The sequence below is a fragment of the Kitasatospora indigofera genome, assembly GCF_014655955.1.
Classification (GTDB): Bacteria; Actinomycetota; Actinomycetes; order Streptomycetales; family Streptomycetaceae; genus Kitasatospora; species Kitasatospora indigofera.
On the sequence record NZ_BNBO01000043.1, the window covers coordinates 15299 to 72267 of the forward strand.

The 56969-nt window shown below is 74.7% G+C and carries 43 protein-coding genes; 38 read left to right on the forward strand and 5 right to left on the reverse strand.

Annotated features, from left to right (window positions below):
- From IE329_RS28610 to IE329_RS28625, 4 genes are all read left to right on the forward strand, one after another.
- Positions 1–1004: right-handed parallel beta-helix repeat-containing protein (locus IE329_RS28610; protein ID WP_373311321.1), on the forward strand; the 1004-nt coding region annotated here is incomplete at its 5' end.
- A gap of 265 nt (positions 1005–1269) precedes the next feature.
- A complete protein-coding gene (locus tag IE329_RS28615) occupies positions 1270–1440 on the forward strand; it encodes a hypothetical protein (RefSeq protein WP_190213888.1) in 171 nt (56 codons plus the stop codon).
- A 171-nt stretch (positions 1441–1611) separates the two neighbouring features.
- A complete protein-coding gene (locus tag IE329_RS28620; RefSeq protein WP_190213889.1) occupies positions 1612–2403 on the forward strand; it encodes a GNAT family N-acetyltransferase in 792 nt (263 codons plus the stop codon).
- A 133-nt stretch (positions 2404–2536) separates the two neighbouring features.
- Positions 2537–3313: an alpha/beta hydrolase family protein gene (locus tag IE329_RS28625; RefSeq protein ID WP_229927839.1), complete on the forward strand. Its 777-nt coding sequence runs from the start codon at positions 2537–2539 to the stop codon at positions 3311–3313.
- Positions 3314–3410: 97 nt separating this feature from the next.
- Here IE329_RS28625 and IE329_RS28630 read toward each other — a convergent pair whose 3' ends face one another.
- Positions 3411–4499 carry a bile acid:sodium symporter family protein gene (locus IE329_RS28630; protein WP_229927840.1) on the reverse strand — a complete coding sequence of 363 codons (1089 nt, stop codon included), beginning with the start codon at positions 4497–4499 and terminating at the stop codon, positions 3411–3413.
- A gap of 183 nt (positions 4500–4682) precedes the next feature.
- On the opposite strand from IE329_RS28630, the gene IE329_RS28635 reads away from it, so the two are divergent.
- Both IE329_RS28635 and IE329_RS28640 read left to right on the forward strand, forming a co-directional pair.
- Entirely contained in the window at positions 4683–5366 is a 684-nt protein-coding gene (locus IE329_RS28635; RefSeq protein WP_190213891.1) for a GntR family transcriptional regulator, read from the forward strand.
- Between the two features lie 480 nt (positions 5367–5846).
- On the forward strand, positions 5847–7001 hold the full coding sequence (locus tag IE329_RS28640; protein ID WP_190213892.1) for an N-acetylmuramoyl-L-alanine amidase: 1155 nt from the start codon (positions 5847–5849) through the stop codon (positions 6999–7001).
- Between the two features lie 132 nt (positions 7002–7133).
- Here IE329_RS28640 and IE329_RS28645 read toward each other — a convergent pair whose 3' ends face one another.
- Entirely contained in the window at positions 7134–7688 is a 555-nt protein-coding gene (locus IE329_RS28645; protein ID WP_190213893.1) for a YceI family protein, read from the reverse strand.
- A 246-nt stretch (positions 7689–7934) separates the two neighbouring features.
- Between IE329_RS28645 and IE329_RS28650 the strand changes: the two genes are divergently transcribed.
- From IE329_RS28650 to hypE, 16 genes are all read left to right on the forward strand, one after another.
- Positions 7935–9260: an ATP-binding protein gene (locus tag IE329_RS28650; RefSeq protein WP_373311322.1), complete on the forward strand. Its 1326-nt coding sequence runs from the start codon at positions 7935–7937 to the stop codon at positions 9258–9260.
- A gap of 198 nt (positions 9261–9458) precedes the next feature.
- The gene (locus tag IE329_RS28655; protein WP_190213894.1) at positions 9459–11255 is read left to right on the forward strand and encodes a hydrogenase maturation protein; all 1797 of its coding nucleotides are present in this window, start codon (positions 9459–9461) and stop codon (positions 11253–11255) included.
- Positions 11256–11393: 138 nt separating this feature from the next.
- A complete protein-coding gene (locus IE329_RS28660; protein WP_190213895.1) occupies positions 11394–12476 on the forward strand; it encodes an NADH-quinone oxidoreductase subunit B family protein in 1083 nt (360 codons plus the stop codon).
- 74 nt (positions 12477–12550) lie between these two features.
- Positions 12551–14335, forward strand: a complete 1785-nt coding sequence (locus IE329_RS28665; RefSeq protein WP_190213896.1) for a nickel-dependent hydrogenase large subunit — start codon at positions 12551–12553, stop codon at positions 14333–14335.
- Positions 14332–14928 (forward strand): hypothetical protein, encoded by a 597-nt coding sequence (locus tag IE329_RS28670; RefSeq protein ID WP_190213897.1) that lies wholly within the window; start codon positions 14332–14334, stop codon positions 14926–14928. Before IE329_RS28665 ends, IE329_RS28670 begins: the two co-directional genes overlap by 4 nt.
- On the forward strand, positions 14925–15578 hold the full coding sequence (locus IE329_RS28675) for a DUF5947 family protein (RefSeq protein ID WP_373311323.1): 654 nt from the start codon (positions 14925–14927) through the stop codon (positions 15576–15578). Before IE329_RS28670 ends, IE329_RS28675 begins: the two co-directional genes overlap by 4 nt.
- A complete protein-coding gene (locus tag IE329_RS28680) occupies positions 15575–16285 on the forward strand; it encodes a DUF6084 family protein (RefSeq protein ID WP_229927841.1) in 711 nt (236 codons plus the stop codon). Before IE329_RS28675 ends, IE329_RS28680 begins: the two co-directional genes overlap by 4 nt.
- Positions 16282–17712, forward strand: coding sequence for a hypothetical protein (locus IE329_RS28685; RefSeq protein ID WP_190213898.1), 1431 nt, complete (start codon positions 16282–16284; stop codon positions 17710–17712). The genes IE329_RS28680 and IE329_RS28685 overlap by 4 nt, the downstream gene beginning before the upstream one ends.
- Entirely contained in the window at positions 17709–18347 is a 639-nt protein-coding gene (locus tag IE329_RS28690) for a hydrogenase maturation protease (RefSeq protein ID WP_373311325.1), read from the forward strand. Before IE329_RS28685 ends, IE329_RS28690 begins: the two co-directional genes overlap by 4 nt.
- A complete protein-coding gene (locus IE329_RS42085; protein ID WP_373311327.1) occupies positions 18332–18433 on the forward strand; it encodes a DUF6893 family small protein in 102 nt (33 codons plus the stop codon). Before IE329_RS28690 ends, IE329_RS42085 begins: the two co-directional genes overlap by 16 nt.
- A gap of 177 nt (positions 18434–18610) precedes the next feature.
- Positions 18611–18991, forward strand: a complete 381-nt coding sequence (hypA, locus tag IE329_RS28695) for a hydrogenase maturation nickel metallochaperone HypA (RefSeq protein ID WP_190213899.1) — start codon at positions 18611–18613, stop codon at positions 18989–18991.
- Between the two features lie 4 nt (positions 18992–18995).
- Positions 18996–19862, forward strand: a complete 867-nt coding sequence (hypB, locus tag IE329_RS28700) for a hydrogenase nickel incorporation protein HypB (protein WP_190213900.1) — start codon at positions 18996–18998, stop codon at positions 19860–19862.
- Positions 19859–22246, forward strand: a complete 2388-nt coding sequence (hypF, locus tag IE329_RS28705) for a carbamoyltransferase HypF (RefSeq protein ID WP_190213901.1) — start codon at positions 19859–19861, stop codon at positions 22244–22246. Before hypB ends, hypF begins: the two co-directional genes overlap by 4 nt.
- 49 nt (positions 22247–22295) lie before the next feature.
- Positions 22296–22592, forward strand: a complete 297-nt coding sequence (locus IE329_RS28710) for a HypC/HybG/HupF family hydrogenase formation chaperone (protein ID WP_190213902.1) — start codon at positions 22296–22298, stop codon at positions 22590–22592.
- Positions 22589–23743, forward strand: coding sequence for a hydrogenase formation protein HypD (gene hypD, locus IE329_RS28715; RefSeq protein ID WP_190213903.1), 1155 nt, complete (start codon positions 22589–22591; stop codon positions 23741–23743). The genes IE329_RS28710 and hypD overlap by 4 nt, the downstream gene beginning before the upstream one ends.
- 88 nt (positions 23744–23831) lie before the next feature.
- On the forward strand, positions 23832–24821 hold the full coding sequence (gene hypE, locus IE329_RS28720; protein WP_190213927.1) for a hydrogenase expression/formation protein HypE: 990 nt from the start codon (positions 23832–23834) through the stop codon (positions 24819–24821).
- A 91-nt stretch (positions 24822–24912) separates the two neighbouring features.
- Here the strand turns inward: hypE and IE329_RS28725 are convergent, their stop codons facing one another.
- Both IE329_RS28725 and IE329_RS28730 read right to left on the reverse strand, forming a co-directional pair.
- Positions 24913–26895 carry a discoidin domain-containing protein gene (locus tag IE329_RS28725; protein ID WP_190213904.1) on the reverse strand — a complete coding sequence of 661 codons (1983 nt, stop codon included), beginning with the start codon at positions 26893–26895 and terminating at the stop codon, positions 24913–24915.
- A 273-nt stretch (positions 26896–27168) separates the two neighbouring features.
- Entirely contained in the window at positions 27169–28542 is a 1374-nt protein-coding gene (locus IE329_RS28730; RefSeq protein WP_190213905.1) for an aminotransferase-like domain-containing protein, read from the reverse strand.
- Between the two features lie 119 nt (positions 28543–28661).
- Between IE329_RS28730 and yczE the strand changes: the two genes are divergently transcribed.
- Positions 28662–29384 carry a membrane protein YczE gene (yczE, locus tag IE329_RS28735; RefSeq protein WP_229927842.1) on the forward strand — a complete coding sequence of 241 codons (723 nt, stop codon included), beginning with the start codon at positions 28662–28664 and terminating at the stop codon, positions 29382–29384.
- Between the two features lie 99 nt (positions 29385–29483).
- Here yczE and IE329_RS28740 read toward each other — a convergent pair whose 3' ends face one another.
- A complete protein-coding gene (locus IE329_RS28740) occupies positions 29484–29894 on the reverse strand; it encodes a winged helix-turn-helix transcriptional regulator (RefSeq protein ID WP_190213906.1) in 411 nt (136 codons plus the stop codon).
- A 100-nt stretch (positions 29895–29994) separates the two neighbouring features.
- Between IE329_RS28740 and IE329_RS28745 the strand changes: the two genes are divergently transcribed.
- From IE329_RS28745 to IE329_RS28815, 15 genes are all read left to right on the forward strand, one after another.
- The gene (locus tag IE329_RS28745; protein WP_190213907.1) at positions 29995–30852 is read left to right on the forward strand and encodes an alpha/beta hydrolase; all 858 of its coding nucleotides are present in this window, start codon (positions 29995–29997) and stop codon (positions 30850–30852) included.
- 347 nt (positions 30853–31199) lie between these two features.
- Positions 31200–34298 (forward strand): DUF11 domain-containing protein, encoded by a 3099-nt coding sequence (locus IE329_RS28750; protein WP_190213908.1) that lies wholly within the window; start codon positions 31200–31202, stop codon positions 34296–34298.
- Positions 34299–34670: 372 nt separating this feature from the next.
- On the forward strand, positions 34671–35996 hold the full coding sequence (locus tag IE329_RS28755) for a helix-turn-helix domain-containing protein (RefSeq protein ID WP_190213909.1): 1326 nt from the start codon (positions 34671–34673) through the stop codon (positions 35994–35996).
- Positions 35997–36324: 328 nt separating this feature from the next.
- Entirely contained in the window at positions 36325–36717 is a 393-nt protein-coding gene (locus IE329_RS28760) for a cobalamin B12-binding domain-containing protein (protein WP_190213929.1), read from the forward strand.
- Positions 36714–37994, forward strand: a complete 1281-nt coding sequence (locus IE329_RS28765; protein ID WP_190213910.1) for a methylaspartate mutase — start codon at positions 36714–36716, stop codon at positions 37992–37994. Before IE329_RS28760 ends, IE329_RS28765 begins: the two co-directional genes overlap by 4 nt.
- Before the next feature lie 201 nt (positions 37995–38195).
- Entirely contained in the window at positions 38196–39197 is a 1002-nt protein-coding gene (locus IE329_RS28770) for an asparagine synthetase A (protein ID WP_190213911.1), read from the forward strand.
- Positions 39194–40462 (forward strand): glutamate synthase-related protein, encoded by a 1269-nt coding sequence (locus IE329_RS28775; RefSeq protein ID WP_190213912.1) that lies wholly within the window; start codon positions 39194–39196, stop codon positions 40460–40462. The genes IE329_RS28770 and IE329_RS28775 overlap by 4 nt, the downstream gene beginning before the upstream one ends.
- Positions 40463–40609: 147 nt before the next feature.
- A complete protein-coding gene (locus IE329_RS28780; RefSeq protein WP_229927843.1) occupies positions 40610–45337 on the forward strand; it encodes a non-ribosomal peptide synthetase in 4728 nt (1575 codons plus the stop codon).
- 115 nt (positions 45338–45452) lie between these two features.
- On the forward strand, positions 45453–49907 hold the full coding sequence (locus IE329_RS28785; RefSeq protein WP_229927844.1) for a non-ribosomal peptide synthetase: 4455 nt from the start codon (positions 45453–45455) through the stop codon (positions 49905–49907).
- 91 nt (positions 49908–49998) lie between these two features.
- Entirely contained in the window at positions 49999–51852 is a 1854-nt protein-coding gene (locus IE329_RS28790) for a non-ribosomal peptide synthetase (RefSeq protein WP_190213914.1), read from the forward strand.
- Positions 51849–52748, forward strand: coding sequence for a thioesterase II family protein (locus tag IE329_RS28795; protein ID WP_229927845.1), 900 nt, complete (start codon positions 51849–51851; stop codon positions 52746–52748). The genes IE329_RS28790 and IE329_RS28795 overlap by 4 nt, the downstream gene beginning before the upstream one ends.
- The gene (locus IE329_RS28800) at positions 52724–53905 is read left to right on the forward strand and encodes a cytochrome P450 (RefSeq protein ID WP_190213915.1); all 1182 of its coding nucleotides are present in this window, start codon (positions 52724–52726) and stop codon (positions 53903–53905) included. Before IE329_RS28795 ends, IE329_RS28800 begins: the two co-directional genes overlap by 25 nt.
- Positions 53906–54030: 125 nt before the next feature.
- A complete protein-coding gene (locus tag IE329_RS28805; RefSeq protein ID WP_190213916.1) occupies positions 54031–54243 on the forward strand; it encodes an MbtH family protein in 213 nt (70 codons plus the stop codon).
- A 7-nt stretch (positions 54244–54250) separates the two neighbouring features.
- Positions 54251–55243 (forward strand): TauD/TfdA family dioxygenase, encoded by a 993-nt coding sequence (locus tag IE329_RS28810; protein WP_190213917.1) that lies wholly within the window; start codon positions 54251–54253, stop codon positions 55241–55243.
- 406 nt (positions 55244–55649) lie between these two features.
- Positions 55650–56969 (forward strand): condensation domain-containing protein (locus IE329_RS28815; RefSeq protein WP_229927846.1); only part of this gene is annotated, 1320 nt, incomplete at its 3' end.

Sequence of the window (56969 nt, forward strand, 5' to 3'; positions counted from 1 at the left end):
CGGCCACCGCCACGCCGACGGCCACCGCCACGCCGACGGCCACCGCCACGCCGACGGCCACCGCCACGCCGACCGGCTCTCCCGGCCCGACCGCGTCGGCAACCCCGACCACCGGCGGCGGAGTCGTGCGGGTGACCACGGCGAAGGAGCTGAAGGCGGCCCTGGCGGCAGCGGTACCCGGTCAGACCATCGAGCTGGCCGACGGCACCTACCTCGGCAACTTCTCGACCACCCGGCCCGGTACGGCCGACCAGCGGATCACCCTGACCGGCTCCGCGAACGCCGTGCTCACCACCACGACCGGCGGCGGCTACGGCCTGCACCTGGACGGTGCCGGGTACTGGACCGTCCGGGGCATCACGGTGACGGGGGCCCAGAAGGGCATCGTGGTCGACACGGCCGACCATGTGGTGATCGACTCGGTCACCGTGCGCAACCTGACCATGGAGGGCGTGCACTTCCGCAACTCCAGCCGCTACGGCGTGCTGAAGAACTCCACCGTCCGCGACACCGGCACGCTCGGCGACGGCAAGGGCGAGGGCGTCTACGTCGGCACCGCGAACACCCTGGCCGACCGCAGCGACTACGTGCAGATCCTCGGCAACGTCATCGGTCCGCGGGTCGGCGGGGAGAACATCGACCTGAAGGAGGGGACCACCGGCGGGCTGGTCTCGGGCAACACCTTCTACGGCGACGGCCTCACCAACAAGAACTTCGACGACTCCTGGGTCGACGTGAAGGGCAACAACTACGTCATCGAGAACAACAAGGGAGTCGGCACCCTGAAGGACGGCTACCAGACGCACACCCAGCAGCCCGGCTGGGGCTGCGGGACGGTGTTCCGGCACAACACCTCGGACCTGGGCCCCGCCAACGGCACCGCCGGGCGGTACGCGTTCGGCATCACCAACTACGACCCCGCCGGCTGCCCGGTGACGGTCGCCGCGGACAACACCGTCACGGGGGGCGACGGCCTGGTGAACCCGGGCATCCCGGTCGGCTGAGCCCCCGAGCCCCCGAGCCCGCGAGCCCCTGAGCCCCTGAGCCCCCGAGCCCCCGAGCGCCGGGGCACCCGGGCGCTTGAGGTCCTGTGCGGCTGAGCGGCGGCCCGGTTCCGGCCGGGCCGCCGCTCAGCCGCATGCGTACCGTTACCTCCTCGTGACACGACACGTGCCTGTGCGACGTGGCGGACCGGCGTGACGGGGGAACACTCATAAGTCCACTCGCACGACCGGGCGAAGAGCCTCGCCCAGAGACGGACGGTTGCCCATGTTCGGCCGCAAGCCCCGTGAGACCGAGGACGCCGAGGCGCTGGCGGCGCTCATCGCGGACGCGCGCCGCTGGGAGTACGGGGGCCGGCACGCCCGCCGGGTCGAGCAGTTCGGGCCGGTCCGACGCGAGCGGACGGCCCTGGGCCGGCAGCGTTCGGCCGAACGCTGACACCGTCCGGGAAGGGGAGCCCGCCGGCCGGCCGCCGGCCTCCAGCACCTGATTCTCCGGCCCCACGGCCGCCGAGGTCCGGCCCCGAGCGCCCGACCCCCGTCGCCCGGGGCGGCGGGTACCCCTCGCGGGCCCGGAAAAGCGCTTGGCGCCGTCACTAGGGTGATTCCCATGATCAGCATTGACGGAGAGCCGCAGGACACGGACCCCCGGGCCACGGACGCCCCGCCCGCGAACGCCCCGGCCGCGAACGCCCCGGCCCCGGACGGCCCGGCCGACAACGACCCGCCCACGGAGGCCCCGCCCGCCGCCGGCTCGGCGGTCGACCCCGGGGGCAGGCTGCGCCCGGTCGTCCTGACCGGCCGGCACGTGCGGCTCGAACCGCTGGGCCACGGGCACCACGACGGCCTGTGCGAGGCGGTCCGCGACGGGGAGCTGTGGAACCTCGCGGTCACCCTCGTCCCGCACCCGGACGACGTCGCCGCGTTCATCGACCAGGCACTCGCCGCGCACCGCGAGGGGCAGCAACTGGCCTTCGCCACCATCGACTCCGCGACCGGGAGGGTCGCCGGATCGACCCGCCTGATGGCCGTCAACCTGCCCTACCGCCGGTTGGAGATCGGCTTCACCTTCCTCGGCAGGTCCTGGCAGCGGACGGCGGTGAACACCGAGGCCAAGCTGCTGATGCTGACCCATGCCTTCGAGGAACTCGGCCTCAACCGCGTCGAGTTCCTCACCGACTTCCGCAACAGCGCGTCGCGGGCGGCCATCGCCCGGCTCGGTGCGACCCAGGAGGGCGTGCTGCGCAGCCACATGGTGATGCGGGACGGCTTCGTCCGGGACTCGGTGCTCTTCAGCATCACCGCCGCCGAGTGGCCGGAGTCCAAGCGCCGCCTCACCGCCGCGCTGGCCGCCCGGGCCACCTCCGCCGGGCGGGCGGGGGAGGCCGAGGCCGCCCGCTGAGGTCGTCCCGGTGCCTGCCGCCGGGGACGGGCCTCCCGCCGTCACGGCCCTCGCATAGAGTCCTCGGTGAGACCAGGGACGGCCAGGCGGGAGGCGGACGATGTCCGGGAGCAACGGCGGATCGGATTCACCGGTGGCGGGCCCCGACGCCACGCTGGCGTACGGGCACGATCATCCGGACCAGGTCGCCGACGTCATCCTGCCCCGCGGATCCGGGGCCGGGCCCGCCCCGCTGGTGCTGTTCCTGCACGGCGGGTTCTGGCGGGCCCGCCACGACCGGCTGCACGCCGGCGAGGCGGCCGGGGCGCTGGCCGGACAGGGGTACGCGGTGGCCAACGTCGAGTACCGGCGGGCCGGGGCGGGCGGCGGCTGGCCGGCCACCTTCACCGATGTGGCCCTGGCCGTCGACACCCTGCCGGGACTGGTCGACGCGGCCTACCCCGGCCGGGTCGACCTCGGCCGGGTGGTCTACTGCGGGCACTCGGCGGGCGGCCACCTCGCGCTCTGGGCCGCCGCCCGGGACCGCCTGCCCGCGGCCGCCCCCGGCCGCACCGACACGGCTCCCCGGGTGGCCGGCGTGGTCGGCCTGGGCGCCGTCACCGACCTGGCCCGGGCCTGGCGGTCGGGGAACGGGGAGGGGGCGGTGGCCGAATTCCTCGAAGGCGGCCCGGACGACCTGCCGGACCGCTACGCCGCCGCCGACCCGAGCCGCCTCGGCCCCCCGTCGGTCCCCACCGTCCTGGTCCACGGCGACCAGGACCAGCGCGTTCCGGTCGAGATGGCCCGCCGCTACCGGGACGACTTCGGCGCGAAGCTGATCGAACTGCCGGGCACCGGCCACTTCGAACTCATCGAGCCCGCCTCCACGGCCTGGCCGCACGTCCTGGCGGCGATCGAGCAGGTCCTCTGAGCCCGGTCGCCGGGCACGGCCGGCCCACCCGGGCAGCCGTGGCCCTGAATCCCGGGTCCGGACCCCGAATGTCCTGAACGCCGGACGCGTCCGGGCATCACCCGACCCGGTGCGGCACCTGCGGGGCCGGGGGTTCCGAGGCCGTCGCGGCCTCCGGGGGCGCCGGGGGAGTGGACCGGCCGGCCGGGTCGGCCGGCGCCGGTGCTCCGGCGGCCCAGCGGCGGGCCAGCACGGTGCAGGTCATCAGCTGGATCTGGTGGAACAGCATCAGCGGCAGCACCATCAGGGCCACGTCCTTCGCGGCGAACAGCACCGCCGCCATCGGCAGGCCGGCCGCCAGGCTCTTCTTGGAGCCGCAGAAGACGACGGCGATGCGGTCCGCGCGGGTGAACCCCAGCCGCCGCCCGGCCTGGTCGGTGAGGCCCAGGGCGGCTGCCAGGATCAGGACGCAGAACCCGGCCAGGATCAGCAGCTGGAGCGCGGAGACCGTGTGCCAGACGCCCGCGACCACGCCCTCGCTGAAAGCGGTGTAGACGACCAGCAGGATCGATCCGCGGTCGACCAGCGTCAGGACGGGCTTGTGGGCGGCGATCCAGCCGGCCGTCCAGCGCCGGGAGAACTGGCCGAGCAGGAACGGCACCAGCAGTTGCAGCACCAGGGTGAGCACCGATCCGGCGTCGACCCGGACGGCGCCGCCGCCGAGCAGCAGCGAGGCCAGCAGCGGGGTCAGCAGGATGCCGAACAGGCTGGAGAAGGAGGCGGCGCACACCGCGCCCGCCACGCTGCCGCCCGCGATCGAGGTGAACGCGATCGAGGACTGCACGGTGGAGGGCAGCAGGCAGAGGAACAGCAGTCCCCTGGCCAGTTCGGGGGAGAGTACGGGGCCGGCCAGCGCCTCGGCCGCCAGGCCGAGCAGCGGGAAGAGGGCGAAGGTGGCCAGCAGGATGGTCAGGTGCAGCCGCCAGTGCCGGGCGCCGTCCAGGGCCGCGCGGGTCGAGAGCCGGGCGCCGTACAGGAAGAACAGCACGGCGATGGCCGCCGTCATCAGGTGTCCGAGTCCGCCGGCCACCGCGCCGCGGGCGGGCAGCAGCAGCGCGAGCCCGACGGTGGCCAGCAGGGCCAGGATGTACGGGTCGACTCCGAACCGGGCGGCGGCCCTGCTCAGGGGTGCGGAGAGGTTCTTCACCCGGCGCCGCCTTCCTGTCGTTGATCTGCTTCTGTCCGTGCGAGTCCGTGCGAGTCCGTGCCCGCCCGTGCTGTCGGGCGCCGGCGCGAAGGCTGCGCCCCCGGCGTGGGGCAGCCTGTAGTACGTTCGCGGCGTCGGTCTCTTCGTCGTCCTGACGACGATTGTATTCAATCGAGGTGGGCGATGGAACGCGCGGGTGCCCCGCAGGCCGGCCCGCGGGGCAGGATCTCGCCCCAGGCCCTGTGCCGGGCGATCCGGGAGGACGTGATCCGGGGCGTGCACCGGCCGGGATCCCGGCTGACCGAGGAGTCGATGGCGGCCCGCTACGGCGTCTCGCGGGTGCCGGTCCGGGAGGCGCTGCGGGCCCTGGAGGCGGAGGGCTTCGTCCGGTCCCGCCCGTACGCGGGGATCGTCGTGGTCGAACTGGACGACGCCGAGGCCGAGGACCTGCTGGAGGTCCGGGCGCTGCTGGAGCCGCTCGGCGCCGGCCGGGCCGCGCTGCGCCGCACGCCGGAGCAGCTGGGACGGCTGAAGGAGCTGGTCTCGCTGGGCCGGGCCGCGATCGAGGACGGGCGGCTGGACGAGCTGGCGCGGCTGAACAGCCGGTTCCACGAGGTGATCGCCGCCGCCTCGGGCAGCCGTACGCTGAGCCGGCTGGTCACCCAGCTGAGCCAGAAGATCGCCTGGGTGTACTCCGTCGACCTGCCCCGCCGGGCCCAGGACTCCTGGCGCGAGCACGAGGAGATCGTGGCGGCGGTCGAGCAGGGCGACCCGGAGGCCGCCCGCGCGGTGGTGGCCCGGCACATCGCCGCCGCCCGGAGCGCCTACCGGCGGCGGGCGCCCGGGCCGGCGGACGACCGCTCCTGAAGGGCGGGCCGCCGCCCGCCCGGCCCTCCGGTGCGCGAGCTCCTTCCCGCCGGTCGTATACAACAGTGACCCCGGCGCCCCGTCGGCGATGAAGCCAGCGGCGCCCCGTCCCGACGAACCGTCAGCGGCGCCCCGTCGGCCGTCACTCCTTGGTGGCGCCGGGCCGCCGACGGCTCCCCGGCCGGGCCGGCCCCGGACGGCGCCAACGCGCGGCCGGCCTGCGCCGGAGCCGGTTCCGAACACCGGGGCCGCTCCGTTGGCCGTTCGTTGGTGCGGCGTTGGCGCCGTCCGGCATGATCATGCCGTTGGACATCGCTTCGCCCGGCCGGTTCGCGCGCGGAGGACGGCCGCCGTCGGTCCGGGCGGCCGGCCGCGCGGACCCGCGGGTGTCCGCCGGGCCGACGACTTGTCCGTGCAGCTCCGGCCGGGAGCCGATCGGCGCCTGCCCCTGTTCGCGTTCCACGTTGAGATGGGATCTCGATGCCGCACCACACTCCTGCCGTCAGCCGCCGCGCCGTGATCGGCACGATCGGCGCCGCGACCGCGGCCGTCGCGGTGGCCCCGCTGAGCGCCGCCGCGGCCGAGGCCCCCGCCGGCCAGGCGTCGCAGAGCGGCCGCCCGCCGGCCGGTCAGCGGGTCGCCGACATCCCGCGGACCCGCGCCAGCTCCGCGGCCGGCGAGGCGGCCACCGCGGTCCGCACCAGCTTCCCGATCGAGTACGTCGGTGTCAGCTGGACCGGGCCCAAGCGCGGCGCCTCGATCCGGCTCCACCAGGCCGAGGGTGCCGCGCCGGCCGACTGGCAGCCGCTGGCCGCCGGCTGCGCGGGCGGTCCGGACGGCCACGAGGCCGACCCGGCCACCGCCGCCACGGCGCTGATCGCGGCCGGCGGCGCGCTCGGCTTCGACCTGCGCCTGCCCGACGGCGCCACCGACGTGCGCTCGGCCGCGATCGACACCGTCGGCGGCCCGAGCCGCCAGGTGACGCTCCCCGCCACCACCCCGACGATGTTCGGCCGGATCGAGTACCTGTCCCGCGCCGCGTGGGGGGCCGACGAGAGCAAGCGGTTCAAGAACGGCGTGGAGAACACGCCCACCGCGTACTACCCGCTGCAGACGCTGACGGTGCACCACACCGACGGCGTGAACGCCGACCCCGACCCGGCGGCCACCGTCCGGGCGATCTACGAGTACCACGCGATCACCCTGGACTGGGGCGACATCGGCTACCACTTCCTGATCGACGAGGCCGGCCGGATCTACGAGGGCCGCTACTCGGGCACCGACGGCGTCCCGGCCCACGACAGCACCGGCAAGGTGGTGACGGCCTTCCACACCGCCGGCTTCAACTCCGGCAACCTGGGCATCGCCCTGCTCGGCACCCTGGTCGGCCAGCAGCCAACCGACGCGGCCCGCGCGTCGCTGACCGCGCTGCTCGCCGGCCTGACCCTGTGGCACGGCCTGGACCCGGAGGCGCACGTCACCTTCGTCAACCCGGTCAACGGCGTGACCAAGCCGGTGGACATGATCAGCGGCCACCGCGACTGGCTGGCCACCGACTGCCCCGGCGCCACCATGTACGCCTCGCTGCCCGCGCTGCGTGCCGATGTCGCCGCGCTGGACAACCTGCTGCACTGAGCACGGACGGCCGCACCGCCGGCCGCACCGGCTCCCGCACCGGGCACCTGCCCGGTAGCGGGGTACCGCCCGGTACGGCCGCGGGCCGCTGTCCCGGGGGTCCGCCCGGGGGCAGCGGCCCGCTCCGGCCGGTCAGGCCTGCTTGATCGCGGAGATCTCGAACTCCAGCAGGACCTTGTCCCCGACCAGCACGCCCCCGCCCTCCAGCGCGGCGTTCCAGTTGACCCCGTAGTCCTTGCGGCTGATCGGCACCGAGCCCTCGAAGCCCACCCGGAGGTTCCCGTACGGGTCGCGGGCAGCGCCCTGGTACGCGAACTCGATGCCGATCGCGCGGGTGGTCTCCTTGATGGTCAGGTCGCCGGCGAGCCGGAAGTGGGTGGCGTCCAGCGTCTCGACCCTGGTCGAGACGAAGGTGATCTCCGGGAAGGTCGGGGCGTCCAGGAAGTCGTTGGTGCGCAGATGCCCGTCGCGCTGCTCGTTGCGGGTGTCGATGCTGGCGGTCTTGATGGTGACGGTGGCGGTCGACCTGGCCGGGTCCTCCCCGTCGAGGTACGCGGTGCCCTCGAACTCCTTGAACGCGCCCCGGACCTTGGTCACCATCGCGTGGCGTGCGACGAAACCGATCTCGGTGTGGGCGGGGTCGATGGTGTAGGTCCCGGTCAGCTCGGAGGTCGGGATCTCGGTCACGGCAGGCTCCACATCGGTCGGGTCGGGACGGCCGGGAAGACGCCCCGGGCCCACGCTAGGCAGAGACCCGGCCGCGGCGGGCCAGCCCCGCAGGGCGCATCGCCTGCCCGGCCCAGCGATCCGTGCCGACCGGCCCGCCCGCCCCGGGTGTCCCCGCCCGCACGTGCGGCCTCTCGCCCCGGCCGGCCCGCCGGGACGCCCCGGGCCGCGCCGCCTACCGTGGAACCGAAGGCCGGGTGCGCCGCGGTGTCCGTCGCGGCCGGCCGCCCGGCCGAGGGCGAGGTGGTGGCGGTGCCGGCCTGGAGACTGCGGGATTTCCACGACGACGATCTGGACCAGGCCGTCCTGGTGTGGGACCGGAGCCGGCCGGCCGACGAGCAGCTCCCGGTGTTCCCCGTCTCCGAGGTGATGGCCGCGGCCCACTCCGGCCAGCCGGCGGTGGTGGCCGTGGTGGGCGAGGAACTGGTGGGGATGGCCGTGGCGCAGGCCCAGGGCGAGCGGGCCTGGCTGCTGCTGATGGCGCTCTCCGCGCAGTGGCGCCGGCGCGGGATCGGCAGCGCCCTGCTGGCCGAGCTGGAGCGCCGGCTGCACGAGCGGGGCGTGCGGCGGATCTGCGCGCTGCTCCCCGAGGGCGGCACCGGCACCCAGGCACTGCGCAACAGCGGGTACCGGCGCCGCGCCGGGCTGGTGTACTTCGAGAAGTTCTCGCACGCCGGGGCGGCCGAGGCGGGCCTGCTCGCCGAGCTGGGCGGCCGCGAGCTGCCGGCGGGCCTGTGGGAGGCGCTGGCCGGCATGGAGCGCGAGAAGCAGGTCGTGGAGCGGCGGATCGTGCTGCCGCTGGCCGAGCGCGAGCTGGCCGGCCGCTACGGGGTGGCGCCGCCCAAGGCGGTCATCCTGTTCGGCCCGCCGGGCACCGGCAAGACCAGCTTCGCGAAGGCGGTGGCCTCCCGGCTCGGCTGGCCCTTCGTGGAGCTCTTCCCGTCCCGGCTGGCCGCGGACGCGGAGACCGGCCTGGCGGCCTCGCTGCGGGACGTCTTCGCGGACCTGGCGGAGCTGGCGAACGTCGTGCTCTTCATCGACGAGGTGGAGGAGATCGCCGGGATCCGCTCCGGCCTCGCGGTCGACCCCGGGCACGGGGTGACCAACGAACTGCTGAAGCTGATCCCCCGCTTCCGCGAGTACGACGACCGGCTGCTGGTCTGCGCCACCAACTCGGTCCGCTCGCTGGACCCGGCGTTCCTGCGCCCCGGCCGTTTCGACCACGTCATCCCGATCGGGCCGCCCGACCCGGTGGCCAGGGCGGCGATCTGGTCCCGCTACCTGGGGGGCGCCGCCGACGGCGTGGACGTGGACCGGCTGGTCGCGGCCAGCGGGATGTTCACCCCCGCCGACATCGAGTTCGCCGCCCGCAAGGGGGCGCAGGCGGCCTTCGAGCGGGAGGTCCGGCACCGGCAGGGCCGCCCGGCCGGCACCGAGGACTTCCTCGCCGCGATCACCGGCACCAGGCCCACCCTCACCGAGCAGGCGATCACCGAGTTCGAGGAGGACATCGCCCGGTTCACCAGGATCTGACCCGCCGCGTCCGAGGTCGGCCCGGTGCCGCGCCCGAGGTCGGCCCGGTGCCCGCGCGAGGACGCCGCCGGGACCGACCGGGTGACCTCGCCGCCCCCGGCCGCCGCGTCGCCCGGCCGCCGCCCCACGGCGGGGGGACGATCGCTGCCGACGGGGCCGGCTGCTCGGTCGCCGGCCCGGACGGCTCCGGAGGTCTTGATGCGGGTCCTGCTCCTGGCGAGCGCGTTCAACAGCCTGACCCAGCGCGTCTTCGCCGAACTGCGCGACCACGGGCACCGCCTGACGGTGCACCTGGCCTGTGGTGACGAGCCGCTCCGGGAGGCCCTCCGGCGGGACGCGCCCGACCTGGTGCTCGCCCCGATGCTGAAGGCCGTGATCCCGCCGGACGTCTGGAGCCGGTACCCCTGCCTGGTGGTCCACCCCGGCCCGCCCGGTGACCGCGGCCCGTCCTCGCTGGACTGGGCGATCCACGAGGGCGCCGAGCACTGGGGCGTGACGGTGCTCCAGGCGGACGGGCGGATGGACGGCGGCGACGTCTGGGCCACCGCCGGCTTCCCGGTGCCGCCGGTGGGCAAGAGCGACCTCTATCGCAACGAGGCCTCCGACGCCGCCGTCCGGGCCGTGCTGCTGGCCGTCCGGCGGTTCGCCTCCGGGACGTACCGGCCCCGCCCGCAGCACGGGCCGGAGCGGGACGCCCCCGAGCACGTCCGTCCGTACTTCGACCAGGGGCTGCGCGCGATCGACTGGGCGGCCGACCCGGCCGAGCTGGTGCTGCGCAAGCTGCGGGCGGCCGACTCGCAGCCCGGCGTCCTCGACGAACTCCTCGGCGGCGAGTGGTACCTGCACGGCGGCCACCCCGAGGACGAGCTGCGCGGACGCCCGGGCGAGCTGCTGGCCACCCGGACCGGGGCGGTCTGCCGGGCGACGGCGGACGGCGCGGTGTGGATCCCGGAGCTGCGCCCGCGCCGGCGACCCGGCGGCCCCGAGACCTTCAAGCTGCCGGCCGTCCTGGCGCTGGGCACCCGGCTGCCGGAGCTGCCGGAGCTGCCCACCCCGCTGGAGCTGCCCGAGCACCGCCGCACCTGGGCGGAGATCCGCTACCAGGAACAGGGCCGGGCCGGCCTGCTCCGGTTCTCCTTCCCCGGCGGCGCGATGAGCACGGATCAGTGCCGCCGGCTGCTCGCCGCGTACCGGTTCGCCTGCTCGCGCCCGACCTCGGTGCTGGTGCTGGGCGGCGGCCGGGACTTCTTCTCCAACGGCATCCACCTGAACGTCATCGAGGCCTCGCCGGATCCCGCGGAGGAGTCCTGGGCGAACATCACCGCGATGGACGACCTGGTCGAGGCGGTGCTGACCACCACCGACCGGCTGGTGCTGGCGGCGCTCGGCGGCAACGCCTCGGCGGGCGGGGTGGCGCTGGCGCTGGCGGCCGACCAGGTGTGGGTCCGGGACGGCGCGGTGCTGAACCCGCACTACCGGCTGATGGGCCTGTACGGCTCCGAGTACTGGACGTACACGCTGCCCCGGCGGGTGGGCGCGGCCACCGCCGAGCGGCTCACCCGGTCGGCCCTGCCGCTGACCGCGGCCGGCGCGCAGCGGCTGGGCCTGGTGGACCGGGTGATCGAGGCCTCGCCGGAGGATTTCGGACGGGAGGCGGCCCGGCTGGCCGGGCTGCTCGCGGCCGGACCGGCGGCCGACGGCCTGATCGCCGCGAAGAAGGCGGCCCGCGAGCGGGACGAGGCGCGGCGCCCGCTGGCCGAGTACCGGGAGCGGGAGCTGGCCCTGATGCACCGCAACTTCTTCGCGCCGGAGGAGCCGTACCACGCGCTGAGGTCCGCCTTCGTGCGCAAGCGTCCCCGGCCGGGCACGCCCGCCCATCTGGACCCGCGGCTGCTGGACCGGCGGGCCCCGGACCTGCCGCCCACGGAACCGCCGGGGACGGACCGGGCGGAGCCCGGCCCGCAGGCTCCGCCCGGCCCGTCCCCGCGGGTCTGACCGGCCCGGCCGTCCCCGCTTGCGATCTTCGCCGCCACCGCTTCGGCTCCCTCTGCCTGAGCCTCCCGCGGTTGGTGCTGCTATGAAGAATCGAGTCCGTTTTGTCGGACTCGTCCCAGTGTTCGAGGAGGCATCCTCATGGGTGCGACAGAAACCACCACCGTAGAAGGATCCGCCCCGCAGGGCGGCCAGGAACTGCCGCTGGTGCACATCCTCTGGATCAACGCCGGCCTGAGCTGCGACGGTGACTCCGTGTCACTGACCGCCGCGATGCAGCCCAGCATCGAGGAGATCGTCACCGGCGCGCTGCCCGGAATCCCCCCGATCGCCGTCCACTGGCCGCTGATCGACTTCGAGTGCGGGCCGGTGCAGGGCGCCGACAACTTCGTCGAGTGGTTCTTCAAGGCGGAGCGCGGCGAACTGGAGCCCTTCGTCCTCGTGGTCGAGGGCTCCATCCCCAACGAGAAGATCAAGGAGGAGGGCTACTGGTGCGGCTTCGGCGACGACCCCGCCACCGGCCAGCCCATCACCACCAGCGAATGGCTGGACCGGCTGACGCCCAAGGCCACCGCCGTCGTCGCGATCGGCACCTGTGCCACCTACGGCGGCATCCACGCCATGGCCGGCAACCCGACCGGCGCGATGGGCGTGCCCGACTACCTCGGGTGGGACTGGAAGTCCAAGGCCGGCCTGCCGATCGTCTGCGTGCCCGGCTGCCCGATCCAGCCGGACAACTTCTCCGAGACCCTGCTGTACCTGCTCTACCAGCTGGCCGGCTCCGCGCCGATGATCCCGCTGGACGACAAGCTGCGCCCGACCTGGCTGTTCGGCGCGACCGTGCACGAGGGCTGCGACCGCGGCGGCTACTACGAGCAGGGGCAGTTCGCCACCGAGTACGGCTCGCCGCAGTGCCTGGTGAAGCTGGGCTGCTGGGGACCGGTGGTGAAGTGCAACGTCCCCAAGCGGGGCTGGATCAACGGCGTCGGCGGCTGTCCGAACGTGGGCGGCATCTGCATCGCCTGCACCATGCCGGGCTTCCCCGACAAGTTCATGCCGTTCATGGACGAGCCGCCCGGCGGCAAGGTGTCCAGCACCGCCAGCACCGCGTACGGCCTGGTGATCCGCAAGCTGCGGTCGATCACCGCCGACACCGTGGACAAGGAACCCAAGTGGCGCCGCACCGGGAAGAAGCTGGCGACCGGCTACCGGCCGCCCTGGTGATTCCCTGACGCCGAACCAGCCGGCCGGCTTCTCCGCCCGGTGACCACCCCGACGAGAAAGGCACGAGAGAGACGATGGCACCGACGACGAAGGCGGCCGGCGACGGCAGCGGCCTGACCGAGATGTCCTGGGATCCGATCACCCGGATCGTGGGCAGCCTCGGCATCCACACGAAGATCGACTTCAAGCAGAAGAAGGTCGCGGAGTGCTACAGCACCTCCTCGGTCTTCCGCGGCTACAGCGTCTTCATGCGCGGCAAGGACCCGCGCGACGCGCACTTCATCACCAGCCGGATCTGCGGCATCTGCGGCGACAACCACGCGACCTGTTCGGTGTACGCGCAGAACATGGCGTACGGCGTGAAGCCGCCGCACCTGGCCGAATGGATCATCAACCTCGGCGAGGCCGCCGAGTACATGTTCGACCACAACATCTTCCAGGAGAACCTGGTCGGGGTGGACTACTGCGAGAAGATGGTCCGCGAGACCAACCCCGGGGTGCTGGACCTGGCGGAGCGCACCGAGGCCCCGCACGCCGGTGACCACGGCTACAGGACCATCGCCGACATCATGCGCTCGCTCAACCCGATCGAGGGCGAGTTCTACCGCGAGGCGCTCCAGGTCTCCCGCTACACCCGGGAGATGTTCTGCCTGATGGAGGGGCGCCACGTGCACCCCTCCACGCTCTACCCCGGCGGCGTCGGCACCGTCGCGACCGTCCAGCTCTTCACCGACTACCTCAGCCGGCTGATGCGCTACGTCGAGTTCATGAAGCGCGTCGTGCCGCTGCACGACGACCTCTTCGACTTCTTCTACCAGGCGCTGCCCGGGTACGAGGAGGTCGGCCGGCGCCGCATCATGCTGGGCTGCTGGGGCAGCCTCAACGACCCGGACCACTGCGACTTCACCTACCGCAACATGACCGACTGGGGCCGGCGGATGTTCGTCACCCCGGGCATCGTGGTCGACGGCAAGCTGGTCACCAACGACCTCACCGAGATCAACCTCGGCATCCGGATCCTGCTCGGCAGCTCCTACTACCAGGACTGGGAGGGGCAGGAGCAGTTCGTCACCCACGACCCGCTCGGCAACCCGGTCGACCCGCGCCACCCGTGGAACCAGCACACCATCCCGGCGCCGCAGAAGCGCAACTTCGAGGACAAGTACAGCTGGGTGATGTCCCCGCGCTGGTTCGACGGCAAGGACTACCTGGCGCTGGACACCGGCGGCGGGCCGCTCGCCCGGCTCTGGTCCACCGCGCTGTCCGGCCTGGTCGACTTCGGGTACGTCAAGGCCACCGGCCACAGCGTGCAGATCAACCTGCCGCGCACCATGACGAAGCCGGAGACCAGCTTCGAGTGGAAGATCCCGCAGTGGAGCAACGCGATCGAGCGCAACCGCGCCCGGACGTACTTCCAGGCCTACGCGGCCGGCGCCGCCCTGCACTTCGCGGAGAAGGCCCTTGCCGAGGTCCGCGCCGGCCGCACCCAGACCTGGGAGAAGTTCGAGGTGCCGGACGAGGGCCTCGGCTGCGGCTTCACCGAGGCGGTGCGCGGCGTGCTCTCGCACCACATGGTGATCCGGGACGGCAAGATCGCCAACTACCACCCGTACCCGCCGACCCCGTGGAACGCCAGCGTCCGCGACACCTACGGCACGCCGGGCCCGTACGAGGACGCGGTGCAGAACACCCCGATCTTCGAGGAGAACTCGCCGGAGAACTTCAAGGGCATCGACATCATGCGGGCCGTCCGCAGCTTCGACCCCTGCCTGCCCTGCGGCGTCCACATGTACGTCGGCGACGGGCGCACGGTGCAGAAGATGCACGTCCCCACCGGGCTGAGCGGGATGGGCGGATGAACACCGTGACCCAGGGCGGCGCCCCGAGCGCCGAGCAGACCGGCCGGCGGGTCGAGGAGGTCCTCGACCGCCTGGCCGCCACCGGCGACCGCGTGGCCGGCGCCGCCGCCGAGGAACTGGTCCGGGCGCTGATGGACTTCTACGGCGCCGGCCTGGCCCGCGCCGTCGCGCTGCTCGACGAGGGCGCGGGTGCGGGTACCGGTACCGGCGGCGACCCGGGCGCGGGCCGGCCCTCGCCCGCACTGGCCCGCCTGCTGGACGACGAACTGGTGGCCGGCCTGCTGGTGCTGCACGACCTGCACCCGTACGACGTCACCACCCGGATCCGGCAGGCCCTGGCCGCGGTGCCCGACCACCCCGCCGAGGTGCTCGGCTTCGACCCCGGCACGGGGACCCTGCGGCTGCGGCTCGAAGCGGGCGGCGGTGGCGGCTGCGGATGCGCGAGCACCGCGCAGAGCCCGCAGCAGAGCATCGAGGGCGCGCTCGCCTGCCTCGCACCGGAGGTGACCACGGTCGAACTGGAAGCCCCGGAGCCGCGCGCACCCGAACCGGTCCTGCTGCAGATCGGCGCCAGGCCGGCGGGCGCCCGGTGAACGCGCCGCCGGCCGCCCCGGGCCGCCCGGGCACCGCCCTGCTCCGCCGGCTGCGGGAGCCCGCGCCCCCGCAGCCGGAACGCTGCGAACTGTGCGGGCAGGCGCTGGCCGCGGACCACCGGCACCTGGTGGAGACCGAGCTGCGCGCCCTCGCCTGCGCCTGCCAGGCCTGCACCATGCTCTTCGCCCAGGCCGGCGCCGGCGGAGGCCGCTACCGGGCGGTGCCCGACCGCTACCTCGTCGACCCGGACCACCGGCTCGACGACAGCGCCTGGGAGCAGCTGCAGATCCCGGTCAGCACCGCCTTCTTCTTCCGCAACGCCGCCCTGGAGCGGCTGGTCGCGCTGTACCCCAGCCCGGCCGGTGCCACCGAGAGCGAACTCGACCCGCAGACCTGGGAGTCGGTGCTCGGCCGCAGCGACCTGTCCGCGCACCTGGCGGACGACGTCGAGGCCCTGCTGCTGCACCGCGCACCCGGCCGCACCGAGTGCTACCTGGTGCCGATCGACATCTGCTACGAGCTGGTCGGCCGGATGCGCCTGCACTGGCAGGGCTTCGACGGCGGCGCCGAGGCCCGGGCCGACCTCGCGGCCTTCTTCGAACGCGTCCGGGCCCGGGCCCGGACCCTACCGGAGGGCGAACTGCCGTGACCCCACTCACCTTCACCTGCACCGGGGTCCGGGCCGACCCGTACGCGGCCGGCCCCACCCTGGTCTTCCGGCTCCGGATCACCGCCGGCGACCAGGCCCGGGTGCACGCCCTCGCGCTCCGCTGCCAGCTGCGGCTGGAGCCGGCCCGGCGCGGCTACGGCGCCCAGGAGGGCGAACGGCTCACCGACCTGTTCGGCGAGCGCTCCCGTTGGGGCAGCACCCTGAACCCGGTGCAGTTCGCCCAGGTCTCGCTCACCGTGCCCGGTTTCACCGGGGAGACCGAGGCGGACCTGGTGGTGCCCTGCACCTACGACATGGACATCGCCGCCTCCCGTTACCTCGGCGCCCTGACCGACGGCGAGGCCCCGCTGCTGCTGCTCTTCTCCGGCACCGCCTTCACCGGCGCCGGCGGGTTCCAGGTCGAGCCGGTGCCCTGGGACCGCGAGGCCCGCTGCGCGATGCCCGTCGCCGTCTGGCACGAGATGATCGAGCAGCACTTCCCCGGCTGCGGCTGGATCCGGCTGCCCCACGAGACCATGGACGCCCTGCTCGGATACCGCTCCCGGCACGCCCTGCCCTCCTGGGAGGCGACCGTCGCCGCCCTGCTGGCCTCCGCCGGCAGCGGCCCGTCCGCGCCGCGACCCGCCCGGCTGCTCGGCGCGGCCGCGGCACCAGCACACCTGTCGACCGAAGGGACCGTCCGGTGACCACCAGCGCGTCCGTGCCCGAGGTGGAGTCACGCTTCTCCGCCGCCCGTCAGATCGCCGACGCCGTGCTCTTCGAGGGCTACGTGCTCTACCCGTACCGGGCGTCGGCCGCCAAGAACCGGCTGCGCTGGCAGTTCGGCGTCCTGGTCCCGCCCGCGTGGGGCACGGACAGCGCCGAGCACTGCGCGCAGCGCACCGAATGCCTGATGGAACCCCGCCGGGGCGCCACCCTGATGATCGAGGTGCGTTTCCTGCGGGCCCAGCGCCGTACCGTCGAACGGGCCCTGCCCGGCTGGGCGTTCGAGGTCACCGACGCGCTGGAACTGCCCGACCGGATCCTCGTCCCGTGGGACGAGGGCGTCGAGGAGCGCATCGAACTCTCCATTCCCGTCGACGAGTTGACCGGCACCGGGGTCAGCGTCCCGTTCAGCCGGCCGGCCGGCGAGGAGAGCGAGCTGGTCCACACCGAGGAGGGCCAGGTGACCGGGCGGCTGCACCGCCGCCGCGAACAGGTGGACGGCCTGCTGCGCCTGCGCGCCACCGAAGTGCCCGGCCCGTACACGGCGTTGAAGCTCACGGCCGAGCTGGAGAACGCCGGCGGCTGGGCCCCGAAGGAGGGCGACGCCCGGGACGCCGCGCTGCCGCACTCGCTGATCTCCGCCCACCTGCTGCTCGGCCTCAGCGACGGCACCTTCGTCTCGATGACCGACCCGCCGGAGTGGGCCAAGGGCGCCGTCGCGGACTGCCGCAACGAGCACACCTGGCCCGTGCTCGCCGGTGAGGAGGGCCGTGCGGACGTGCTGCTCTCCTCGCCGATCATCCTGGAGGACCACCCGATGGTCGCTCCCGAGAGCGCCGGGACCCTCTACGACGCGACCGAGATCGACGAGATCCTGGCCCTGCGCACCACCGCGCTCACCGACCGGGAGAAGCGCGAGGCGAGGGGCACCGACCTCCGGGCGGGCGAGGTGATCGACCTCGCCGACTCGCTGCCGCCGGAGGTGTGGGAGCGGCTGCACGGAGCAGTCCGGGCGTTGCGCGAGATCACCGAGCCCGCCGACCCGCGGCCGCCCGCCGGGGTGACCGGACCGGACGACCCGTTCACCGCGACGCGGCCGGACACCCCCTGGTGGGACCCGGCGGGCGACCGCAGCGTCGACCCGGCCCGCGACCGGGTGCTCATCGGCGACAGCTCGGTCGGGGCAGGCAGCCGGGTGCTGCTCAAGCCCGGGCTGCGGCGCACCGACGCGCAGGACCTCTTCCTGGACGGCCGCGCCGCCCTGGTCGAGGCGGTGCTGCACGACGTCGACGGCGCGGTGCACCTGGCGGTGACGGTCGAGGGGGACCCGGGCGCGGACCTCTGGCGCCAGCAGGGCCGGTTCCTGTACTTCCAGCCCGACGAGGTCGTCCCGCTGGAGGAGGGGTGAGCGCGGGCGCCGGCGCGGCAGGGCGGGTGCTGGTCGCGGGGGTCGGCAACATCTTCCTCGGCGACGACGGGTTCGGAGTGGAGACCGTCCGGCGGCTGGCCGCCCGGCCGTTGCCGGCGGACGTGGAGGTCGTCGACTTCGGCGTCCGCGGCGTCCACCTGGCCTATCAACTCCTGGACGGCTACCGGACGCTGGTCCTGGTGGACGCCACCGCGCGGGGCGGCGTGCCCGGCACGGTGTACCTCATCGAGGCGGCCACCCCCGGCTCGGTGGAGCCGGAGTCCCCCGTCCTGGACGGACACCGGATGGGGCCCGACGCCGTCCTCGCGCTGCTGGACACGCTCAGCGCGGGGACGGGCGGCGCCCCGCCCCGGCGCGTCCTGGTGGTCGGCTGCGAACCGCAGTCGCTGGAGGAGGGCATCGGGCTCAGCGGGCCGGTGGACGCCGCGGTCGGCGAGGCGGTCGAGGTGGTGCTCCAGGTGCTGCGGGACGAGGCCCAGGACCTCGCGACGGGGCCCGGCCGGCCGGCCGGGGACCAGGCGCGGAACGACGACGCGGCCGCCGCGGACCGAGCGGCGGCCGTGCTGGCGGGGGACCGAGAAGAGAGAAGGACACCAGCATGCGGAAAATCCTGATCGCCGGCCTGGCCGGGGCCGTCACCCTGCTCGTCGTGGTGAGCCTGCCCGACATCAAGCGCTATCTGCGGATCCGCTGCATGTGAGGAGCGGCCCGGGCCGCCGCCCCCGCGCGGGGGATGCGGCGAATGGCGTAGGCACCGGCGTGGTGACGGCGCGGCTGCCGGGCCGCGCGGTCACCACGCCTTGTAATGGGGCCCGGACGAAGGCGCCGGCCCGACGGCAGGCGCCCACTGCGGCGACCACGCGCGGGAAGAAGGCCGATGCACGAGATGTCGATCGCGATGGCCGTGGTGGAACAGGTCGAGGAATCCGCCGGCCCGGCCGGGGCGGGCGCCGTCGAGGCGGTCCACCTGGAGGTCGGCGAACTGGCCGGGGTGGTCCCGGAGGCCCTCGCCTTCTGCTTCGAACTCGTCTGCGCCGGAACGGCCCTGGAGGGCGCCGAGCTGGTCACCGAGACGGTGCCCGGCCGGGCCCGTTGCGGGCCGTGCGCCGCCGAGTGGGCGGTGGGCATGCCGCCGGACCTGCTCTGCCCGCAGTGCGGAGGGGTCCGGGCGGAGCTGCTGGCCGGGCGCGAACTCCGGATCACCGCCGTGCGCCGGGCCGACGGCCCGGCCTACGCCCCCGCCAACCAGGAAGGCTGAAGCCATGTGCCGAGTCGTCGACCTGCAGCAGGCCGTGCTCGCCAAGAACGACCGCAGCGCGCAGGACCTCCGGGCCGGGCTCGCCGCGCGCGGGGCGATCGCGGTCAACCTGCTGTCCAGCCCGGGGAGCGGGAAGACCGCCCTGCTGGAGAGCGAGCTCACGATCGCCCGCGAGCGCGGCGTCCCGGTCGCGGCGCTCACCGCCGACCTCGCCACCGAGAACGACGCCACCCGGCTGGCCCGCTCCGGGGTGCCGGTGAAGCAGGTGCTCACCGACGGGCTGTGCCACCTGGAGGCGTCGATGCTCGGCCGGTACCTGGACGGCTGGCTGCCGGAGGCCACCGAGCTGCTCTTCGTGGAGAACGTCGGCAACCTGGTCTGCCCGGCCTCCTACGACCTCGGGGAGTCGCTCCGGGTCGCGCTGGCCGCCGTCACCGAGGGCGAGGACAAGCCGCTCAAGTACCCGACCGCCTTCGGGCTGGCGAACCTGGTGGTGGTGACGAAGGCCGACATCGCCGCCGCGGTGGAGTTCGACGAGGCGGCGTTCCGGGCCAACGTCCAGCGGGTCAACCCCGGCGTGGAGATCCTCCTCACCTCGGCCCGTACCGGCCGGGGCCGGGGCGACCTGCTCGACCGGGCGCTGGCCGTCCGCGCGGGCGGGCCGGTGCACCTGCCGGTGATGGCCCGGCAGGCGGCGACGGACGGCCACACCCACGGGACCGGTGACGACCACTCGCACGGGCACGGGCACGGGCACGGGCACTCGCACGGGCACGGGTACTCGCACGAGCACCCGCACGACCAGGAGCACGACCACGACCACCCGCACCCGCACGGGCACGCGCACCTGCCGGCCGGAGAGCGGTCTTGACCCTCGACCAGGGCCCGGCCGTCCACGAGCGGCGCCGGGTCGCCGTCCGCGGCGTGGTCCAGGGCGTCGGCTTCCGGCCGTTCGTCCACAAGCTCGCCACCGAGCTGGGGCTGCACGGCCAGGTCACCAACACCGGCGAGGGCGTCACGGCCGAGGTCGAGGGCCACCCCGACCGGCTCGCCGACTTCTGCCGCCGACTGGCCAGCGACGCACCCGTGCTGGCCTCGGTCGAGTCCGTCAGCCACCGGCCGCTGCCCGTCACCGGCGACCGCGGGTTCGCCATCCTCGCCTCCGGCCCCGGCGGGCCGCGCCGGACCCTGATCCCGCCGGACGTCGCGACCTGCGCGGACTGCCTCGCCGAACTCGCCGACCCGGCCGACCGCCGCTACCGCCACCCCTTCATCACCTGCACCAACTGCGGTCCGCGCTTCACCATCGTCACCGCGCTGCCCTACGACCGGGCCAACACCACCATGGCCGGCTTCCCGATGTGCCCGGACTGCGCCCGCGAGTACGGCGATCCGGCCGACCGCCGCTTCCACGCGCAGCCCGTCGCCTGCCACGCCTGCGGGCCCGTCCTCACCCTCACCGCCCCCGGCGGGCCCGGGGCGACCGGGTCGGCCGCCGTCGCCCGCGCCCGCCGGCTGCTCGCCGCCGGCGCGATCCTGGCCGTCAAGGGGATCGGCGGCTACCACCTCGCCTGCGACGCCGCCGACCCGCGGGCGGTCGCCCTGCTGCGCCGGCGCAAGGCCAGGGGCGACAAGCCGTTCGCGCTGATGGCCCGCTCGCCCGCCGAGATCGAACCGTACGTCCGGATCGACCGGGCGGAGCGGGAGTTGCTCACCGGCCCGGCCCGGCCGATCGTCCTGCTGCGCCGCCGGCCGGGCGGGCCCGCGCTCGCCGCGGAGATCGCGCCGCGCAGCCCCGACCTGGGCGTGATGCTCCCCTACACGCCGCTGCACCACCTGCTGCTCGGCCTGCCCGGCGACCCGCCCGGCCCCGGGCTGCTCGTGCTGACCAGCGGCAACCTCGCGGGCGAGCCGATCGTCACCGACGACGCCGAGGCACTGGTCCGGCTGGCCCCGCTCGCCGACGCCTGGCTGGCCCACGACCGCCCGATCCAGGTGCCGTGCGACGACTCGGTGGTGCGGATCTGCGACGGCGAGCAATTGCCCGTCCGCCGCTCGCGCGGGTACGCGCCGCTGCCGGTCACCCTGCCGGTGCCGGTGCGGGCCGCGCTCGCGGTCGGCGGCGACCTGAAGAACACCTTCTGCCTCGGCGAGGGCCGCCGGGCCTGGCTCTCCGGTCACATCGGCGACATGGACGACCTCGCCACCCAGCGCGCCTTCGGCCGCGCGGTCGACCAGTTGGGCGGCATCACCGGCGTCACTCCCGGACTCCTCGCCGCCGACCGGCACCCCGGCTACCGCTCGACCGGATGGGCGCGCCGCAACGCCGCCGGCCGTCCGCTCGTCCAGGTGCAGCACCATCACGCGCACATCGCCGCCGCGATGGCCGAGCACGGCCTCGACGGCGGCCGGCCGGTCATCGGGGTGGCCTTCGACGGCACCGGCTACGGCGACGACGGGGCCGTCTGGGGCGGTGAGGTCCTGCTGGCCGACTACGACGGGTTCCGGCGGTACGCGCACCTGCGGTACGCCCCGCTGCCCGGCGGCGACGCCACGGTGGCCCGCCCGTACCGGATGGCGCTGGCCCAGCTGTACGCCGCCGGGATCCCCTGGACGCCGGACCTGCCCTGCGTGGCGGCCTGCCCGCCGGACGAACTCCGTTTGCTTGCGCGCCAGTTGGAGCGGAACCTGAACTGCGTGCCGACCTCCAGCATGGGCCGGCTCTTCGACGCGGCCGCCTCGCTGGCCGGTGTCTGCCAGCTGGCCGGCTACGAGGCGCAGGCCGCGATCGAACTGGAGGCGGCGGCCGTCGCCCACCAGGACGACGAGGGTCCGGGCTACGCGTTCGCCCTGGGCCCGGGCCCAGGCCCGGGCGGGGACGGGGACGGGACGGGCCCGGGCGGTGTGCCGCTGGTCGCCGACCCCGGGCCGGTGCTCGCCGCGATGGCCGCCGACCTGCGGGCGGGCGCACCCCCCGGCCTGCTCGCGGTGCGCTTCCACCGGGCGGTGGCCGGCCTGGTCCGCACGGTCTGCCGGCCGGCGCGCGAGCAGCACGGGCTGGAGACGGTGGCGCTGACCGGCGGGGTCTTCGCCAACCTGCTGCTCTCATCGCTCTGCGCCCGGGAGTTGAGGGCGGACGGCTTCACCGTGCTGCGCCACCGGCTGGTCCCGCCGAACGACGGGGGCCTGGCCCTCGGGCAGCTGATGGTGGCCGCGCGCCTGGCGGCGGGGGAGGCGGAGCAGGCCCAGTCCTGAACAGCGGGTGAGCAGTTCGACCGGTCGCGGAGCAGTGAAGGAGAGCCGGATGTGCCTGGCAGTACCCGGAAGGGTTGTGGAGATCGAGGAGCGGGACGGTACCCGGATGGCCGTCGTCGACTTCGGTGGCGTGGTCAAGGACGTGTGCCTGGAGTACCTGCCGGACCTGGCGGTGGGTGAGTACGCCATCGTCCACGTCGGGTTCGCCCTGCAGCGGCTGGACGAGGAGTCGGCCCGCAAGACGCTGGAGCTTTTCAACGAACTCGGCCTGCTGCAGGAGGAGTTCGGCGATCCGTGGGAGGCGGCCGCGGGTGCGGGCGCCGCCGCGAAGGAGGTGCAGGAGTGAAGTACCTGGAGGAGTTCCGGGACCCGGAGCTGGCCCGCCGGCTGCTGGACGACATCCGCGCCACGGTGACCAGGCCGTGGGCGCTGATGGAGGTCTGCGGCGGGCAGACGCACACCATCATCCGGCACGGGATCGACCAACTCCTGCCGGAGGGGGTCGAGTTGATTCACGGCCCGGGCTGTCCGGTGTGCGTGACGCCGCTGGAGGTGATCGACAAGGCCCTGGAGATCGCCTCCCGGCCCGGCGTGATCTTCTGCTCCTTCGGCGACATGCTGCGGGTGCCCGGCACCGACCGCGACCTGTTCCGGGTGCGCGGCGAGGGCGGGGACGTCCGGGTGGTGTACTCGCCGCTGGACGCGCTGCGGATCGCCCAGCAGAACCCGGACCGCGAGGTGGTCTTCTTCGGCATCGGCTTCGAGACCACCGCGCCGCCCAACGCGATGACCGTGTACCAGGCGCGCAAGCTCGGGATCCGCAACTTCAGCCTGCTGGTCTCGCACGTGCGGGTGCCGCCCGCCATCGAGGCGATCATGACCTCGCCGGACTGCCGGGTGCAGGGCTTCCTGGCGGCCGGCCACGTCTGCAGCGTGATGGGCGTGGAGGAGTACCCGGAGCTGGCCGAGCGGCACCGGGTGCCGATCGTGGTGACCGGCTTCGAACCGCTCGACATCCTGGAGGGGATCCGCCGCACCGTACGGCAGTTGGAGCGCGGCGAGCACACCGTCGAGAACGCCTACCAGCGGGCGGTGCGGCCCGAGGGCAACCCCGCCGCCAAGGCCATGCTGGCCGACGTCTTCGAGGTCACCGACCGCGCCTGGCGGGGCATCGGGGTGATCCCGCGGAGCGGGTGGCGGCTGTCGCCGCGCTACCGCGACCAGGACGCCGAACACCGGTTCCAGGTCTCCGGCATCACCACCGTCGAGCCGGCCGAGTGCCGCAGCGGCGAAGTGCTCCAGGGCCTGCTGAAGCCGAACCAGTGCGAGGCCTTCGGCACCACCTGCACCCCGCGCAACCCGCTCGGCGCCACCATGGTCTCCAGCGAGGGCGCCTGCGCGGCCTACTACCTCTACCGGCGGCTCGGCCTGCCGGCCGCACCCCTGCCGGCCAGGTCCCTGCCGGTCGTCCCGCTGGAGGCGAGCCCCGTTGCCTGACACCACGACCACCGTCCCCGCCCCGGCCGCCCCCGACTTCGCCAACTGGAGCTGCCCGCTGCCGCTGCGCGACCACCCGCGGGTGGTGATGGGCCACGGCGGCGGCGGGGCGATGTCCGCCGAACTCGTCGAGCACGTCTTCGCCCCCGCCTTCGGCGGACCGCTGCTGGCCTCGCTCGGCGACTCGGCGGCGCTCACCCTCGGCGGCGCCCGACTGGCCTTCTCCACCGACTCGTTCGTGGTCCGGCCGCTGTTCTTCCCCGGGGGCAGCATCGGCGACCTCGCGGTCAACGGCACCGTCAACGACCTCGCCATGAGCGGCGCCCGGCCGGCCTACCTGTCCTGCGCCTTCATCCTGGAGGAGGGCGTGGAGATGGCGACGGTCGCCCGGGTCGCGCAGGCGCTCGGCGAGGCCGCCCGCCGGGCCGGCGTCGAGGTGGTGACCGGTGACACCAAGGTGGTCGAGGCCGGCCACGGGGACGGCATCTACCTCAACACCGCCGGGATCGGCCTGATCCCGGCCGGCGTGGACATCCGCGCGCAGCGGGCCGCACCCGGCGACGTGGTGATCGTCAGCGGCGACATCGGCGTGCACGGCGTCGCGGTGATGAGCGTGCGCGAGGGCCTGGAGTTCGGCGTCCGGATCGAGAGCGACTGCGCCGCCCTGGGTGGGCTGGTGGAGGCGATGCTCGCGGTCACCCCCGACCTGCACGTGCTGCGCGACCCCACCCGGGGCGGGCTCGGCGCCGCCCTCAACGAGATCGCCGTCGCGGCGGGTGTCGGCGTGCTCGTCCAGGAGCGCAGCGTTCCCGTCCCGGACGAGGTCGCCAACGCCTGCGCGATCCTCGGGCTGGACCCGATGTACGTCGCCAACGAGGGCAAGCTGGTGGCCTTCGTCCCGCGCGAGCACGCCGGGGCCGTCCTGGCGGCGATGCGGGCCCACCCGCTCGGTGCCCGGGCGGCCGTGATCGGCGAGTGCGTCGCCGACCACCCCGGGATGGTGGTCGCGCGCACCGGGCTCGGCGGCACCCGGGTGGTGGACCTGCCGATCGGGGAGCAACTGCCCAGGATCTGCTGAGCGTGGGGTGCGGGTGCGGGTGCGGGTGCCGGGACCGGCCGGTCCCGGCACCCGCACGCCGGCAGGCGTGTCCGCCCGGCGGGGGCGCGGCTCAGCCGGAGTACACCCGGAACGCGGCGACCTGCCCGGCCGGCCAGCCGGTGTTGGCGGTGAGGACGAGCCGGACGTACCGGGTGGTCACGGTGGCGGGCAGGGTCAGCGTGGCGGTGTTCCCGGTGGCCGGGTCGAAGGTGCAGCCGGTGGCGCCCAGCAGTTGCCCGAAGGAGCCGCCGTCGGTGCTGCCCTGCACGGCGACGGTCTGCGTCCGGGTGGCCCAGGCGGTGGCCGGCGGCAGCGCGAGGACGATCCGGCGGACGGCGGTGACGCTCCCCAGGTCCACCTGGAGCCACTGCGGGAAGGCGTTGTTGGCGCTCTCCCAGTAGCTGTTCGGGTCTCCGTCCACGGCGTTGCCCGAGCCGTACACCTGGGTGTGGCTGCTCTCCGCGGTCGGCCGGTTCAGGGCGAGGTCGACGGTGGGCGAACTGCCCGCCGCCGTCGTGACGGTGCACGGGTCGGACGGGCGGGAGACGCCGCCGGCCGCGTCGAGCGCCAGCACGTCGAAGGTGTAAGCGGTCGAGGCGGTGAGCCCGGTCACGGTGAAGGCGGTGGCGTTCCCGGCGGCGCTGCCGACCGGGGTGGCGGTGGCGCCGTTGACCTGGCGGATCCGGTAGCCCGTCACACCGACGTTGTCGGTGGAGGCCGTCCAGGCGAGCGCCACGGTGGTGTCCGTCCGGGCCGTGACGTGCAGGCTGCCCGGGGCGGTCGGCGGTACGGTGTCGCCGCCCCCGCCGACCACCGGCGGGGTGGGCCGGACGGCGCTGAGGGCGAGCTGGCCCTTGAGCATCCGGCCGCCGTCGCCGGTCAGCCGCAGGTAGTAGTCGGAGGAGCAGGCCGTACCGTCCTCGTCCAGTGCGAGGAAGCCCGAACCGGCCGGCACCCAGGCCTGCGACTCGGCGGTCTTGGCGATCTGGTTGCCCTCGTTGTACTCGTCGAACATCGAGATGTAGACGCTCGCCACCCCGGCCCGGCCCATGTTGTAGAACTGCCGCCACATGAAGTCGCCGTGGGCGCGCTGGCGGCCGGAGACGCCGCCGGGCAGCACGCACGGCTGGTAGTCGATGCCGTGCGCGGCGCACTCGGCGAGGTCGGGCACGGTCGCGACGTTGTAGAAGTTGTCGGCGTCCGCGACGTTGCCGATCCGGCCGACCATCCACGGCGAGAGCATGTCGAAGGCGTGGTAGACGCCGCCGAAGCCGGGCCGGGAGTCCCGGTCACCCGTGCGCCACCAGGTCGGCACCCCGCCGATCACGTAACAGCCCTGCGCCTTGAACCAGTTCACCACGTCCAGGCAGGCGTCCGGGGCGAACGGCCGCTGGTTGTCGTTGAAGCCGAAGCCCCAGATGCAGACCACCGGCTTGCCGTTCTGCCGGGCGTAGGCGGACGAGGCGGTGTGCGCCCGCATCTTGCCGGTCCAGTCGGTCTTGATGTCCGCCTGCATGGTCGTCCAGTCGGAGACGTCGTACATCACGTAGAACTTCACGCCCTGGGACTCGGCCGCGCTGCGCACCTTGCCCGCCATGGCGTCGCGGGTCGGCCCCTCGCCACCGGTGGGGTTGAAGCGCTGGAGGGCCGCGGTGTCGACGCCGTACTGCTTCATCCAGCGGAAGTGCACGTCGACGGTCGACTGGTCGTAGGAGGAGAACAGCGTGGCCGGCTGCCCGTTGCCGAGGTTGCCGAAGGCGGTCCGGTAGGTGGCCGGGTAGTCGCGGACGTCGGGCCAGGCCACGATGCTGTTGTTGGACGGCGACGGGGTCTGGCCCCAGTTCTGGGCCCAGTGCCACCAGCCGTTGACGGGGGCGCCGTCCCCGGCGCAGGCGAACCAGCCCTGGTAGCCCACCGTCACCTTGCCGACCACGTCGCCGGGCGCGCTCGCCGCCGCCGCGGGCCCGGCGAGCACGGCCTCACCGAGCCCGATCGCTCCGGCGACGCCTGCCGCGGCTGCGGCTTGCAGGAACGCCCGACGTGTGACACCCATCTGGATCTCCTTCGATTGGTCGTCAACTCGGCCGCCGGAGGAAGACATTGAGCGAGCACGGCAGCTCGGAGCCCGATGCCGGGGATCGTAACGAGATGGACATGCAAACGCAATGGATCGCTACGTCCGCGCAAAAAACTGTGTGACCGAACGCAAGATTCTGTTGCTTGCTGAGTCGAGGTGTTTGCCCCGGTCGTCGTCCGGGGCCGGGCGGTCCGCGGGGGAGGCTCGGCGGCCGGAAGGCCCGCCGGCTGGAGCTCCGGGGGCGGCGGCTCAGCGGGCGGGCGGGGAGCAGGCCTCGTCGAGGATGCCGGCGATCCGGTCCAGGGTCGCGACCGGCGGGGTGTACGGCACCCGCAGGTAGTGCGTCAGGGCGCCGTCCACCGCGAAGGCGGGGCCGGGTGCGAGGTGCAGCCCGGCGGCGCCCGCCCGGGCCGTGACGGTGTCGGCCCGCACACCGTGCAGCCGTAGCCAGAGCACCAGGCCGCCCTCGGGCACGGTGAACCGCCAGCGGGCGTCGTCCGCCAGTCGCCCGGCCAAGTGGTCGCGCTGGACGCGTAGTTCGGCACGCCGCCGGTCCAGCAGCGGTTCGAGGGCGGCGAGCAGTTCGACGGCCACGAGCTGCTCCATCGGCGCCGCCGAGAGCGGTTCGCAGAGCGGGTGGTGCAGGAGTTCGCCGATCAGCCCGGTGCCGGGGGACCTGATCCAGCCCACCCGCACCCCGGCCCAGACGGTCTTGCTGGCGGAGCCGACCAGGACGGCCCGGGGGATCCGTGGGGGCAGCGGCGCAGGGCCGGACAGGTGCAGGTCGCGCAGCGTCTCGTCCGCGACCACCGTCACCCCGTGCTCGGCCGCCGAGGCGGCGACCGCCTGCCGGGTGCGGGCGTCCATCAGCGCGCCGGTCGGGTTCTGGAAGTCCGGTACCAGGTAGGCCAGTCCGCCCCGCGCTGCGGCGAACGCGGCGTGCAGCTGGTCCTCGTCCCAGCCTTCGGTGGTCACCCGCAGTCCGGACAGCCGGGCCCCGGCCCCGCGCAGGACGGCGGCCGCGCGCGGGTAGGTGGGGTTCTCGACGGCGGCCACCCGGGGGCGCAGCCGGGCGGCGAGCAGGGCGAGCGCGGCGCGGGCGCCGGAGGTCACCAGGATCTGCTCGGCCCGGGTGGGGAGCCCCTCGCGGGTGTAGCGCCCGGCGATCGCCTCCCGGAGTTCGGGCAGCCCGGCGCCGGAGTGGCCGCCCTGCGCCAGGGCGGGCCCGGCCCGCCGGGCGGCACGCGCGGTGGCGGCGAGGTAGTCGGCCCGCGGGGCGGCGGGGACGGCCCGGCGCAGGTCGATCGAGCCGGCGCTGCCGTCGGCCGACGGGGGCGCGAACCGCTCGGCCGAGCTGGGCGGCAGCTGCACGGTGCTGGCACTGCCGTGCCGGGTCCGGACCCAGCCGGTGTCCCGCAGCCTGGTCAGCGCGGCCACCACCGTGCCCCGGCTGACCCCGAGGCCGTCGGCGAGGCGGCGCTCGGCCGGCAGTGCGCTGCCGACCGCCAGCCGCCCGTCCAGCACGGCCTCCCGCAGGGCGCCCTCCAGCGCGTCCACCAGCGGAACGGCGGTGGCCTGCCACCCGCCGAGCGCCCTGACCAGTTGCTCCACTCCGATACGCACTGGTCCAGTTTGCCCCAGGTGGACCAGGACGCCGTGCGGTGCGCCGCCCTAGGTTCGGGCGGTACCGGGACGGCACCCCGTCCCGGCACCCCAGTCCGATCCCCGCACCGGAGAGCCCGTTGGCCAGCGCCCGCACCACCCTGCCCCCACTCGGTTACCTGCCGCTCGGCGAGCGCCCGCTCCGCCGCGTGCCCCAACTCCTGATCGGCCTGGCGCTGTACGGGTTCAGCCTCGCGCTGCTGGTCCGCGCCTCACTGGGCGTCAACCCGTGGAGCGTCCTGTACGACGGGCTGACCCGGCACACCCCGCTCAGCTTCGGCGCCGTCAGCGCCCTGGTCGGGGTCCTCGCCCTGCTGGGCTGGATCCCGCTCCGGCAGCGGCCGACCTTCGGGACCTTCGCCAACATCGCCGTCCTGGCGCTCTCCTCCGACCTGGGCCTGCTGGTCCTCCCGCCCTGCCGGGGCCTCGCGGCCCGGGGCGCCCTGCTGGCGGCCGGCATCGCGGTCAACGCCCTGGCCATCGCGGTCTACGTCGGGGCGCGCCTCGGCCCCGGGCCCCGGGACGGGCTGATGACGGGCACCGCGGCCGTCACCGGGCGCTCCATCCGCTCCGTCCGGACCCTGATCGAACTGACCGTCCTGGCCGCGGGCTGGCTGCTGGGCGGCCGGGCCGGCGTCGGCACCGTGCTCTACGCCCTCGCGGTCGGCCCGGCCGCCCAGCTCCTGCTGCCCCGCTTCGCCTACCGGGGTGCGGCCGAATCGGCGGGTCCGGCCCAGGCCCAGGCCCAGGCCCAGGCCGGCCGGGGCCGGCGGCGGGACGTCACGGGGGCGGGTGGGCGGTGAAGCCCGCGGGGCGGCGGAGAAGGCCGTGATCCGCTGCTCGCCGGGGTGGCCCCGGACGGCGACCGGACCCGAGGGGCCCGGAGCGCGGAACCGGCCTGGCTACCCCTCGGCGAGCTCCCGGTCGGTGGCATCGTTGGCGCGGTCGATCTCGGCCATGTGCTCCTCGGCCCAGGTCCGCAGCCCGGCAAGGGCGGCCTCCAGGGACAGCCCGAGTCCGGTGAGCCGGTAGAAGACCCGCGGCGGCACGGTCGGTTCGACCCGACGCGACACCAGCCCGTCGCGGGCCAGGCTTCGCAGCGTCACGGACAGCATCTTCTGCGAGACACCGGGCATCCGGCGTCCCAGCTCAGCGAAGCGCACCTCGTCCGGTGCCGCATCGGCGAGCGTCCTGACCACCATGGACGTCCACTTCGTGCCGATGCGGTCCAGCAACTGCCGCGTCGGGCACTGGGGATCGAACAGATCGCCGCGTACCCCACGACCGGTGGCCGGGGCTCCTCGGGTGGTCACCTGTGGCTCACCACCTTCCCTGAAAGTGCCGTCTAGGAAGCAGCCGGACAGTTACCTATCGTTTCGTGGTAACCAATGGTAACCACTCGCAGGAGCCGTCATGCCCGTCACCACCGCACACCAACTGCGCCGCATCGCGACGAACGGCATACATCTCAACGTCGCCGTCGCCGGGGACGGGCCCGCGGTTCTGCTGCTGCACGGCTTCCCGCACACCTGGCGGCTCTGGAGCGGCATCATGGGCCGACTGGCCGGCCGGTACCGGGTCATCGCCCCGGACCTGCGAGGCCTCGGTGCCAGTGAACGTGCCGTCGAGGGCTACGACGCAGGCACCCTGGCCGCCGACGCCGAAGGGCTGCTCGACGCACTCGGCGAGCCCTCGGCGGCGGTGGTCGGCATCGACGCGGGCACCGCCCCCGCCGTCCTGCTCGCGCTGCGCCGGCCCGACCTCGTCCGGCGCCTGGTCGTGATGGAGGCACTGCTCGGCCGCCTGCCCGGAGCCGACCACGTCGTGGCGGGCGGCGCCCCGTGGTGGTTCGGCTTCCACGCCGTCCCCGGCCTGGCCGAGACCGTCCTGGCCGGCAACGAGGCCCGGTACATCGACTGGTTCCTCGACTCGGGGACGCTCGGGCGAGGAGTGCCCGACGACATCCGGGCGGCCTTCGTCCACGCGTACACCGGGAGCGAGGCCCTGCGCTGCGCGTTCTCCTACTACCGGGCCCTGCCCACCAGCGCGCAGCAGATCCAGGACGCCGTCGCGACGGCTCGGCTGACCATGCCCACCATGGCCGTCGGCTCCCATCCCGTCGGCACCGGGCTCGAACGCCAACTCCGGCCCATCGCCGATGACCTGGTCGCACACCGTCTCCAGGACTGCGGCCACATCATCCCCCTCGACCGCCCCGACGCGTTGTTGGCGCTCCTCGCTCCCTTCCTGGCCGCCGATCCGGCGACGTGACCGGAGCGGGGCCGAAGGACCGGGGTCGGCGGTCCGGGTGTTCGTTCGTCCCGGCGGCCCCGGGGGGCTCCGGCAGGGGATTGCGCGCAGAGAATCAGATACGTACACATATCGTCCGACGTTCCGCCATGAACACGAGATTCCCGGAAAAGGCAAGGCGGAGAAGCCGTCGTACGCAATTGTGGTGAACGTCCGAGCGGTGCGGCCGCACCGATGGAACAAGGGTGGGCACACTGTGCGGTGCGGCTTTCGGCGGATTCCCCTCAGGAGTCTGTTCGCTCTCGAACGATCTGCGGATCGCCGCCTCCGACAATCCCCGGACGCGATCCGCGACGAGAGGGACTCCTATGCACCGAACCGCGAAGCGGCTGCGGAGCCTGGCGGCCTTGACGGTCGTCCTGCTCACGCTGGCGCTCGCGCCGGCGATGGCGCACGCCGCCGGCACCCGCCCGTTCTCCATCACCATCACCCACGTCGAGTGCGTCGACTCCTGCGACGCCGAGGGCCTGGAGGCCGCCTTCGAGGGCCACGCCGACTTCTTCGCCAAGGTCTTCGTCAACGGCGTGGAGCACCGTACGCCCACCATCGACAACAACTCGTCCGTCGACCCGTTCTGGGCGGTCCCCGTGGACCTGCCCGACACCGTCGAGAACGTGCCGGTCACGATCCAGATCTGGGACGAGGACGACGCCCCCGGCGGCGACGACCTCGGTGACGACAGTCCGCACGACGACGACAACAACCTGGACTTCACCGTCCACTACCAGGACGGCAAGTGGCGGGACACCGCCACCAACCCCACCGACAACGTGAACTGGCCGCAGTCCTGCTCCACCGGTGACGGCGACACCGGCAGCGACGAGGACGAGCCCCGGGTGAAGGTGTGCTGGGAGGTCAGCACGCTCTCGACCAGCGGCGACGCGGACGGCGACGGCCTGCTCGACGGCTGGGAGCGCAACGGCTACAACGACGACGGCGACGGCACCATCGACGTGGACCTCCCCGCGCTGGGGGCCGATCCCCGCCACAAGGACCTCTACCTGGAGCTCGACTCGGAGGCCGGCCGGGCTCCGTCCCGGGAGGGGATCGAGGCGCTGAGGCGGGCGTTCGCCGCGGCCCCGATCACCGCCGGGTCGACCGCCGGGACCAGACCCGGCGGCGTCAGCGCCCCGCCCAATCCCGACGGCCGGCCGGGCATCACCCTGCACATCGACACCGGGGGTGTGTACGACCCCACCGCCACCGAGGGCGGGGTGGCGGGCACCTGCTCGGACGGCATCGACAACGGCGGCGACGGCAGGATCGACGGCAACGACCCGAGCTGCAACCGGCGGCTGGTCAACTACCTGGACTCCAGCATCGAGCAGGCGGCCAGGGACTGCGGTGACGGCATCGACAACGACGGCGACGCGCTCCCGGACGCGCAGGATCCGGACTGCCGGGCCGGCGAGAACCTCGGCGGCGGCAGCATTCTCGCCACCCGGACCAACGCCTGCGGCATCGACAACGGGGACCTGTACTACACGGCCAAGGCGGCCAACTTCAACCGCGAGCGCCGGCTGATCTTCCGCTACGGGGTGATGGCCGTGCAGCCGGCCGGCTGTCCCCGGGTGCGCGGCGGCCAGGGCGAGATCGGCGGCAACGACTTCGCCGTCTTCAACCCCGACGCGGGCTCGATCATGCACGAGTTCGGACACAACCTGAACCTCCGCCACGGCGGCTTCCAGGACCGGCCCAACTGCAAGCCGAACTACGTCAGCCTGATGAACTACGACCTCGCGGCCGGGATCCCCCGGGTCGGCGGCGGTGTGCTGCTGGACTACTCCCCGCCCCGGATCAACGTCGACGGCACCAGCCGGGGCGCCGCCCCGTTGGCCGACCTCGTCGAGACCAACCTGACCGAGCCCACCCCGCTGGACCCCACCGACCCACGGAACCGCTTCCGGTTCGTCGACCGGGCCGGGCAGAAGCTGACCGACAACCTCGACACCGGGCCGAACTGGAACAGCGACACCGACCCGCCCTTCGAGACGGCGCTGCCCACCAACATCGACACGGCGGGCCCGGGCCCGGTCCGTACCCCGGCCGCCTGCATCGCCAACACCTCGACCGACGAGACCATCCACGGGTCGGACGACTGGACGGCGGTGTCGCTGCCCTTCCGCCAGTTCGGCGACTCCGCCGACGCGGGCATCAACGTGGAGTCCGACGACTACCCGACCACGGCCGAGCTGCTGGCCATGGAGGACCAGGCCAACAAGGCCGACCTGGAGCTCACGGTCACCGACGACCCCGACCCGGTCGCGGCCGGCACCGACCTCACCTGGACGGCGGTCGTCACCAACCACGGGCCCAACCCGGCGGCGGCGGTGTCGCTGTCCGACACCCTCCCCGCGCAGACCCCCTTCGTGGCTGCCGACCCGGCCTGCAAGGCGGCCGCCGGGACGGTCACCTGCGGGCTCGGCGACCTGCGGGTCGGCGCCTCCCGCACGGTCACCATCACCGCGCACGTCCCCGCCGACCTGGTCCACGACGCCGGCGGGCCGGTCGCCCTGGCCAACCAGGCGGTGGCGGACAACCTGGTGGGTCCCGACCCCGACGCCGGGAACGACGGCGCGAGCACCACGACCACCGTCGTCGCGGTCGCCGACCTGGCCGTCAGCGATTTCGTCGCGCAGGCGCCGCCCACCCAGCTGGTGATCGGCGGCACCCTGGACGTCACCCTGCACGGCACGGTGGCCAGCAACGGGCCTTCCTCGCCGATGGACGCGACCCTCACCACCGCCGCCGCCCCGGACCCGGGCGCGACCGTCACGCCGGCCTCGTCCACGCGGAGCGTCCCCGCCCTGGCGGTCGGGGCGCCGCGGACGGCGGACAGCACCTTCACGGTCGGCTGCGACCGACCGGGTGCGCACACCTACCGGTTCACCGCCTCGGTCACGCCGGCCCGGCCCGGTGACACCGATCCGGTGGAGGCGGACAACCACCGGCCGGTCGAGTTCACCCTCGACTGCATCGTGCCGGTCCGGATCGACATCGAGCCGGAGGGCGGCCTCCCGACGCCGGTCGTCGTCCCGCGCGGCGTCACCACCGTCGCCGTCCTGACCACCGCCGCCGGCGAGTACGGCCTGCCGCTGGCCTTCGACGCGGCGTCCGTCCAGGTGCCCACCGTCCGCTTCGGGCCGCGCCAGGTGGTCTACGCCGGGCCGGGCGGCAGCACCGAGCCGCACCCGGCGGGCCACCTGGCCGACGTGGTCGAGCGGACCGTGAACCCGGTGGAGGCGGTGGACGGCGACCTCGACCTGGTCCTGCACTTCGACACCGAACCCTCCGGGGTCCGGGCCGGTGACACCGAGGTCTGTGTCAAGGGCTCCTACACCGACCGGGCCGCCGCGCAGACCTACCGCTTCTTCGGCTGCAGGGCGGTGCGGGTCCTGCCGTTCTGACCCACCGCCCCTCCCGGCCGGGCGTCAGGAGCCCCGCGCCGGAAGGGACCGCCGCGGTGCGGGGCCCCGGGACCGAGCGTCCCGGGGCCCCGCACCGCGGTCGTTCCCGGAGGCGGACGGCCCGGGCCGCCGGTGCGGGACGGTGGCCCGGGCACGGTGATCGGCCGTTGATCCCGCGTAGAACCCGGGCGTGGAGCATCTCGGTCGTAAGGGGAACCGGTCCAGTGGCTACAGCCGAAACCGGGATCCGGGCCGGCCGAACCGAGGCGGGCCCAGTCCCCGGCGCCTTGGGCGCAGGACTGAGGTCGTCAGTCTCGGGCCGAACCGGAGCTTCCGAGGGTGTTGTCCGAACGCGAGGAAAGGGGGGCTGGCATGGACGGCGGTCAGCCGGTGTCGAGTTTTGGCGAGTTGCTCAAGGTACGGCGGGAGCGTGTCGGGCTGACCCAGCAGGGCCTGGCCGACCACGCGACGCTGAGTGTGCGGGCGATCCGCGACATGGAGACGGGACGCGTCCACCGCCCCCGGCAGGAGACCGTCCGGCTGCTGGCCGACGCGCTGCGGCTGGAGGGGCGGAGCAGGGCCGCCTTCGAGGCGGCCGCCCGGCAGCAGGTGCCGGTGGAGGAGCCCGCCGCGCCGCCGGCCGCCCGCAACGCGATCGTCGGCCGCGGCACCGAGGCCGAGGTGCTGGCCGACGTCCTCACCGTGCACGGCGACCGGCTGGTGTCGGTGGTCGGCCTCGGCGGGGTGGGCAAGACCCGGCTCGCCCTGGAGGTGGCCCGGCGGCTGCACGCGTCGGTGCGCTGGGCGGTGCGCTGGGTGGCCTGCGGCGAGCGTGAGCCGGGCGGCCCGGGCGCGGCCTTCGCCGACCTGGTGGGCCGGCCGGGCCGGGCCGAGGGGCTCGCCGAGCAGATCGGCGACCGGCCCACCCTGCTGGTGCTCGACGGCGCCGACGGCGGCGTCAACGCCTCCACCCTGGACGACCTCTTCCACCGCTGCGCGGGCCTGCGGGTGCTGATCACCTCCCGGGTGCCGCAGGGACTGGACGGCGAGCAGGTGATCCCGCTCGCGCCGTTGGAGACGCCGGCCCCCGAACTGGACGACGACCCGCAGCGGCTGGCCGAGGTGGCGGCGGTGCGGCTGCTGCTGTCGCACGTCCGCCGGGTGCGACCCGGGTTCCGGCTGGGACGGGAGGAGGCCGCGGCGGTCGGCGCGCTCTGCCGCTACCTGGACGGCCTGCCCGGGGCCCTGGAACTCGCGGCCGGCTGGACCCTGGTGCAGTCGCCCGGCCAGCTGATGGCCCGGCTGCGGAGCAACCCCTTCACCCTCAGCGCGCCGTCCCCGCTCTGCCACGAGCGGGAGGACGTCCGTGTCGCGCTGACCGGTGCGCTGCACCTGCTGAGTCCCCGTCAGCGTGCCCTGCTGGGCCTGCTGGCCGACGGCGAGCAGGGGTGGACGGTGGAGGAGGCGGTGACGCTGAGCGGCCGGCCCGTCCAGGAATGCCTGGCCGTGGTGCACGAGCTGCTCTCCCGCGGGCTGGTGCGGGCGGTGGGCGGCGGCCAGGGCGGAGTGCGGTTCGCGGTGCTCAACCTCTTCCGGGTGCTGTGCCGGGAGGAGCGGGAGAACTGGCTGTCGGCGGCGACCGCGCGCAGCGAGGAGCGCTCGGGACCGTACCCCGTGCTGGAGGCCCTCGCCGGGTGAGGCCGGGCCGGCGGTCGGGCAGCGGTCCGGGCGGGCGACGCGGGGGAGCGGGGCCGCGGGCGGACGCCGTCCACCGCGGCCCCCGGCCGTGGCCCCGCCGGCCGCCCGGCCCGCGGCCCCCTTCCACCGGTGATCTGCCGATGTGCTGCCGGGTGATCTGCCGGTCGGCGCGGAACGCGGTCCATAAGCTTTTCGTCAGGGCAGGCGGAGGAATTCGCCCGGAAATCGACGCGGATCGTCGGTCGACGTTGGCCCACTAGGTGACGAGGGGCAGTCCGTGGAGCGTGGAAAGGCCGGAAAAGCCGGGCTGAATGTCGTGGTGACCACCATGGTCTCCGATTCGCACACCTGGAATCTGGTGTTTCTCCAGCTGTTGCTGGAAGAACTCGGCCACCGGGTGACCAATCTCGGACCCTGCGTCCCGGACGAGGTCCTGGCCGCCGAATGCCGGCGGCGCCGACCCGACCTGATCGTCCTGAGCAGCGTCAACGGGCACGGCTACAACGACGGACTGCGGGTGGTCGCCGGACTGCGCGCCTGCCCGGAGCTGCGCGGCACGCCGATCGTCATCGGCGGGAAGCTGGGCATCGCCGGGGCGGAGGACGGCGCCCGGGCCCGGGCCCTGCTCGCGGCCGGCTTCGACGCGGTCTTCGAGGAGGCCGCCTCGGTGGACGCCTTCCGTTCCTACGTCCGGTCGTTGCCGGCCGGAGTGCTGTTGTGACGGCCTTCGGCCCGTTCGTGGCCCGCGCCCGGGCGGCCGGCACGCTGGTGGTGCAGCCACGGATGGGGATGAGCGAACCCGGCCGGATGCGGGCCGGCCTGCTCGCCACCAAGGACGCGGCCGCCACCACCGTCGGCACCCTCACCCTGGACAGCTACACCCGCACCGGCGAGGTGGCCGCGGCCCGCCGGGCCGTCGCCGAGGGCGTCCCGCTCAACGGCTACCCGATCACCAGCTACCCGTCGGGCGTCACCCGGTCCGTACTGCACGGGGTCGCCGACGACAGCTTCCCGGTCCAGGTCCGGCACGGCTCGGCCCGCCCCGAGAAGATCTTCTCGGCACTGCTCGCCGCCGGCCTGCACGCCACCGAGGGCGGCCCCGTCTCGTACTGCCTGCCCTACAGCCGCACCCCGCTGCGCGAGGCCGTCGACAGCTGGAGACGCTGCTGCGAGCTGCTGGCCGCCTCCCGCACCGACGGCGCCGAGCCGCACCTGGAGACCTTCGGCGGCTGCATGATGGGCCAGCTCTGCCCGCCCGGCCTGCTGATCGCGCTCAGCGTGCTGGAGGGCCTCTTCTTCCGCCGGCACGGACTGCGCAGCATCTCGCTCAGCTACGCCCAGCAGGCCAGCACCCGCCAGGACGAGGAGGCGGTGACGGCCCTGCAGGCGATCGCCGCCGAGCTGCTGCCGGACGTCGACCGGCACGTGGTGATCTACACCTACATGGGCGTGTACCCGCTGTCGCCCGGCGGCGCGCAACTGCTGCTGGACGAGGCCGCCCGGCTCGCCGTCCGGACCGGCGCGGCCCGGCTGATCGTGAAGACCACCGCCGAGGCCTACCGCATCCCCACCGTCGGGGAGAACGTCCGGGCGCTGGAGAGCGCGGCCGCCGTCGCCGCCGGCGAGCGCCGCAGTCCGCCCGGGGCCACGCCCGACACCGGGATCCGCGCCGAGGCCCGCGGCCTGATCGACGCCGTGCTCGACCTGCACCCGGACATCGGCCGCGCGCTGGTGCTGGCCTTCGCCAAGGGCTACCTGGACGTCCCCTACTGCCTGCACCCGGACAACGCCGGCCGGGCCCGCAGCCGGCTCGACCACGACGGGCGGCTGCACTGGTCGGACCCCGGGTCGATGCCGATCGGCCGGAGCGGCCGCACCCCGGCCGCCCCGGCGCTCAGCTCCTCCGAACTGCTCGGCGCGCTGTCGTACGTGCAGCGCAGCTACGACCGGCGGGCCTTCCGCACCTCGGTCGCCGACGGGGTCTCCGTCGCCCGCTGAGGCCCGGCCGCCCGCCGTGCCTGCCCGGGCACTCCACCGCGCTCCTCCGGAGCGTCCCACCGCTCAGCACCCGCGCACTGCGCCGGGCAGCACCCGTGCACTGCGCCGTGCAGCACCCGCGCACCTCACCACGTACTTCTTCGCGCACTCCACCCGCGCACTCCACCGGCACCGCGCCACGACAAGGATGGGAACGGCATCATGACCGTGCAGACCGCGCAAGGGCCCACGCCGCCGGCCGACCCCGGCAGGCACCTGGCGTCCCCGACCACGCGCAGCGCGCTGCGCATCCAGCACCACCTGCTCGGCGCCGCGCGGGAGTTCCTGCGCGGGGAGGGCTTCACCGAACTCCTGCCGCCGGTCATCGGGCCGGTCACCGACCCGGGCGCCCGGGGCTCCAAGCAGGTCGACATCGACTTCTACGGCCACCGCTACAAGCTGATGACCAGCGCCATCCTCTACAAGCAGGCCTCCCTGCTGGCCTTCGACAAGATCTTCTGCGTCGCCCCGAACGTCCGGCTGGAACCGCTGGAGACGGCCGGCACCAACCGCCACCTGGTCGAGTTCCACCAGCTGGACGTCGAGGTCGCCGGCGCCTCCCGGGAGCAGATCACCGCGCTGGTCGAGCAGTTGGTCGTGCACATGGTGCGCAGCACCGCCGCCGCGCTGCCCGCCGAGTTCGAGGAGCTCGGCCGGGACACCGACGCCTTCCACGGCCTGCTCCAGGGCGCCTTCGAGCGGGTCCGGCACAGCGACGCCGTGCTGGACCTCCGGGCGGCCGGGCACGACCAGAACCCGGACGCCGAACTCGACTGGGAGGGCGAGGCGCTGCTCTCCGCCAAGGCCGGCCGCCCGTTCTTCGTCACCGACTATCCCAAGGGCTCCCGCGGCTTCTACGACCGCGAGTGCCCCGGCGAGCCCGGCCTGCTGCGGAACTTCGACCTGATCGCGCCCGAGGGCTACGGCGAACTGTGCAGCGGCAGCGAGCGGACCAACGAGTACGCCGACATCATCACCCGGATGCGGGAGACCGGTGAGAACCCGCAGAAGTACCGCTGGTACCTCGACCTGGTCCGCGAGGGCATCCCCGCCAGCGCCGGCTTCGGCATCGGCGTCGAGCGCCTGACCCGGTACGTCGCCGGGCTGGACGCCGTCTGGCAGGCCAGCGCCTACCCCAAGCTCGCCGGGGTGGTCTCGCCGTGAGCGACCTCGCCGCACCCGGGTTCCCCGAGGAGGCCGTCCGCCTGCGCGCCAGGACCGGTGCCGCCGCCGCCTTCCCGCCCGCCGGGGACTACGGCCAGGTGCTGTTCGGCGCCGGGCCGGACGGGCCGGACGGCCTCACCGGGCCGGCCGACCGGCTGGACGCGCTGCGCCTGGCCCCGCCGGTGTTCATGGAGCAGCGGCTGGCCAAGCTCATCGAGCTCGGCCGCGAACCCACCTACCAGGACGTCGACCTGAGGACCACGATCGGCGGGCTCCGCTCCACCGCGCCGGTCTACCTCTCCGCGCTCGGCTCGACCCGCGCCGCCGCCGGCGACCTCGGCCCGGCGCTCAGCCGCCAGGCCGGGGCGCTCGGCATCCCGATGGTGATCGGGGAGAACGTCGTCCCGGTGAACGGCTACGGCCGGCTCGGCGAGGCGGCCGGGCGCTCGCTGCTCGGCCGCCTCACCGCCTACACCGAGCGGCTCGCCGACGGCGTCGGCGGGGTCGCCGTGCAGCAGAGCACCGAGGACGCCGACGCCGAGGTGTGGAACCTCGTGCACAGCGACCCGGCCGCCCGGCCGCTGCTCGACTCCGGCCGCCTCGCCTTCGAGCTGAAGGTCGGCCAGGGCGCCAAACCCGGCCTCGGCGGGATGACCGTGCTGGACGAGGCGGCGGCCGCCCGGGTGGCGGACCGCTACGGACTGGACCCGCTCTTCGAGGGGCAGCGGGTGCTGCGCTCCAGCAGCCCCGGCACCTTCACCGAGGAGATCCTGCGCCAGCAGGTCCGGCTGATGCGCAACAACTTCCCCCGGGTGCGGATCTGGGTCAAGCTCCACCCGGGCCGGGACGTCGCCGCCGCCGTGCGGACGGCCGTCGAGGCCGGCGCGGACGCGGTGACCGTGGACGGCGCCGAGGGCGGCACCGGCTGGGCGCCCGCCGCCTTCCCCCGGCACGTCGGGCTGCCGCTCGCCGAGTGCCTGCGCCGGCTCGGCGCGCTCCCGTCCGGCCCGCCGCCCGGCCGGCTGCTGGTCTCCGGCCGGATGTGGGAGGGCAGCCGGGCGGTGAAGAGCCTGGCGCTGGGCGCCACGGCGGTCGGCCTCGGCCGGGCGGCCCTGCTCGCGGTCGCCGAGGACCCGCAGGACGGCCTGATCCGCCTGGTGGAATGCCTGCGGACCGAAATGCGGCTGCTGATCAGCTCGCTCGGAAAGTACGCGCCGGACGCGCTCGGGCCGGAGGACGTGTGCTCCCCCGACGGCTGGAGCTGACTCCCGCACCGGAACGCGGTACCTGAAAGACCCGCAGCGGCAGCGCCGAGTCCTGCCGTGATCCCTCCTCCTGTCCCGCCGGTCCGGCGGACAGTCGCGCCCGGCCCACGGCGGCCCGGCCTCGCCGTCACCAAGCATCGGGGTTGAATGATGTCCTCCAGCGAATTCCCGTTCCTCCCGGCGGCCCGCCGCCACCCGTCCCGTCCGGCGGTCCGCCGGGCCGGCCGGACGGTCACCTACCGCGAGCTGGACGAGCTGAGCGGCGCGCTCGCCGGGGAGATCACCCGGGAGACCGCCCCCGGGCAGGTCGTCGCCGTCACCGCCGGCGACCGGCTCGACCACCTGGTCGGCCTGCTGGCCGTGCTCCGGGCCGGCCGGGTCCACCTCCCGCTCGACCCGCAGGCGCCGGAGGAGCGCAACCGGGCGATCCTGGACGGGGCCGGTGCGGCCGCCGTCCTGACGGACGGCCGGCTCGGCCTCCGCCCGGGCGCCGGGGCCGCCGGCGCCGGCCCGGCCGGGTACGTGATCCACACCTCCGGCACCACCGGCACCCCCAAGGGCGTGCTGGTCCCGCTGGACGCCCTGACCGAGCACCTCGCCGCCGCCGTCGCCCGGTTCGGGCTGACCGAGGACGACGTGGTGCTGCAGTTCGCCCGGCCCACCGTGGACGTGGCGATCGAACAGATCCTCGGCACGCTGGCCGCCGGGGCCTGCCTGGTCCTGCCGGAGCGCCAGCTGCTCACCCCCGCCGAGCTGCTCGACCTGCTGGACGCCGAAGGCGTGACCGTCGCCAACCTGTCCGCCGGCTACTTCCAGGAGGTGGTCGCCGCACTGCCCGGCCGTGCCGCGCCGCGCGCCCTGCGGCTGATGATCTCCGGCAGCGACCGGCTGCACCCGGCCACCGCGGCCGGCTGGCACCGGCTCACCGGGGTACCCCTGCTGAACGCCTACGGGCCCACCGAGACGGTGATCACCGCGACCGTCCACACGGCGACCGGCCACACCGCCGTCGGGGACGATGCCGCCGCCGGGGACGGCTCCGGCGTGCCGATCGGCGAGGCGCTCGGCGGGCGCACCCTGCACATCCTCGACGAACGGCTGCGCCCCTGCCCGCCCGGCACCGCCGGCGAGCTGTACATCGGCGGGCCGCTGCTCGCCTGGGGCTACAGCGGCCGGCCCGGGCCGAGCGCCGAACGCTTCGTCGCCGACCCCTGGTCCGCCGTCCCCGGCGCCCGGATGTACCGCACCGGTGACCTCGTCCGGCGGCCCGCCGAGGGAGCTCCGCCGGAGTACCTGGGCCGGGCCGACCAGCAGGTGAAGATCCGCGGCTTCCGGGTCGAGCCCGGCGAGATCGAGGTCGCCCTGGCCGGCTGCCCGGGCGTCGCCGGCTGCGCCGTGGTCGCGCACGAGGGCCGGCTGGCCGCCTACGTCACCGCCTCGGCCACCGCGCCCGCCCCCGACTACGCCCGGGCCAGGGCCTTCCTGGCCGGCCGGCTGCCCGAGCACATGATCCCGGCGACCCTCACCGTGCTGGCCGGCTTCCCGCTGACCGCCGGCGGCAAGGTCGACCGCGCCGCGCTGCCGGCCCCCGAGGCCACCGCGACCCGCCGCCCGGGCCACCGCCCGCCGCGCACCGCGGCCGAGCAGCTGATCGCCGCGGTCTGGTCGGACGTGCTGGGCGTCGCCGAGGTCAGCGCCGACGACAACTTCTTCCACCTCGGCGGGGACTCGCTGACCGCCGTCCGGGTGGTCGGCCGGGTCTACGAGGTGTTCGGCATGGTGTCGCCGTACACCATCTTCGACGCGCCGACCCTCGCCGAGTTCGCCGCCGCCGTCACCGCCTCGGCCGGCCCCGAGCAGCCGCCGCTGACCGCCCGCGGCCTCACCCGGGCACCGCTGTCCAAGTTCCAGCGCGGGCTCTGGTTCCTGGAGCAGTGGAACCCCGGCGCGGCCACCTACAACGTGCCCTGGGTCTTCCGCTTCCACGGCCCGGTCGACACCGGGCTGCTGCGCGCCGCCCTGGAGACGGTGGTCGCCCGGCACCAGAGCCTGCGGACCACCTTCGTCCTCGGCGAGGACGGCCCCGAGCAGCTCGTCCACCGGCGGATCGAGCTGCCCTTCACCGTCCTCGACAGCCCGGCGGAGCAGCCCGACGCGCTGGTCGCCGAGCTGGCCCAGCAGCCCTTCGACCTGGAGCACGGCCCGCTGGTGCGCGCCCACGCCATCCGCACCCCCGGCGGTGCGACCACCCTGCTGCTGATGTTCCACCACATCGTCTGGGACGAGGGGTCGCTGCCCGTCCTGGAACAGGAACTCCAGGAGCTGTACGCGGCGCTGCGCGCCGGCCGCGACCACGCCCTGCCCGAACTCCCCGTCCAGTACACCGACTACAGCGCCTGGCAGTACGAGGACGAGAGCGCCGAGGAGCGGCTCGCCCACTGGCGCACCGCGCTCGCCGACGCCCCGCAGGACCCGGTGCTGCCCACCGACCACCCCCGCCCGGAGATCCAGGCCTTCCGGGGCGCCTTCCACCGCTTCGCGCTGCCGACCCCGGTGGCCCGCGCGGTGCGCGAGTTCGCCCGCAGCGAGGACGCCACCCCGTTCATGGTGCTGCTGGCCGGCCTCGCACTGACCCTGCACCGCCGCTCCGGCCGGCGGGACATCGTCCTCGGCACCCCGGTGAGCCTGCGCGGACGCACCGAACTGACCGGCCTGATCGGCTACTTCATCAACCTGCTGCCGCTGCGCCTGCGGCTCGCGGAGGGCGCGGACTTCCGTGAACTCGTCCAGCACGTCCGGGAGGTGGCGATCGGCGCCTACCGGCACCAGGACACCCCCTTCGACGAGATCACCGCCCTCGTCCTGGAGGACCGGCCGGAGGACCGCAACCCGCTCTGCCAGGTGGTGCTCGAACTGCACCCGCTGGACACCCGCCCGCTGACCGTCGGCGGCACCGAGGTCACCCGCGAGCTGCACTCCAACGCGGTGTCCCGGTTCGACCTGTCGATCTCCGTCGACGACCTCGGCACCGGCTTCACCGGCCGCTTCGAGTACGACAGCGACCTGTTCGACCCCGAGACCGTCGCCGGCCTCTGCGACAGCTGGGCGGACACCCTGGCCGCCGCCGTCGACCCCGCCGCGCACACCCTCTTCGAGGCCCGGGCCGAACTCGCGCCGCAGGCCACCGCCCTGGTCGAGGGCGACACCGGGCTGGCGCTGACCTACGGGGAGCTGAACACCCGGGCCAACCGGCTCGGGCACTTCCTGGCCGGCCGCGGGGTCGGCCGGGGCGACGTCGTCGCGATCCTCACCGAACGCGGCCACGACCTGGTGGTGGCGCTGCTCGCGGTGCTGAAGACCGGCGCCGGCTACACCCTGCTCGACCCGGACTTCCCCGCCGAGCGGCTGGCCGGCGCCGTCGCGGACAGCGGCGCCGCCCTCGTCCTCACCCACCGCCGCGCCCCCGCGCCGTTCGAGGGCACGGCCCACCTCGACCTGGACGAGGTGGCCGCCGAGGTGGCCGGCTGCTCCGGCCAGGACCTCGCGCTGCCGGTCACCGGCGACGACCTGGCCTGCGTGATGTTCACCTCCGGCTCCACCGGCCGCCCCAAGGGCGTCGCCGCCCCGCACCGGGCGCTGACCACCACCTACCTCGGCCAGGACTACGCGCGCTTCGGCCCCGACGAGGTCTGGCTGCAGTGCTCGCCGGTCTCCTGGGACGCCTTCGCGCTGGAGCTGTACGGCGCCCTGCTGTTCGGCGGCACCTGCGTGCTGCAGCCCGGCCGGCGGCCCGACCCGGAGACCATCGCGACCCTCACCCGGCGCCACCGGGTCACCCAGCTCCAGCTCTCGGCCAGTCTGTTCAACTTCCTGCTGGAGGAGTTCCCGCAGACCTTCGACGACCTTGAGGTGGCCTTCACCGCCGGCGAACGGGCCTCGGTGACGCACGTCGCCAAGGCCCTGGAGAACCACCCGCGGCTGGTGGTCGCCAACGGCTACGGCCCGGTGGAGAGCCTCGGCCTGACCACCTGCCACCAGGTCGGCCCGCAGGACCTCGGCGGGGCCTCGATCCCGATCGGCCACCCGCTGAACGGCAAGGAGATCCACGTCCTGGACGCTGCCCTGCGCCCGGTCGGCCCCGGCGAGAGCGGTGAACTCTACGCCGCGGGCGGCGGGTTGGCGTACGGCTACCTGGGCCGCCCGGCGCTCACCGCGGGCCGCTTCGTCGCCCACCCGTACGGCCGGCCCGGGGAGCGGCTCTACCGCACCGGGGACCTCGGGCACCGCACCGAGGACGGCACGCTGGAGATCACCGGACGGATCGACGACCAGATCAAGATCCGCGGGTTCCGGGTCGAACCGGGCGAGATCGAGGACGCCCTGACCCGCCACCCGCTGGTCCGGGAGGCCGCCGTCACCGTCCACGAACCGGCCCCCGGGGACCGCCGGCTGGCCGCCTACATCACCACCGGGCCCACCCCGCCCGACGTCGACGCGCTGCTCGCCGAACTGGCCGGCCGGCTCCCCGAGTACATGATCCCCGCCACCGTCGACATCCTCGACGCCCTGCCGCTCAACCCCAACGGCAAGACCGACCGCCGGGCGCTGCCCGCCCCCGCGCCCCGGCCGGCACCGGGCACCGCGGCCACCGCGCTGGACGGGATGGAACTGCTGGTGGCGGACGCCGTGCGGGCCGTCCTCGACCTGCCGCAGGTCGGCCGGGACGACAACTTCTTCCGGATCGGGGGCAATTCGCTGGCCGCCGTCCGGGTCGCGATGCGCCTGTCCCGGGAGACCGGCACCAAGGTGCCGCCGCACGTGGTGTTCCAGGCGAAGACCGTCGGCGCGATCGCCGAACGGCTCACGGCCCGGTGACCGGCCACCCCCGGCCCGCCGCCGGCCGCCACCGCAAGGCGCAGGCCGGACCCGGCCACAGCCCCACCACCCGCCCGTGCCCCGCCCGGGACCGCGCAAGGAAGGAAGCAGGACAGTGACCTCCACCGAAGAGCCGGCCCGGGTCGCCCCCGTGTCGGGGCTGCAGAGGGGCCTGTGGTTCCTCGACCGCTGGAACCCCGGAGCGGCCACCTACAACATCCCCTGGGTGTTCGAGTTCACCGGCGCCCTCGAACCGGACCGGCTGCGGAGCGCCCTGGACGCCCTGGTGGCCCGGCACGAGGCCCTGCGGACCACCTTCGCCCTGCACGAGGACGGCCCGCGCCAGCACGTCCACCACAGCCCGGCCGTCCCCTTCACGGTGACCGACCTGCGGGCCCTCGACGAGCGGGAGACCGCCCGGCGCGCCGAGGAGCTGATCGCCGCCGAGGCCGCCGCGCCCTTCGACCTCGAACAGGGGCCGCTGCTGCGGGTGTCGGTGCTCCGCACCGGCGAGCGCCGCGCCACCATGGCCGTGGTCGTCCACCACATCGTCTGGGACGGCTGGTCGGCCGACGTCTTCGAGCGGGAGCTGGCGGAGCTCTACAGCGCCGCCGTGGCCGGCCGCGAGGCGGAACTGCCGGTGCTCACCGCCCAGTACGCCGACTACGCGGCCGAGGAGCAGGCGCAGTCCTTCGAGGAGCACCTGGCCCACTGGAAGCTCCAGCTGGACGGGGCGCCGGGCCTGCTGGAACTCCCCGGCGACCGCCCGCGCCCCGCCGACCGGAGCCACCACGGCGCCACCGAGCCGTTCGCCCTGGAGCCGGGCACCGCCGCCCGGGTCAAGCAGCTGGCGGAGGAGGAGGGCGTCACCCCGTTCATGGTCATGCTGGCCGCCTTCGCGCTGCTGCTGCACCGCTGGACCGGCGCCGAGGACATGGTGATCGGCACCCCCGTCACCACCCGCAACCGCCCCGAACTGGAGAACCTGGTCGGCTACTTCGTCAACCTGCTGCCGCTGCGGGTCCGGCTCGCCCGGACGATGACCTTCCGCGAGCTGCTGGAGCACGTCCAGGAGGTCGCCTTCGAGGGCTACGCCTACCTGGACGTCCCCTTCGACCAGCTGGTCGACCGGCTGGCACCGGACCGCTCGGCCCAGCACGCCCCGCTGGTCCAGGTGGTGTTCGGCGCCCACGCCGAGGACGCCGCCCCGCTGCGCTTCGGCGAGGCCCTCGCCGAGCGGGCCGTCCGCTCCAACGGCACCAGCAAGTTCGACCTGACCTGGTCCGTCTTCGACAGCGGCGAGCTGCGCGGCGAGGCGGAGTACCGCACCGACCTGTTCGACCCCGCGACCGTCCGCCGGATGGCCGCCGACTGGCAGACCCTGCTGACCGCCGCCCTCGACCACCAGGACCGCCCGCTGCGGGAACTCGGCACCCCCGCCCGCGCCGGCCGGCCCGCCCGGATCCCGCAGGGCCGTTGCCTGCACCAGCTGTTCGAGGACGCCGCCGACCGGTACGGCCACCGGGTCGCCCTCACCGACGGCGCCCGCGCGCTCACCTACACCGAACTGGACGAGCGGGCCAACCGCCTCGCCCACGCGCTGGCCGCGGCCGGCGTCCGCCACGGCGACCGGGTCGGCCTGCTGCTCGACCGCACCGCCGACATCGTGGTGAGCGTCCTCGCCGTCCTCAAGGCCGGCGCCGCCTACGTCCCCGTCGACCCGGCCGCACCGGCCGGCCGCGCGGCCACCGTGTTCGGCGACACCGGCGTCACCCTCGTCCTCACCGACCTGCCCGACCGGGTGCCCGACGGCCCCTGGCTGCGCCACGACCTCGCCGCCCGGGCCGCGGAGACCGCCGCGATGCCCGCCACCCGCCCCCGGGCCGGCGCCCGCCCCGGCGACACCGCCTACGTGATCTTCACCTCCGGCTCCACCGGGCGCCCCAAGGGCGTCGCGATCGCCCACGAGCACGTCAGCCGCCTGATGGCGGCCGGCGCCGAGCACTTCGGCTTCGGCCCGCAGGACGTCTGGACGCTCTTCCACAGCTACGCCTTCGACTGGACCGTCTGGGAGATCTGGGGCGCCCTGCACCACGGCGCCCGGCTGGTGGTGGTGCCCTACCTGACCAGCCGCTCGCCCGAGGAGTTCGCCCACCTGCTGGACGAGGAGGGGGTTTCCCACCTCTGCCTCACCCCGTCCGCGCTGCGCCAGCTGGAACCCGCCCTGCGCCGGCGCCCGAGGCCGCTGCCCGCGTTGAAGCAGATCATGCTCGGCGGCGAGGCGCTGGACCCCGCCGTCGTCCAGCGCTGGCTCGACCTCGACCCGCTGCCGCCCGCCCGGATCTGCAACCTCTACGGGATCACCGAGACCACCGTCCACGTCACCACCTTCGACATCGCCGGGCCGGGCGCCGCCGGCGGGTTCGAGCGGAGCCTGATCGGCGAGGCGATGCCGCACCTCGACGCGCTGGTGCTGGACGACTGGCTGCGGCCCTGCCCGGAGGGCGTCCCCGGCGAGCTGTACATCGGCGGCGGCAGCCTCGCCCACGGCTACTGGCAGCGCCCCGGCCTCAGCGCCGGCCGGTTCGTCGCCGACCCGTACGCCGGCGTGCCCGGCGCCCGGATGTACCGCACCGGGGACGTCGCCAAGCGGCTGCCCGGCGGCGGCCTGGAGTACGTCGGCCGCGCCGACTTCCAGGTGAAGCTGCGCGGCTTCCGGATCGAACTCGGCGAGATCGAGCACGCGTTGAGCGCCCACCCGGACGTCGACGCCTGCGTGGTCACCGTCCACGACCAGCGCCTCGCCGCCTACCTGACCGGCCGGGCGCCCGAACGCGTCCGCGAGTTCCTGGCCCGCACCCTGCCGGACTACATGATCCCGGCGAGCGTCACCGTCCTGGACGCGCTGCCGCTGACCGTCAACGGCAAGGTCGACCGGGCGGCCCTGCCCGCCCCGGGCGCCCCCGCCGCGGCCGGCGGCCGCCACGTACCGCCGCGCACCCCCGCCGAACGGGCCTTCGCCGAGGCCTGGTCCCGCGTCCTGGGGGTCGACGGCGTCGGCGTCCACGACGACTTCTTCCACCTCGGCGGCGACTCGATCCGCGCCGTCCAACTGGCCGGCCACCTGCACGAGGCGGGCTGGACGGTCTCCCTGCGGGACGTCTTCGGTGCCCCCACCGTCGCCGAACTGCTGCCCCTGGCCCGGCCGGTGAGCACCGCGGCCGAGGCCGGCCGGCCGTTCGCCCTGCTCGACCCCGAGGACCGCGCCGACCTGCCGCCCGGCCTCGCGGACGCCTACCCGATGGTCTCCATGCAGCTCAGCATGGTCTTCCACATGGAGATCGCCGGCGGCACCGACAGCTACCACAACGTCAACAGCTACCGGATCTCGGCGGCCCTGGACGAGACCGCCTTCCGCCGGGCGGTGGCCGAAGTCCTGGACCGGCACCCGGTGTTGCGGACGGGCCTCGACATCTCCGGCTACCGCGAGCCGCTCCAGCTGGTGCACGGCGAACTGCCCGCACCCGTGGAGTTCGCCGACCTGCGCGGCCTCGACGGCCAGGACGAGGCCGTCCGCGCCGTCTTCGAACACCACCGCTCCACCCCCTTCGACCTGATGGCACCGCCGCTGCTGCGGATCACCGTGCAGCGCCTGGCCGACGAGGTCTTCCAGCTCACGCTGTCCGAGCACCACGCCATCCTGGACGGCTGGAGCTTCACCTCGCTGCTCACCGAACTCCTGGAGCGGCACGCCGCGCTGGCGGTCGACCCGGCCAGTCCGCCCGCGCCCGCCCCGCGCTCCGCCTTCCGGGACTTCGTCACGGTCGAGCGGGAGGCCGCCGCCGACCCCGGTTCGCTCGCCTACTGGCGCGGCAAGCTGGCCGGCGTCAGCGGTGAACTGTGGCCCGGCAGCAGCGAGGTGCACGAGGTGCCCAGGACCTTGGAGCGGGTGCTCCCGGCGGCGCCCGGCCAGCTGCGGCTGGTCGCCGACGCGGCCGGCGTCCCGGTGAAGTCGGTCGCGCTCGCCGCCCACCTGCGGGCCCTGCGGGCGATCACCGGACGGGACCGGGTCACCACCGGCCTGGCGATGAACGGGCGGCTGGAGCGGCGCGGCGGCACCGAGGTGCTGGGGCTCTTCCTGAACACCGTCCCGCTGGTCGGCGAGCCCGTCGACGGCGACCCGCTGGCCCTGGTGCGCGCCGTGCACCGGGAGGAGCTGGAGATGATGCCGCACCGGCGGGTGCCGTTCGCCCGGCTGGCCCGGCTGATGGCCGACACCCGGCTCGACAGCCAGTTCGGCTACCTGCGCTTCCACGCCCTCGGCACGCTCAGCTCCGCCCGGATCGTGGACGCCCGGATCGGCTGCGAGCCGACCATGCGGCACGAACCCAACAGCTTCGCCTTCGGCGCCTCGCTCATCCAGGACCCGGTGTCCGACCGCGTCCTGCTGGCCGTCGACCACCAGCGCTCGGTGGTGTCCGACCGGACCGCCACCGAGTTCGTCGACGCCTACACGGCGGCCCTGGCCGAGCTGGCCGCCGCCGTGGCCGACGGGCCCGACCGGGCCTGAGCGCCCGGCACCGCGCGCACCCGGACCGCCCGGGCGCCGCGCCCGCCCGGCCGTACCCGGCCACACCCCACCCAGACGAGAGGCACCCGCCATGACCGACACCCTGGACACCGCCCCGGCCACCGGCCTGGACACCGCTCCGGCCGCCACCGGCCGCCCGCCGCTCGACCCGCCGGAGGACCCGGTGGCCCGCTTCCTCCGGGCCGTCGCCGCCACGCCCGGACGCACCGCCGTGCGGGCCTCCGGCAGCAGCCTCAGCTTCGCCGAACTCGACCGCCGCACCGCCGTCCTGGCCGGCGCCCTGCGCGCCCACGGCGTCGGCCGCGGCGACCGGGTCGGCGTCCACCTGCCGAGGACGGCCGAGCTGGTGGTGGCCCTGCTCGCCGTCTGGCGGGCCGGCGCCGCGTACGTCCCGCTCGACCCCGCCTACCCGGCCCCGCGGCTCGCCCTGATGGCCGAGGACGCCGCCCTCGCCCTGCTGATCAGCACGGACGCCACCGCCCTCGCCCTGCCGCCCGGCGTGCGCGCCGTCCGCCCGGACGCGGCCGGGACGCCCGCCGGCCCGGTGCCCGGCACCCCGCTCGACCCGGCGTACGTGATCTACACCTCCGGCTCCACCGGCACCCCCAAGGGCGTCGAGGCCGGCCGCGGCAACGTCGCCGCCCTGCTGGCCGGCCTGGAGCGGAGCGGCGCCTACCGTACCGAGCCGGCCGTGGTCGGCTGGAACGCCAGCGTCTCCTTCGACGCCTCCGTCCAGCAGTGGGCGCGGGTCTGCCGCGGCGACACCCTGGTGGTGCTCGACGACGCCGAACGCCTGGACCCCGAGCGCCTCGCGGCCGTCGTCGCCCGGCACGGCGTCACCGACCTGGACCTCACCCCCTCGCACTGGGAACTGCTCCGCGAGCCGCTGGCCGGCGCCCGCACCCCGCGGCTGTTCATGGGCGGCGAGCCGGTGCCCGCGCGGACCTGGAAGGAGATCGACGCGGCCGGCCTGGACGCGCTCAACCTGTACGGCCCCACCGAGTGCACGGTCGACGCCACCACCGCCCCGATCAGCGGCCCGGGCCCGCACATCGGCGCCCCGCTGCCCGGCGTCGGGGCCCACCTGCTGGACGAGCACCTCCGTCCGGTCGCTCCCGGTGCCACCGGCGAGCTCTACCTCACCGGCCCGGGCGTCGCCCACGGCTACGTCCGCCGCCCCGGCCTGACCGCCGGGCGCTTCGTCGCCAGCCCCTTCGCCCCCGGGGAGCGGATGTACCGCACCGGCGACCAGGCCCGCCGGGGCCCCGGGGGAGTGCTGGAGTACGCCGGGCGGGTCGACCGGCAGGTCAAGCTGCGCGGCTACCGGATCGAACTCGGCGAGATCGAACACGCGCTGGCCGGCCACCCGGCCGTCGCCGAGTCCGCCGTCAAGGTGTACGAGGCCGCCCCCGGCGACCAGCGCCTGGCCGGCTACGTCACCGCGGCGTCCCCGGTCACCCCCGGCGAGCTGCTGGAGCACCTGCGCGGCCAGTTGCCGGCGCACCTCGTCCCCGCCACCGTGACCGTGCTGCCGGCCTTCCCGCTCACCCCCAACGGCAAGACCGACCACGCGGCGCTCCCGGTACCCACCGCGCCGGTCGCCGACGCCCCCGCCGCCGGTACCGACGCCGACGCCGCTGCCGGCACCGACGGCCTCGGCGAGCAGGTCGCCGGAGTCTGGCGCACCGTCCTCGGCCTGGACGGCGTCCGCCCCGAGGACAGCTTCCTCGACCTCGGCGGCCACTCCCTCGCCGCCCTGCGGGTGGTCCACATGCTGCGCCGCAAGCTCGGCGTCGAACTGCAGCTGCGCCACCTGCTGGACGCCGAGGACCTGGCCGCCTTCACCGAGGTCGTCCGCCGCGCCACCCTCGCCGGAGCGGCGCCCCGCCCGGCCCTGGTCGCCCGCCGCGACGGCACCCGATGACCCCCGGCCGCCCCCGGGTCGAGGGCGACTGGCTGCTCGTCCCCGCACCGCAGCAGCACCGCCCCTTCCGGCTGTTCTGCTTCCCGCACGCCGGCGGCGACGCCACCGCCTACCTCCCGCTGGCGCACGCGCTGGCCCCGCTCGCCGAGGTCTGGGCGCTGCGGATGCCCGCCCGCGGCGGTCGCGGCCGGCACCCGATGCCCGCCACCTTCGACCGGCTCGTCCGGACGGTGGTGGCGGAGCTCGGCCCGCACCTGGAAGGACCGTTCGGCTTCTACGGCCAGAGCCTCGGCGCGCTGCTGGCCTTCGAGACGGCCCGCGCCCTGCCGCTTGGCCGGCGGCCGCGGCTCCTGGTCACCGCCTCCGCCCAGCCGCCGAGCGCCTGGACCGACGGCCGCCCGCAGCACCGCGACGCCGAGGAGCTGCTCCGGCTGGCCGGGATGGGTGACCTCGTCTCGGCCGACCCGGAGCTGCGGGAGATCGCGTTGCACGCCATCCGGACCGACCTGGAGGTCAGGCACACCTACCGGTACCGGCCGGCGCCACCGATCGAGTCCGACCTGCACACCGTGGTCGGCGACGCCGACCCGATGCTCGGCGCCGGACAGCTCGACGACTGGGCCCGGCACACCAGCGGGACCTTCGGCCTCACGGTCGTGCCCGGTGGCCACCTGCTGGCCACCGTCGAACAGCGCGGCCCCGCCGAGCTGCTCACCTCCCTGATCACCAGCCGGCCGGCCCGGCCGGCGGAGCCGCGCGGGCCAGTCCGCCCGGTCGGCTCCGCCCGCCCGGTCGACCTGGACCACCTGTACGACCTGGACCGCACGGACCGCCCCGACCAGCCGGACCTCCGGCGCCAGAAGGAGCAGCAATGGTCAGCACCACGCTCGATCTGAGTGACCCCGGGCTCTGGGCCCGCCCCGAACTGCCCGCCGTCATCGACGAACTGCGGGCCGACGACCCCGTCCAGCGCACCGAGACCGCCGAGGACGGCCCGGTCTGGTCCGTGCTCTCCTACGACCTCGCCGCCGAGGTGCTGCGGAACGCGGGCGCCTACAGCTCCGAGGGCGGCTCGCTGCTCGGCACCGGCGAGGGCCGCACGCCCGCCGGGGCCGGCCGGATGATGGCCCTGGCCGACCCGCCCCGCCACCGGCAACTCCGCACCCCGGCCAACCCGTTCTTCACGCCCGGCGGGGTCCGCAACGCCGCCCGGAGCATCACCGAACTGGCCGGCGAGATCATGGACAAGGCCGTCGCCCAGGGCGAGACCGACCTGGTGGACGCCGTGTCGGCGCTCCCGCTCGCCGTGATGTGCGACCTGCTCGACGTGCCCGAGGGGGACCGCGAGATGGTGGTGCGGGTCTGCGACGCGGCCTTCCTCGGCCGCACCGCCGACGAGCGCCGGGCCGGCCACCAGCAGCTCATCCCGTACCTGCTGCACCAGGTCATGCGGCGCCGCGCCGACCCCGGCGACGACCTGATCAGCACCATGGCCACCTACCGGCCCGGCGGCCGGCTGATGCCGGTCGAGGACGTGGTGCTCAACCTGGACAACATCGTCGTCGGCGGCGTCCAGACCGTCCGCCACACCGCGGCGATCGGCCTGCTCACCCTGGCCCAGCACCCGGAGCTGTGGCGGCAGTTGCAGAGCGGCGAGGCCGCGATGGACCTCGCCATCGACGAACTGCTGCGCTGGACCTCGGTCGGCCTGCACACGCTGCGCACCGCCACCCGGGACATCGAACTCGGCGGACACCTGGTCAGCCGGGGCGACCGGGTGGTGGTCTGGACCTGGGCGGCCAACCACGACCCGGCGGCCTTCGAGCGGCCGCACGAGATCCTGCTCGACCGCGCGCCCAACAAGCACCTGGCGCTCGGCCTCGGCGCCCACTACTGCATCGGCGCCCCGCTGGCCAAGGCCGAACTCGGCGCCCTCTTCTCGGCCGCCCTGGAGCGGGTCGCGGTGATCGAGCCGATCGGGCCGCCGCAGTACAACCGGTCGCTGATCAACTTCGGGCTCGACCACTTCCCCGCCCGGCTGATCGCCCGCTGACCGGCCCCGACCCGAACGGACGGCCCAGGGGCGGGAGTCGAACTGCCGCTCTCCTGCCTGGCCTACTGCCGCTCGGGCGGCCCGGCCGTCGATAGGTTCGCAACACCAACAAGGAGGTCACCACCATGACGAACCCGTTCGAGGACGACAGCGCCGGCTACCTGGTCCTGGCCAACGACGAGAACCAGCACTCGCTCTGGCCGGTCTGGATCGACGTGCCCGCCGGCTGGACCGTCGTGCACGAGGAGGACACCCGCCAGGGCGCCCTGGCCTACATCGAGGCCAACTGGACCGACATCCGCCCGGCCAGCCTGGTCGCCTCCCTCGGCGGGAAGTGAACACGCCATGCTCACCTGGGAGATCAACCCCGGCCGGCCGGCCCTGACCCGGGCGCCCGCCCTCGCGGGCATGGCCGAGGCGGGCGAGTGGCTGCGCGCGGCCGCCCCCGAGCTGCGGACCGCCCTGCACGAGCACGGCGTGGTGTTCCTGCGCGGCCTGCCGGTCGCCGGGACCGCCGACATCGCGACCGTCCGGGACATCCTGCTGCCGAACCGCACCCCCTACCGCGAGAAGGCCACCCCGCGCAGCGACTTCGGGGACGGCGTCTTCTCCTCGACCGACCTGCCCCCCGCGCAGTCGATCCGGATGCACAACGAGAACAGCTACACCCTCACCTTCCCCGGGCTGCTGCTGTTCGCCTGCCTGATCGCCCCCGCCGAGGGCGGCGCGACCCCGGTGGCCGACTGCCGCCAGGTGCTCAAGGAGTTGCCGCCGCACCTGGTCGACCGGATGAAGTCCTCCGGCTGGACGCTCACCCGCACCTACTCCGACTACGTCTCGCTGGGCTGGCGGACGGCCTTCGGCACGGAGGACCGGGAGGAGGTCGAGGCCTACTGCCGGGAGAACCTGATCTCCTGGGAGTGGCTGCCGGACGGCAACCTGCGCACCAGCCAGCTCCGGTCCGGCACCATCAGCCACCCGGAGACCGGCGACGAGGTCTGGTTCAACCACCTCGCGTTCTGGAACGAGTGGTCGCTGGAGGAGGACGTCCGGGAGGCGCTGACCGAGGAGTTCGGCTCCGACGGCCTGCCGTTCAACACCGGCTTCGGCGACGGCGAGCCGGTCACCGCGGAGGACGTGGCCGCGCTCAACGCCGCGTACGCCGCCGCGACCGTCCGGGAGACCTGGCAGCGCGGGGACGTGATGCTGGTGGACAACGTGCTCGCCGCGCACGGTCGCGACCCGTTCCGCGGGGACCGCAAGATCGCGGTCGCGATGGGCGAGCCGCTCGACGTCCTGGACTGCCGCCCGAGCGTGCGGCCGGCCGCCGGCGTCTGAGGTCCGGCGCCCGAGCCCCGTGCCGGCGCCCCGGCCCGCGCCCGCAGCCGGCGTGCGAAGCCGCGGCCCTGAAGTCGCCGCACCCGGCCCCTGGTTCGCCCGTCCGGGCCGGGGCGTGGCTGCCCGTCCGGCCCCGACCGTCCGGTCCTGCCCGGCCGACCCCATGCCCCTGAGCCCGCCCGCGCAGCCCGTCCGTACCCCGGGTGCGCGCGGGCGGGCCGGGGCCCGCCGCCCCCGCCGCCACCAGCAGTTCCACCACCGGCCCGCACCGCCACCCGCGCTGCCGCGCCGCCATCCCCGCGCCGTCACCCCGCACGGTCACCCCGCACCGCCATCCCCGCACCGCCGACCTGGATCGGCGCGCACCGCCATGCCCCCAGACGCGATCCGAGACGAAGGAAGATCCGTGATACCGGTTTCGTTTGCGCAGCAGCGGCTGTGGCTGATCGACCAGATCGAAGGCCGCAGCCCGCTGTACAACCTGCCGTTCGCCGTACGGCTGCGCGGCGAGCTGGACGTCCCCGCCCTCCGCGCGGCGGTGGCGGACGTCGTGGAGCGGCACGAGACGCTGCGGACGGTGTTCCCGGTCGTCGACGGCGTCCCCGTGCAGCAGGTCCTCCCCGCCGACGAGGCGGAGTTCGGGTTCGAGGTGGTCGACTGCGGCCCGGCCGACTACCCGGCACGGCGGGACGCGGCAGCGGCCACCACCTTCGACCTGGCGGCCGAACTGCCCATCCGGGTAACGGTGTTCACCCTGGCGCCGGGCGAGCACGTGCTGCTGGTGGTGCTGCACCACATCGCCGGCGACGGCTGGTCGCTCGGCCCCTTCCTGCGGGACCTCGCCACGGCCTACACCGCGCGGCAGGCGGGCGGGCGACCCGGTTGGGAGCCGCTGCCGGTGCAGTACGCGGACTACGCGCTCTGGCAGCGCGAGCTGCTCGGCGAGGAGAGCGACCCGGAGAGCCTGCTGGCCCGCCAACTGGCGCACTGGCGCGAGGCTCTGGCCGGCCTGCCGGAGGAGCTCGACCTGCCCGCCGACCGGCCGCGGCCGGCCGTGTCCAGCGGCGCCGCCGACGGACTGGAGTTCCGGCTCGACGCCGGCCTGCACGCGGCCCTGCTGGAGCTGGCCCGGACCCACCGGGCGACCCTCTTCATGGTGCTGCAGGCCGGGTTGGCCGCCCTGCTGTCCCGGCTCGGCGCCGGCACCGACGTGCCGATCGGCTCCGGCGTCGCCGGCCGGCCGGACGAGGCGCTGGACGACCTGGTGGGGTTCTTCGTCAACACGCTGGTGCTGCGCACGGACACCTCCGGGGACCCGGACTTCACCGAACTGCTGGCCCGGGTCCGGGAGACCCAGCTGGACGCGCACGCCCACCAGGACGTGCCGTTCGAGCGGCTGGTGGAGGAGCTGAACCCGGCCCGCTCGCTGGCCAGGCACCCGCTCTTCCAGGTGCTGCTGGTCCTGCAGAACAACGAACCGGCCCGGCTCGGCCTGCCCGGCCTGGAGGCCACGCCCGAACCGATCGGCATGCGGGTCGCCAAGTTCGACCTGAACATCGGCATGGAGGAGACCTTCGGCCCGGACGGCGCGCCCGCCGGCATCACCGGCTCGGTCGAGTACGCGGTCGACCTGTTCGACCGGTCGACGGTGGTGTCGGTCGTGGAGCGGTGGGGGCGGTTGCTGGCGGCGGTGGCGGCGGATCCTTCGGTGCCGGTGAGCCGGGTG

What these genes read in the sequence shown, in the direction of transcription:
- IE329_RS28725 (WP_190213904.1), bottom strand. Translation starts at nt 26,895, where the DNA reads ATGGGTGTCACACGTCGGGCGTTCCTGCAAGCCGCAGCCGCGGCAGGC.
- IE329_RS28805 (WP_190213916.1), top strand. Translation starts at nt 54,031, where the DNA reads ATGACGAACCCGTTCGAGGACGACAGCGCCGGCTACCTGGTCCTGGCC.
- IE329_RS28640 (WP_190213892.1), top strand. Translation starts at nt 5,847, where the DNA reads ATGCCGCACCACACTCCTGCCGTCAGCCGCCGCGCCGTGATCGGCACG.
- IE329_RS28665 (WP_190213896.1), top strand. Translation starts at nt 12,551, where the DNA reads ATGGCACCGACGACGAAGGCGGCCGGCGACGGCAGCGGCCTGACCGAG.
- IE329_RS42085 (WP_373311327.1), top strand. Translation starts at nt 18,332, where the DNA reads ATGCGGAAAATCCTGATCGCCGGCCTGGCCGGGGCCGTCACCCTGCTC.
- IE329_RS28655 (WP_190213894.1), top strand. Translation starts at nt 9,459, where the DNA reads ATGCGGGTCCTGCTCCTGGCGAGCGCGTTCAACAGCCTGACCCAGCGC.
- hypA (WP_190213899.1), top strand. Translation starts at nt 18,611, where the DNA reads ATGCACGAGATGTCGATCGCGATGGCCGTGGTGGAACAGGTCGAGGAA.
- IE329_RS28810 (WP_190213917.1), top strand. Translation starts at nt 54,251, where the DNA reads ATGCTCACCTGGGAGATCAACCCCGGCCGGCCGGCCCTGACCCGGGCG.
- IE329_RS28710 (WP_190213902.1), top strand. Translation starts at nt 22,296, where the DNA reads ATGTGCCTGGCAGTACCCGGAAGGGTTGTGGAGATCGAGGAGCGGGAC.
- IE329_RS28635 (WP_190213891.1), top strand. Translation starts at nt 4,683, where the DNA reads ATGGAACGCGCGGGTGCCCCGCAGGCCGGCCCGCGGGGCAGGATCTCG.
- IE329_RS28755 (WP_190213909.1), top strand. Translation starts at nt 34,671, where the DNA reads ATGGACGGCGGTCAGCCGGTGTCGAGTTTTGGCGAGTTGCTCAAGGTA.
- hypB (WP_190213900.1), top strand. Translation starts at nt 18,996, where the DNA reads ATGTGCCGAGTCGTCGACCTGCAGCAGGCCGTGCTCGCCAAGAACGAC.
- IE329_RS28615 (WP_190213888.1), top strand. Translation starts at nt 1,270, where the DNA reads ATGTTCGGCCGCAAGCCCCGTGAGACCGAGGACGCCGAGGCGCTGGCG.
- IE329_RS28670 (WP_190213897.1), top strand. Translation starts at nt 14,332, where the DNA reads ATGAACACCGTGACCCAGGGCGGCGCCCCGAGCGCCGAGCAGACCGGC.
- IE329_RS28780 (WP_229927843.1), top strand. Translation starts at nt 40,610, where the DNA reads ATGATGTCCTCCAGCGAATTCCCGTTCCTCCCGGCGGCCCGCCGCCAC.
- IE329_RS28800 (WP_190213915.1), top strand. Translation starts at nt 52,724, where the DNA reads ATGGTCAGCACCACGCTCGATCTGAGTGACCCCGGGCTCTGGGCCCGC.
- IE329_RS28745 (WP_190213907.1), top strand. Translation starts at nt 29,995, where the DNA reads ATGCCCGTCACCACCGCACACCAACTGCGCCGCATCGCGACGAACGGC.
- IE329_RS28750 (WP_190213908.1), top strand. Translation starts at nt 31,200, where the DNA reads ATGCACCGAACCGCGAAGCGGCTGCGGAGCCTGGCGGCCTTGACGGTC.
- IE329_RS28795 (WP_229927845.1), top strand. Translation starts at nt 51,849, where the DNA reads ATGACCCCCGGCCGCCCCCGGGTCGAGGGCGACTGGCTGCTCGTCCCC.
- IE329_RS28790 (WP_190213914.1), top strand. Translation starts at nt 49,999, where the DNA reads ATGACCGACACCCTGGACACCGCCCCGGCCACCGGCCTGGACACCGCT.
- hypE (WP_190213927.1), top strand. Translation starts at nt 23,832, where the DNA reads ATGGGCCACGGCGGCGGCGGGGCGATGTCCGCCGAACTCGTCGAGCAC.
- IE329_RS28620 (WP_190213889.1), top strand. Translation starts at nt 1,612, where the DNA reads ATGATCAGCATTGACGGAGAGCCGCAGGACACGGACCCCCGGGCCACG.
- IE329_RS28660 (WP_190213895.1), top strand. Translation starts at nt 11,394, where the DNA reads ATGGGTGCGACAGAAACCACCACCGTAGAAGGATCCGCCCCGCAGGGC.
- IE329_RS28770 (WP_190213911.1), top strand. Translation starts at nt 38,196, where the DNA reads ATGACCGTGCAGACCGCGCAAGGGCCCACGCCGCCGGCCGACCCCGGC.
- IE329_RS28760 (WP_190213929.1), top strand. Translation starts at nt 36,325, where the DNA reads ATGGTCTCCGATTCGCACACCTGGAATCTGGTGTTTCTCCAGCTGTTG.